The following is a 57395-nucleotide window of genomic DNA, read 5'->3' as shown; positions in this document are numbered from 1 at the left end:
TAAAAGGAAATAACGGATATATAATGGGTGCGAAAAAGATGGATGTACAAGAAGGCGATACAGTGTATAAAGTATTGCAACGTACAGGATTAGATGTTGATGCAAGCGGATCTAGAGATAGTATTTATGTAAAAGGTATTAATGATTTATATGAAAAAGATATTTCGGATACTAGTGGTTGGAAATATCGTGTGAACGGTGCTTTTCCAAACCATAGTGCTGGTGTAGTTACGGTAAAACCAGGAGATACAATTGAGTGGGTATACGTATTACAATAAGAAAGGCATTCGGTAAAGGGCTATGAAAATAAGTTTTTCTTCTTTACATCCTTTTGTGAATTTTTTCTATTATATCGGGGTGATGATACTATGTACGATGTGTCTTCATCCTCTTTTTTTAATTGGAGCAATAGTATTAATTATTATGTTAAATGTGATGCAAGGAAATAGCGAAAAGATAAGAAAGATGCTACCGAGCACAATTGTTTTCTTTTTTATGGTAATTTTATTTAATTCGTTATTAACGCATAGAGGTCGAACTACGTTATTTTGGTTAGGTGATAGCCGTATTAAGCTTGAGGCGATTATGTTTGGAATAGTAATGGGGTTATTACTAGTTGCAGTTATGTTTACGTTTGCGTCATACAATGATATTATTTCCAGTCATAAATTTTTATATTTGTTTTCAAGAATTTCACCGAAAGTTGCATTGTTAACGATGATTACAGTGAGATTTGTTCCTTTGTTTATAAGACGATTAAAGAAAATCACACTCGTCCAAAAAACGAAAGGTGTGCAGGTAGATTCAGGTTCGATAATTGAACGCGTCAAAAATGGTATGCAATTGCTGCAAGTATTATTAATTTGTTCATTAGAAGATGCACTGCAAACGGCAGATTCTATGCAAGCTCGTGGATTTGGTGTAACGAAGCGTACGACGTATATTCGCTATAGAATGGAGAGGCGTGATTGGTATACGCTCAGTTATTTAATCATTTTATTTATAGCTGCTATTGTATGTAGTAATTATGGCGGAGGGAAATTGATTATTTATCCGAAAGTCGAATCTATTTTATTCCAGCAATACGATGGAATGATGTTTGTATTATTTACACTGTTTATTAGTTTACCAATTATGATGGAAGGGAGAGAATGGATATGGTGGCGCATGCAGAAATAAACAATTTATCATTTGTATATGCTGATGAAAACGAATACGCGTTACAGCATATTTCTCTTTCTGTTCAAAAAGGTGAGTTTATTGCACTTGCTGGAGGATCGGGATCTGGGAAGACGACGTTATTAAAACATTTTAAAAAGGAGTTACTTCCAATTGGTACGCGTTCTGGAGAGATATTTTATGAGGGTGTTTTAATAGAGGAAGTAGCTGATTTGTTATCTGCCCAAGAAATTGGGATGGTATTTCAAAACCCAGAAAACCAGATCGTTATGGATACAGTGATTCAAGAATTAGCATTTTCTTTAGAAAATATCGGATTACCATCACATATTATTCAAAAAAGAATAGCAGAGCTTATTAGCTTTTTAGGATTTCAAGATTTATTGCATCAATCTGTTCATACGTTATCTGGTGGGCAGAAGCAGCTTGTCAATTTAGCTGCGGTATTAGTTATGCAGCCGAAATTGCTATTATTAGATGAACCGACAGCGCAGTTAGATCCAATCGCTGCAAAAGAGTTTTTAGGATTATTAAAACGGATTAATGAAGAACTTGGAATTACGATTATTTTAAGTGAACATCGTTTAGATGAAGTTATCCCGCTTGCAACACGCGTTGTTTGTATGGATAATGGCCGTATTATGTATGATGGTAGTCCTAAAATTGTTATTACGGATATGTGGGGAGTAGAAACATTCCGTCCATTTATTCCGCAAATTCCAAGGCTATTTTTAGAGTGGAATGTGAGAGATATTCCGTTTACAGTGCGAGAGGCGCAAATGAAAATGAATGATTTTGCAGCGATATCATATGTAAATGACCCAATAGCACAAAGTGAAAAGCAAGAGGTAATTTTAAGCGCAGAGCATATTTCGTTCCAATATGAAAAAAATAGTCCGCTTATTTTACGTGATTTATCAGTTTCGATTGAAAAAGGAAAATGGGTAGCGCTCGTTGGGAAGAACGGTACAGGTAAGTCTACACTGTTAACGATTTTAGCAGGATTACAAAAAGCGAGAAGAGGAAAAGTAAAGTGGAACGGAAAAGTGATACATAAAATCGATTCGAAAGAACGGTTTAAAAGTATTGGGTATGTATCGCAGCATCCGTATTACCATTTTACATTTGATACAGTATGGGACGAGGTTTATGAACGTGCGCGTGAATTATATGGAGAACAAGGAAAAGAAATAGCAGAAGATACGCTAAAACAGTTTTGGTTGTATTCGCTTAAAGAACGCCATCCGCACGATTGTAGCGGAGGAGAGCAACAATTACTTGCGTTATGTACGACGTTGTTATCAAAGCCGACTTTATTATTACTGGATGAACCGACAAAGGGATTAGATCCATGGAAGAAAGAAAGAGTAGGAGAGCTATTTAGGAAGCTACAAAAAGAAGGTACAACAATTGTAATGGCAACGCATGATATTGAGTTTGCAGCGAAATACGTGGATCAATGTATGATGTTATTTGATGGAACAGTCATTATGAATGATGCACCGAAAGAATTTTTTAGCGGCAACTTCTTTTATACAACATCTATTAATCGATTCATTCGAAAAGAATTGCCATATGCATTAACGTGGGAGGATGTGTACGAAGCTTGTCCAAACGATATGTTGCATTCATAATATGTATCTTTGCAGTAATAATCGGCACATTACTCTTTACGACACTTGTCATGGACGGTTATTACATGTTAAGTAGTTTGTTTATATTAGCGGTTATTATGTTACCTTTCTATATCCGTTTTGAAAGAAAGGCGTTTGTTTCACGTGAAATTGTTCTCGTTGCTGTATTAGCGGCAATTGCAGCAGTAAGCCGGGTACCATTTTCTATTTTACCAAGTGTACAACCAACTTCTTTTGTCATTATCGTTTCTGCAATTGTATTTGGAAGTGAAACTGGTTTTATGATTGGTGCTACAGCAGCAATCGTATCTAATATTTTTTTGGGACAAGGTCCATGGACACCGTGGCAAATGTTTTCGTGGGGCATGATTGGTTTTATAGCAGGTTTACTTCGTAATACATTTTTTATGAAAAAGCTATGGGGGAGACTTCTTTACGGAGTAATTGTTGGCTTTTTATTTGGCTGGATTATGAATTTCTGGGGCCTTCTCGGTTTTATACGAGAAGCAACATGGGAAACTGTCATTTCGTATTATATCGCAAGTTTTTACTTTGATTTGAGCCATGCGATTTCGAATGTTATTTTCTTATTACTATTTAGTACTTCATGGATTACGATTCTTACAAGATTTAAAAAGAAATACGGTATATTAGATGAGCATAACGTGACATAGAAAAGCATACTCATATAAGGTAGGGTCGCGACTTACATATTCGTTTGCCTCTTTCATGCTTCTTACATAATGTAAGGAGCATTTTTTTGTCAAAAAATCGATTCAATATGCATCCGCTATTATATAAAATTATTTGTATAATTGTAGGTGAGAACTTTTTTCAAAAGGGAGGTGTATAGTTAATGAAGTTAGTTATTCCGAAGCAACATGGTGCATGGGCTATGCTTGTTATTCCTTTTTTATTAAGTGTCATACTTGGGAAACCTACTATTTATCATATTCCATTGTTTTTAGCGTGGTTCTTTATCTATTTAGCCACGTATCCATTTCTTACGTACATAAAGCAAAGACGAAAAAAAGAGTTTTTACAAGCTGCCATTGTTTATTTTATTATTGCGTTCCTATTTGGGACGATTTCTTTATTATATGAGTGGCGAATTCTTTTATTCGTAATAGTAATGATTCCATTATTTATAGTGAATATGTATTACGCTCGTCAAAAAAATGAAAGAGCACTATTAAATGATATTTGTGCGATTATTGTGTTTTGTATCGGTGGGTTAATTAGTTATTACTTTTCAATGAAGCAAATCGATCATACAGCTATATTTATTGCACTTATTTCATTTTTATACTTTTTAGGTAGTACGTTCTATGTGAAAACGATGATTCGTGAAAAAAATAATCCGAAGTATCGTCTTATATCTTGGGGATATCATATCGTATTAACGATAATTGTATTTGCGATTAATCCGTGGTGTTCTCTTATTTTTATACCAAGTGTCATTCGAGCAATTGTGTTGTATGGCAAAAAAATTTCTATTATAAAAGTAGGAATTTTAGAAATTGCTAATTCTGTATATTTTTTAATCATAACGGCAATAATTATGAAGTATGCCATTTGAAAAAACTTCCCATCAATTGATGGGAAGTTTTTAATCTTTTTCTAAAATGTGAACGGTGTACTCGCAACGTTGAATAGCTTGTTCAACAGCATAAAGTGATTGTTCAATACGAGCGCGATTAAAATCTTTTTCAACTGTTTCGAGCGCTTCTTCTAAACAATTTTTAGCTTCTTGTAATGATTGAAAAGAATCTTGTACATATCCGCGAGCATTTTGATGCATTTCATAATCCTCCTTGCATGTTCGTATATGGGTAGTATGAACAGTAAGGAAGAAAATATAATTTGTTATATTTATTATATTTGTTTGACAATTAAAGTGGAATTACGTATAGTAAGAATTAAGTGAATATTTTCTTATCCAGAGAGGTGGAGGGACTGGCCCGATGAAACCCAGCAACCGCGATGCAGGTGCTAATTCCAGCAGAACATATTTGTTCTGGGAGATAAGACGAAGATATATACGTAACTTCTTCTTATCGGAGAGGTTTTTTTATTGCAAAAAAACCGATTACGAAAATTTATATTAAGAAGAAAGGGGTTGCGCATTACTGTGACACTCGAAAAATACGTAAAACTGCGTAGTACAGTTTATGAATATATGATAGAGCAAGATAAGCCGATATCATTGTTAGATATTCAAGAACATATCGTTTCGCATCATGAAGGAAAATTCACGAAAAAGATGTTGCATCAATTTTATTTATCAAGATTATTAGACGAACTAAAACTGGATGGGAAAATTACATTAGCTGATGAATATCTCTATGCTGAAAAAGGGGTATTGTATAAGGCGAGAAAAGGGAGCTAAGCTCTCTTTTTTCTTAAAATAACGGAGTATGTAGAGTAAAAGACTGCTAAAGCAGCCTGATACAGGGAATGGTGTTGAGTGTGTAGTGTCAAAAATTGAATGTGCCTGAAAGAGGCAATTCATATCGGCTGCAAATGAAAAGAGACACCTTCGCCGAATAGGTGTCAGTCGTTTTGTCACGTAGACTTGCTACTTAACAGTAATTAGAATAACATGCAGGATTTTTGAAGTCAAAAGGGAATTAAAGGAAGGGGTACAATTATGTACGCTTACTTATTAAAAGATATAACGAAATGGATCCCAAAGTACATTGTAGATAAGGGATATGAATATTATGAAGATGGGCATGTAGAAGATGTTGAAATACAAGATAAAAAAGTGTTTGCTTTCGTTACTGGAAATGCAGGGAATTATGAAGTAGTTATCGATCTCGAAGATTTTTCAGAAAGTAACTGTGAGTGTCCCTATGAAAATTATTGTAAACATATGGCGGCAGTTGTTTATGATATGCAAGGTGCTGGTGAGAGTGCAGTTAAAGAGAAACTGAAAGATTTAGAAAAAGAAGAGTTACTTATATTATTAAATCGATTGTTGCAAAGTTCGAAAAACGTACAAATTGTAGAGAAGTTATTAAAGAAGGGGAAACTTTAACGTATAGAGGGAGTTGTTTTGTAGTGAACGTACTAATTATATATGCCCATCCTAACCCTTCAAGTTTTAACGCGGCAATTTTCAATCATGTGCAAAAAGGACTACAGGAAACAAATCATTCAGTTACCGTACTTGATTTATACAAAGAACAATTTGATCCAGTCCTCGTATTTAATGAAGAGAAGAAAAGACGCGATTTAGTAAATGAAGAGGAAACAGCTCGGTATAGAACGTTAGTAGAAGAAGCAGATACACTTTTATTCATCTATCCAATATGGTGGTGGGGGATGCCAGCAATTTTAAAAGGTTTTATTGATCGTATTTTCGTAGCTGGATTTGCTTATAAATATGAAGGGGCTCTGCCGAAAGGATTATTGCAAGGGAAAAAAGCGTGGGTTATTAATACGTTAGACTCGCCTCTATGGTACGTCGCATTGTTATATCGATCAGTAGATTGGATTATAATGAAGAGAGGTGTTTTACGTTTTTGTGGCATTCGCGATATAAAACGGTCAGTGTTTCAATCTGTGAAAACGAGTAAAGTATCAAAGCGTGAGAAATGGTTATTACAAATAGAAGAAAAGGCTCGTGCATTATGAATGAAGTCGATCATATTATAAACTGTGTTCAGTATGATGGCGAACTTTTTCGGAAGTATGTTACATGTTTACTTCAATTGAAAAAATGTAGCGAAACATTTCAGCAAATTCAAATAGAGTTAAGAAATGATTATTTAATAAGAGGAATTTGTGAAAGAGAAGTTGATGAGGTAGTACGGGGAAGTAAAGAATATGAAATGCATTTTCTTCCTAAAGTATTACAGTGGAATTTTTTGAGGGGAAATCCACATCTAATTAAAAAAGTGTGCGAAGATTTTTTTGCATTTGAGTCATTACATCTTACGGAGTCAGAGTGGGAGAAGATTATAAATTGCGTGGGAAATAAGTGATTTATTATGTAAAAAAGCTAGTATAAAACTAGCTTTTCGTTTAAATAAATAAGAAACATAGACTAATAATAAAACCCGCATATAGTAAGTTCACAACACAAAATCCCATAATGTCACGAGCACCTAAACCAGCTATCGCTAATGCTGGTAATGCCCAGAAAGGTTGAATTAAATTCGTCCAAGCATCGCCCCATGCAATTGCCATTGCTGTTTTTGCAGCAGGTACACCAAGTTCAGCGCCAGCTGGAATCATAATTGGTGCTTGCACAGCCCATTGACCGCCGCCAGATGGAACGAAAATGTTAACAATGCCAGCACTTAAAAATGTAAAGAGCGGAAAAGTCGTTTCATTTGAAATGCTAATAAAGAAATTAGAAATAGCTCCTCCAAGTGAAAGTCCTTCACTATTTACTCCAATCATCATGCCCATAATTCCTGCGTAAAACGGAAATTGAAGTAAAATGCCAGAAGCACTTTTCGTAGAGTCTGAAAAAGCACGAATATACTGAATCGGAGTACGGTGGAAAATAAGACCTGCAATTAATAACATAAAAATCACGATATCGAGAGTAAGGTTAAAACCTTTCGTATAAAAGTAATTGAAAATATAAATGAGACCTAACAATCCAACGCAAAGTGTAATAATAATGCTATTTTCCATCTTTTCAGCGAACGTATTTTTTTCTACTTCTTGAGCAGCAGCTTCTTCATGGAACACGCTAGGATCTACTGTAATCGTATGTTTTTCATCTGGATGCATCGCTTTATTAATGAGAGGCATCGTAATGAGAAAAATAATAACTGGAACGAGAGCGTATGGTGAGAATAACGTTTCTGTTATTGGAATCGCCTCTTTAATACTTCCAGCAGTCGTTTTAATTAACGTTTCACCGCCTGTTGCTAACGTAAGAGGGATAGAGGCAGAAAGACCGGCATGCCAAATGAGAAATCCAGAGTAAGAAGAGGCGATTGCTAGTCTATAATCTAATCCGTCCAGCTGCCTTGCCACTTCTTTTGCGTATAAAACAGATACAACAATTCCAAAGCCCCAGTTTATGTATGCACCGAGTAAACTTACAATTGAAATGGCAATAATGCCTTGTCCAGTTGTTTTTGGTAGTCTGGCAGCTTTCGTTAATCCTTTTTTAATAAGAGGAGCATTTGCTAAAGCAGATCCAGTCACGAGTACAAGTGCCATTTGCATAGAAAAGGCGAGGAGTCCCCAAATTCCATTACCCCAGTGATTAATCATTTCTACAGGTGTTTGGTGAGTCGCAAACATACCAAAGAAGATAACGAAAACAGTTAGTAAACATGATAAAATAAACGGTTCTGGCAAGAAGCGTTGCACTAAGGCGACGCAACCATTTGTAAAGGAACGAAACAAAATAGATCAACCTCCTTATGTATATGTATTACAATTATTCGAGGTTGTTTAGGAGATAACCTTCAAAGTAAAGAAAATTCAGATATTTACAGAGTGGTAATTAGCTGGCTTCAAAGCTACTGTTGCAAAGGGAGAGGAGATTCAATACAATAGTGTTGCATTACATGAGAAATATGTTTTAGCACAAATCTAGCTAAAAATGTTTATACAAATACATTTAAAATTGATGGGGGAATTATGATCAAAAGTTTTTATCTTTTAAAGCCTAAAATGTTTACGGCAGATATATATTATAAAGTTTTTATTACAGGTGACTGTATATATTTTATAAAGATTGGCGGACAGTTTCATAGCCGACATGCTTATAAAAAACAATTACCTGGTATTTCAGAGCTATTGTTTTTGTTTTGGTTCAAAAAAATTGAGAAAAAACAATTAAACTTAGAAACTGAAATAGATGTAAAAATACATACTGGCGATGTACATGAACTCTTGCAATTAAAGAATAACTTTTCAATTGAAATAAATATAATTGAAGAGGTACTATTAAATAAACGAGGAACGTTTCATACAGGTTTTAATGATAATGGAACGATTTCCTTCATGTTAAAAAATGGTCAAAAAATAAAGTTCATCATCCCGGAAGAAACTTTATTTTCATCTATAGAAGAAATTTTCGACCAATATGAACAGACAATCTTTGTAAGGGAAGTGTTTTAATACATTCTCCAAAAGATGTGGATGTATAAGTTAAACGCTCAATTAAAATTGTAAACTGCTTATAAAATTTTCGATAGGTGTATTTTAGGTAATTGTTTTTTCAATCTTTTCTAATAACGAAAAGATAATTGGTATAGTAGTGTAAATAATGTACTGTAATGAAAAAGCTTCCACTACTGTGGAAGCTTTTCTAAATGATGTGCAATATCAATATACATATTTGAGTAAACCGAATGTATTTCATTACTTGGCGTTGCGTTAGAAGAGAAATGAACGATTACCATATTTGTTTTCGGATCGATGTAAAGTGTTTGTCCGTAACTACCTAACACTTCGAAAGCACCTTGTTCATTGTGCGGAATCCACCATTGATTATGATAAGAAATGGAAGCTCCAGGGGCAATTGCAAGTTCACCTTCTTGGACATTTTTTATATCTTTAGTAATAGAAGAAGGGAGAATTTGTTTTCCGTTATATTCCCCGTTGTTTAATAGTAATTGCCCGAATCTCGCCATATCTCTAGCAGTTGCATTTAATCCAGCACTAGCTTGTTCTACTTTTGTTTCATCTGTAACGTAATACGCGTTTTCTTCCATACCAATTTGAGACCAAATTCGTTCGCTTACATTTTCAGCTAGTGATTTACCAGTAATAGTTCTAATAATCCAAGCGAGCGTTTCTGTTGATCCGTTATTGTAAGAAAAGGCAGAACCAGGCGGTGCCGTTTCTTCGGCTTCTCGTAACATATCATAAATTTTCATCGGACCGTCGTAATTTTTGCCGCGGGGTAAAATATTGCTAGCTAAATATAATTGTGCATCTTGATTTTCTAGCCCAGGCTGCTCATATCCGTGGGTCGGGTATTCTGCTGACACTTGCATGTCCATTAATTGCTGAAGTGTGGCATTACCGAACGGTGTGTTTTTTAATTCTTTTATGTAAGTGTCAGCTGTTTTCTCTAAATCGATACGATTCTCTTCAGCGAGAGATTGTATAATTGCCCCGGTAAAGACTTTTGCTAATGATGCCATACCATGAGGTTCATTCTGTTTATACCCATTGAAATATCGTTCGTAAACAAGTTGTCCATTATGTACAACGACAAAAGCATCTGTTTTGTTATCATCTAAAAGTTTTTTTAGAGGAGTTGTATTTCCAAATCTACGCTCCACAGCAAAATCGTCTAAGTTTTGCAATGCGGAAGGGAAGTGAGCAATTTGGTCAGGATTGTTTTTTACGTCATTAACTAAAGTGAATTCTTTCATGTGTGTGTACGACCAACGTAAGTAAGGGTCATTTAACCAGTTTTCTTTTGTCACATTATGTTTTGATGGGGTCGTTTTATTTTGTTTGAAGTAAGTAAACCCAAGCCCTGTAATTACAAATATGAATGTTAGTATAAGTAAGAGTAGGGGAGATTTTTTTAGTTTCATATATGGCCCTCCTTTTTATTTCTACTATAAGTATACGCTCGTCTTGAAAGAAATACAAAATAAGGAAAGTAAACGGGGAAGTTTACTTTCCTTATTAACGTTAAGCGGAAATTTTTTCGTCTGTAGGTTGTTTCTTGAATTTTTGTTTTCGTCCGTGTAATCCATAATATAAAAGTAAAGTGAACGCAACGATAATAGCTGCGATAAAATACATATTATGATAACTGGATTTCGCTGCGACAATACCTAAAATGAAAGAACCAAAACCAATACCACTATCAAAGAATGAGAAATACGTAGCTGTCGCAGAACCACGTCTATGGTTTGGAGCGGCAGAAATCGCAATCGTTTGGAAACTCGGAATTAATGTCCCGTAACCTAAACCGATTAGCATACCTGCGCCAAGGAACCAAAATGAAGTTTGTGCTTGGCTTAATATGAACATTCCGATTGTGAAAATAATGATAGCAGGGTAAACGAGTACATTTTCACCGAAGCGATCAAAAATCTTTCCTGTAAATGGACGAGAAATGACAACAACAAGTGCGTATAAAATAAAGAAGTAACTTGCAATTTCACTTAAACCGAGTTCTTTCGCATAAATAGGAATAAAGGATAAAATACCACTATAAGAAAAGGCTAAAACAAATCCTGTAAGTGCAATCGGAATAGAAGATGGTTCGATTAAGTCTTTCCATTTCATTTTTTCACGTTTTTGTTTGCTAACAGGTGCTTCGTGCGGAATATCTACAAGTAGTCCTAATAAAAATGCAAGTAATGAAAATACGGAACAAACGATAAATAATACAGTAAACGAAAAATGAGAAATAATTGTTAAACCTAAAAAAGGACCAATTACCATCGGCAGACTCATAAATACGCCGAAATATGCAAGCGCTTCGCCTCGTCGATGAGCTGGCGCAACATCAGTTACAATCGTACCAGTAGCTGTCGTTGCCATCCCGAACCCAATACCGTGCAAGAAGCGAAGGGCAAGTAATAAGAATAAGCTTTGCGCACCGAAATACATAACAGTAGCGGCTAAAAATAATGAAAGTGAAATAAATAATATTTTCTTTCTTCCTAAATCATCGAGCCATTTTCCTGTGAATGGTCTACATAAAACAGAAGAAATAAGAAACACAGTTGCAACTAAACCAATTTCCTCAGGTTTTCCTTTTAGGCCGTCTATAACATAGACAGGCAGAGTAGTCATAAGCATGTAAAATGTTAAGAAGAGAAATAGACTACTAAAACAAGTTCCGAGGAAATCCTTCGTCCAAAGTTTCTCACTTTGCATCGTCATCCCTCCAATTTAATCTAAATTTTTAATAATTTGTTGTAACACTTGAAATGCTTGATGTAAATCATCCTCGTTAATACCTTCTAGCGTTTTTTCTTCGAAAGTATCAACTTCTTCTTGCCATATTGGAATCATCTTTATCGCTGTTTCGGATAAAGAAATGAGCTTCTCACGGCGATCTTTACCTTCTGTACGAATAATCCATCCCATCGTTTCCATACGTGTTAACGTACGAGTCATCGTTGGTGATTCAACATTTAAATACTGGCACAATTCTGTTTGCGTACAAGAACCAGTTTGATTAATGCGGAAAATAACAGCCCATTGCGCACTAAATAACCCTGTTGGAGATACACGTTCATTAAATTTCTTCGTAAACTTTCGAGAAGTCTGGCTGACGATGTGAAAAAAATGTTGTTTTTCGTCCATGTATTTTGATCCTTTCAAATTAGTTACCTAGCTAACTATATACTTTTTTATAATAATTGTCTAGTAATAGACATGTTGATTTATGTAAAAAATTCTTATAGGTTTTATGTTGCGAACGTACATTCTACGTGCTATTCTTTAATTAAGTAAAGAATTTTCTTTCTATTAAATAGAATGGGGGAACTTGTGATGATTAAGCCTGCAACAATGGAGTTTGTTTCACTATCGAACGGAGAAACGATTGCATATCAGGAAGTTGGAAGGCGAAATACAGATATTCTTGTACTCATTCACGGGAACATGACATCGTCACAACATTGGGATTTAGTCATTGAAAAATTGCAAAATCAATATCATATTTACGCTCTTGATTTAAGAGGATTTGGACAATCAACGTATAATCAATCGATAGATTCATTACAAGACTTTGCAGAAGATGTAAAATTATTTATCGACGAGTTAAAGCTAGAGAAATTCTCATTAATGGGCTGGTCAATGGGTGGTGGCGTTGCGATGCAATTTACAGCGAATCACCCAACTTTTGTAGAAAAGTTAATTTTAGTAGAATCAGTAGGAATGAAAGGTTACCCAATCTTTAAAAAAGATACGAATGGGCAGCCGATTGTATCAAGTTTAGTAAAGACGAAAGAAGAAATTGCACAAGATCCAGTACAAATCGCTCCAGTATTAGACGCGATAAAAAATATGAACAAACTATATTACCGTACAGTATGGAATCTATTAATATATACGCATAACCAACCTGAACCGGACCGTTATGAAAAGTATTTAGATGATATGTTAACGCAACGTAATTTCGTAGATGTGAATTATGCGCTCATTACATTTAATATTTCAGATGAACATAATGGGGTTGTAGAGGGAAGTAAGCAAATTCATCGTATTAAAGCGCCAACACTCGTCATACAAGGTGATAGAGATTATGTCGTTCCGCAAGTAGTCGGTGAGGAATTAGCGAAACATTTGCCAAATGCAGAGTTGAAGGTATTAGAAGATTGCGGACACTCGCCGTTTATTGATTGTTTAGATGTATTTATAAAACATGTAGAGAATTGGTTAGAACAGAAATAATCCCCGAAATGAAAGGTATTGCATATACTATAACATTGTAGGTAAAAGGGGAGATTATCAATGCATCAACCATTTTTCATCGCTTATTCGCCATATAATCATTACGCATATACAAAAATGATGATAAACCCGCTGTATATGCAAGTTTCGCCAGATGTAGTTCCTTTACAAATGCAATATCCGCAGCCACCAATCGCTAACACACAGCAATACTTATATGAAACTGCTTTTTATAAACATCCATACTTTAAGCAATTTCATAACAATGTGAAAGCACAAGTTTGGGAAGGATAAGGTAACAAGCTAAAAGATTCATTCTTTTAGCTTGTTTTTTATTGCGAATATTCGTACACGCATTTGCAGAAACAGTTTATAATGAAAAGTGGAAGCGTGAGAAGGAGAGGGAAAGGGATGTCAATGCGTTTTACTTTTTGGATTATGGTTGGGATTGTAGCAATCTCGGGTTTATCACAAGGAATGCTCTTACCGGCCATTGCAATGATTTTTGAACAAGAAGGGGTTAGTTCAAGTATTAATGGTATTCATGCGACGGCATTGTACATTGGGATATTAGTCATTTCGCCGTTTCTTGAAAAACCGATGCAAAGGTTTGGAATGAAGCCGATTATTGTTATAGGTGGGTTTCTCGTTATTATTTCATTATTCTTTTTTACACAAACATTTTCGTTTTGGGTATGGTTTATCCTTAGATTTCTAGTTGGAGTCGGAGATCATATGCTTCATGTCGGAACACAAACGTGGATCACGACAACATCAGACCCAAGTAAAATAGGGAGACAAGTATCGATATATGGTGTATTCTTCGGAATTGGTTTTGCCGTTGGTCCGTATTTAGCAAGCACTGTGCAGTACGGTCTTGCGACACCATTTATTATATCTACTATACTTTGTCTAATAGGTTGGCTTTTACTACTTCCAACAAAAAATGCATTCCCAGCGCAAGATGAAAGAGAAGTGAAGAGTGAATCATCATTTTCTCGTTATAAACAAGTTGTTGGATTAGGATGGATTGCATTGCTAGGTCCACTTGCATATGGCGTACTTGAAGCGATGTTAAACAGTAACTTACCAGTATACGCACTTCGTAAAGGGTGGTCTGTTTCAGATGTATCCTTCTTGTTACCAGCATTTGCAGTTGGGGGTATTATTACACAAATTCCGCTCGGTATATTAAGTGACAAATACGGAAGGGACCGCATATTAACGTGGACGTTTAGCATAAGTACGGGCATTTTTCTACTTGCCGCCGTATTTGATCAATATTACTGGATCGTCTTTGCCTGCATGCTTTTAGCGGGTATGGTTATTGGATCGTGCTTCTCTTTAGGGCTTGGATTTATGACTGATTTATTACCGAGACACTTACTACCAGCAGGTAATATATTATCCGGAATCGCTTTTAGTTTAGGAAGTATTATGGGACCTGTATTAGGCGGCGTATTTATAGAAAAAATACAGTATACAAGCTTTTTTATTGCGGTTATGATTATAATGGGAATTCTCGCAATGTTATATATGGTCTACATGAAAAATCAATTCGCATCAAGAAAAATAGAAAGTAGGTTAGGGCATGACAAAACAACCTGATAAAAAGAAATTTGAAGTACTTGAAAATGAAACAATTACAGACTGCTTAGCGCGTATGGAACAAGAAGGCTACGCTCCGTCTCGTCGTATGGAAGAGCCAATCTTTCATGAAGTAAAAAAAGACGGCAAAACAGTAGTTGAACCGTGCGGTAGGAAGATTGTTTTTGAAGGGAAATTGAAGTAATCCAATAACAAATTCTCTTTATAGTATAGAGCCATCCAATAGTTGGGTGGCTTGTTTTTTTATTAATCAATGCAGGAATTGAATAGAATGAATCTCTCGTTCATTTCTCCTAATGGGCTTCTTTATATGGGACAAAAGATTGCTACTTTTTTCGTATATTGGTAAAATAAGTTCTTGGGTCTTACTTATTGTTATCGGTATAATGTTTGTCGCTTGAATGAAAGAAATTAGTTACAAAAATTTCGCACTATGTAAAGGGGTACAGCAACGATCCCTTTTTTGGAGGCACTTTAAACATAAAGCGAGAGAAGAGGCTATATGAACGATTCTCCTATCTTGTTTAAATATTAAACGAGTTATTGCAATTGGAATAGGTATATCAAACTAGTCGACATCCTGATGGATCATCTTTTTCTAGTAACCTATCACTTCTGATGGAATCGATAGATTGCTAGAAAGCGGAAAACAATTATTAGTATATTCCGAAGCAGGTGTAACAGAGTGTCCTTCCATAATTAAGGGTAAAACCAAAATACGTTGTTGTAAAGAATGATTTGTTAGAACTGGTTATAAGGAATAAAACAGAAAAGAGGATCACATGTTAGATACTTTACAGAGAAGTAAAAAGTTTTTTTTAGTATGTCTTATTTTTTTAGTGCTTTTAACCGCTTGTGGTAATACAGATGTTAAGACATCTAAAGCTTCATTACCACCGGCTGAATCCAATATAGATACATCATTAAAAGCACCAAATTGGGTAGAGAAAAGTCCTATCCAACAGTCTCCTAATTTTACTGAAGATAAAAAAATACAATCGGTTGTGAATTTAATAGCAACGGGTGATAATTTATATCATGACGCAGTAATTAAAGATGGCAAACAAAAAGACGGTTCATATGATTATAATTATATTTATGAAAATATCAAAAAAGCTGTTAAATCAAGTGATCTTGCTATAGTGAACCAGGAGACTCCGATTGCCGGAAATAATTTAAAAGTACAGGGATATCCGACTTTCAATACACCTGAAGAAGTAGGCCAATCTTTAGTGGACACTGGATTCAATATAGTGACGCAAGCGACAAATCACGCTATGGATATGGGTATTAAAGGTGTTGCGAATACAAGAGAATACTGGAAGAAATATCCGGATGTTATCCCGGTAGGTATTAATGAGAGTAAAAACGAGCGTAATGAAATAAAAACGATTACAAAAAATGGTATTCGTTTTGCGTTACTAAATTATACATATGGTACGAATGGAATTAAAATTCCAGCTGATAAGTCTTGGGCTTTAAATTTAATTGATAAAAAAGCGATACAAAATGATGTGGAAAAGGCAAAGAGTAGCTCTGATATGGTGATTGTTATGGTGCATTGGGGAGTAGAATATACCTCAACACCTTCAAAGCAACAAAAAGAAGTTGCTCAATATTTAACAGATTTAGGTGTAGATGTAGTAATTGGAAATCATCCACATGTAATTCAACCAATTGAGTGGAAACAAAATAAAGATGGACATGAAACGCTAATCTATTATTCTCTTGGAAATCTTATTTCTGCGCAAGAAAAATTAGAAACATTAGTTGGAGGATTATCTTATGTACAATTTGTTAAGTATGAAGATAAAACTTTTGGTATACGACAAGCGGCAATCGTACCGACAGTAACCGACTATGCCGATGGTAAGAAACAATTTAAAATTCAATTTTTAAAAGATTATTCGGATGAAAATTCTAAAAAACATGGAATTAAAAAATTTGTCGGCCCCGTTTCTTTGAAGGATTTCAAGGAGATTCCTAGAGACGTGTTGGGAAATTGGTATAAAGACTAATAAACAAAAAGGGAATGAGATACAATTAAAAAATTTATAATTTTAGCATTGGTATTAGCAATGGGATGGAGTCTTGCTGCTTGTAGTGGAAAGCAAACATCTCAGGCAACTACTAATAATAACGATAAAAATAAAAATGAAATACATGCGAAGAAAAAAGATGTTTTACCTATCTCTGATGTTAATGATTGGAGAATTATCCTTGTAAATAGAGAGCATATGTTATCAAAGGAACTAGGAATTGAATTAACAAGTATCACTCAAAATGCGAAGCCAAATATGAAAATAGATAGTAGAATTGCAACTTCCTATCAGGATATGGTAGCAGCTGCAAAAAAAGAGGGAATCAATCTTTATTTAAGATCAGGTTATCGAGCTATAAAATTACAACAAACGTATTATGATGCTTCAGTTAAAAGCTATAAATCTCAAGGTTTGTCGGATAAAGAGGCTAGTGCTAAGGCATTGGAATATCTTCAGTATCCTGGTGCAAGTGAACATCATACTGGATTAGCGTTAGACATTATTTCAGTTGAATGGCAAAATACTGTAGAAGATTTAAATGCAAAATTTGAAACTACCGATGCATTCAAATGGTTAGATAAGAATGCTGCAGAATATGGGTTTACTCTCCGCTATCCAAAAGATAAAGAGAATATTACTGGCATTAAGTATGAGCCATGGCACTATCGTTATGTAGGAAAAGAAGTTGCCGTTTATCTAAAAGAAAAAGGGTTAACTTTAGAAGAATATAACGAAAAAATTAAGTCTGGTAAGTAAAAATATGCTTTAATTTTATTAAACATTATGCACTGCTACAAGAAAAGGTGAATCTGAGGATGTGTTAACCTTCCGCCTAGTATTGTAAAAACTGAGTATGATAATTTGAGCACGTATGAACCAGTTATCGTGTAAAAAGATGTATGTATTAAGAAATTAAAGTTAAGGATCTGATATTCATATCAGATCCTTTTTCTATTGTTCTTTTAAGCGCGACTGAGCCAAAATATTGGAATGAATATAGAAATAAAACAGCCTAAGGAATAGTATAACGAATCAGGGAGCCTACTCGTACGCTTCATTGGGATTATCCAGAAATAGTTGTTGATGAAATAAGAAAGAACTGGTCTTACTCTCAAGCAAGGATTTAATATGAATGAATTGGATAAAAGGTAGTAATAAAAAACACTGCGCCTGGCAGTGTTTTTTATTATTTCTGCACATAAATACATAGTCATATTGATTAAAGTTTCACTTTATTGAAGAAAAATGCGAAAGCCATTCATAAAATATGGAAATGTTAAAATCCCTTTGATAAAATAGCAATATGTAAAAATAATTATTTGTTAATTCTTAATGTAATGAATATTCATGTTTAAATATACGAATTTAACTACATAGTTATTGTGCTAAAGGGGGAGAAAGATGTTAGATGAATTGTACAATGCTTTTTTAAATGCGTCTGGTTTTACAGAAAGTGCGAGGAAACGAGATCGGTATGATGATTTACATGATTATTTAAAAGATAAAGAAAGAGAGTTAAAGCAATTCATTCAAGAGGCTGAATCAGCAAAGAGAGAGTATGAGAGTAAAAGTAATGGCTTAGAAGCTAATAAAATTCCGGCAGTTGAATTTGAACAAAAACGTCATGAAAAGGATGAAGACTTAAATACAGTATTATCCTATTTTAAAAGTGCATTAAGCGATATTGGATCTGCAAAAAGTACAGCTTATGCAAAGTATTTGGAATATAAAGCGAAAGCAGAATCGGAGAAAGCGTCAGCATACGCCGCAGCGACCAAGGCTTTTGAAGAAAAGAAAAAGGAATTTGAAAACTTTATCCATTAAGCATACAAAGAATGGAGGGAACCAACATGAGTGGTAAAGAGGTTGAAATTATAGGAGGTAACACTGCAAGTGCCATTTCTTACGCACAAAACATTGAAAATGGTATGCAGGATTCTTTAAACCAAGCGAAAGACTTAAAAGCATATGTCACAGGTGCGAAATGGAATGGAAAAACGAGAGATGCATTTTTAAGTTATCTTGATTTGATCATTCAATATAATTCAGAAATGGTAGAGGCATTTGAAGGACATACGAAAGCTTTGAAAGAGTTAGATAAAAGCATTCAAACGTACGGAGATAAATCGGAAGTAAGGGCGATAAAACAACTGTGATGGAGAAACGAGGGATAAAAGAATGGGGAAAGAAATGAGTTTTGCACCTGCTGAATTATATGTTCTCGCAGGTGCAGCTGGGGTTACCGATATATTTGGATTGCCAAACCGTGACGCAATTATTTTACTTGATGCAGAATGTGTCACGAAAGCAACTACGAGTTTAAAAGAAAAAGGCCTACTTACAAGTGAAAATGGAATTACCCCTGCAGCTTTTCAAATAATTGAACTATTAAAGGAATATGAAAATTGTCATGAATACACGAGAATGAATAATGTATTAATTGGCTTTTTAAAAGAGGATAAAGACCGAGTGGCTGTATTAACAGAAATAGAGCCAAATAAAAAATACGAAATTGACTACATACCAAAGCCAGACGTATATTTTTCCTTATTAACACGCATACCCTTCTTATTTAGAGAACCGAGGGAAATAGAAGATACATTTTTCTCAAAGAGAATGACAGAAGAAGAACAACAAACATTTGAGGAAAAAGATTTATCAAATAAAGACGTTATAGCGATAGAAACGTATACGAGGCCTCGAAGTAATAGAGGAGGGAAATGGGAATGTTTCTTATATTTCACTGAAGGAGAAGATTTCGTTCAAATAGATGTAGATCGTAATCGATATGACTGGGTGAGCCTCTATGCGGTTAATAAGAAATTGTATGACGTGTTAAAAATGCCATATAAAAAGTTAATTGACCCGAGACAATTCTCGTTAGGAGGTATTCAATAATGCAAGTATCAATGGGAGATAGTGGTTCTGGTGGTGGAGAAGAAGTATTAGTTAATTTTCAAGAACTACTTGATATAGTAATGAAGTTAGAAAATATATATAAAATCCATGTAGACGTCATTGGAACGAATATTGAGAGTTTATTAAGCTGTGATTTTTATCAAAAAGGTGAAGCGATGAGAGTAATTGAAAAATATCCTGATATATTACACAAAACACTAGAATTGGCTGAACACTATTCTAGGTCAGCGACAGTTGTAGGGAATGTATGTGTAGAAATGCTTGAAAAGGACGAACAATTACGTGAAATATTAAGTAAGTTGTAGAAATCACCATACGGCTGGGGGGATGAAAACGAGATGGATGTGAAATATAGACCTGAACCATGGCAAAACATGGGGGATGGTATGAATCGAATTACAAAAGATGCACTCATGAAATTACGGGAAGCAAATGAATCATTAAAAAGAATTGATGGAAGAATACGAGATTTAGACTCGGATGGTAGTATACATTTTAATCCTAAAGATCAATCGCAAAAAATCGGGGAATTACTTGATAGTTATACGACATTACAAAAATATTGCGGAGAAGCAGGGCAATTAGTCTCTGAACATATAGATAAACCTTTTTTAGTAGAAATGGATAAATTCGCTCAAAAAATGAGAGATACATCTATTCTCAGTTTTGAAACAAATAACCGAATTGGCTCTACAACAACGACAGTATTACCAGGTGCGCATGCAGGCTACGGAAGTGTACCACAAACAATACAGAAGAAGAAAGATAAAATAACAGTAGAAGATATTTTTAGAGATTCTCCTGCATTTGATAACGTACTTAGGGCAGAATACAAAGAACTAAAAAAACAAAATCCAGATGCAAAATTAAATTATGAAGAATACAAGAAAGTAGTCCCATCCACACGAGGATTTGAATACAAATCGATAGAAGATGAACAGAAAAAACTAGAAATGGTGCGAGACATAGGAATAGGCGTAGGAATCATCATCACAACAATCCTTTGTCCACCACTTGGGGCCGCTGCCGCAGTAGTATACGGAGGTGTACAAATAAAAAGCGGTATCGACGGAGAAGACTGGGGAACACATAGGAAATTGAGCCAAGAAGAGCGGGTAGGAAACATCATTTTTGGCGGATTAGATGCAATCCCAGTTGTTGGAGCAGTAGGAAAAGGAGTAAAAGCATTCAAAGGGACGAGTGAATTAGCTGATTTAGCCAAATTATTAAAATTCAAAGAAGGAATGCCTGGTTTTAATCCAAATTTGGGTAAAAATGTGGTACAATCGCTTAAGGAAAATAAGAATTTAAAAAATGCACTAGATGCTATGAAAAATACTCCTATTCCAGTAGCAGTTAGGACGGTGGATACTGGAATAGGAATGAAGCTTCCTTATATAGAATCTTCAACTGTTGGAGAAGTAGCTGGAAAGTTTTCAAAGGCAAGTACGGCAGCTAAGGATGACGCTTATCAACTTGCTAAGGGTACGGGTAACACTGTAAGCAATTATCTTGATGATATAGTCGAGGCTGGTAGTGTCAATGCCACAAAGATGAATAAGCTTAAAAATGCTATTCAAAATAATACTTTTAGTGTAGATGAGTTGTCTGAGGTTAGAAAAAAGATGTCTGATTTAGGCATTACTAAAGAATATAATGAAGCATTAATTAAACTTAATTTTGGTAAATATCTTAGAGGACTAATAGGTGACCCACCTACTGCTATGATAGATCCACATGCACATCATATTTTATTTAAAAAGGGTTTAGGTGAGGCTCAACAAAAACTTGTTCAAGAAGGTCAAGAATTATTAAGGAAATATGGTATTGATCCTATAATTGGTAAAGAAAATTTAGTTTGGGCGCCAAATAGAGTTGCCGGACAACATAGTATTGCAGCTTTAGAGAATGTTGTAAATCAATTGAAAGCAGTTGATGCGGCAGGTGCAGATTTAGATGATATTATTGAAATACTAGAAGACCTTGGAAAACAAGCTGCTTCTAGGAAATAGAACTTAAAGGAGAAATTAACATGGATAAGACTCAATTTGCAAAAGATATTAGAAGTGCCATAAAAAGTGGTCAATTGGATACTTTAAGAGATTTACTTGAGAAAGAACCAGAAATGTTAACATGGATGACACCTTTTGGTACATGGTTACATGTAGCGGCAGCTCATGGACATTTAGCGATAGTAGAATATCTTATTAATGCTGGAATAGAAATTAATGCACAAGGTGGAACTTTCTCTACAAATGCTCTTGAAAGAGCAACTACAAAAGGACATTTAGATATTGCTGAATATCTAATTAGTCGGAATGTAGAGATTGATATTAGTGAACCAGATAGAAATCCTCTGTTTGCTGCAATATACGGTGGGCATTTGGAGATTGTTAAATTGTTAGTTGAGAACAATATAGATATATCTATAAAATACTCTGGTGACACCATGAAAGATATGGATGCTTATGCATTTGCTATTGAAAGAGGGCAAACAGAAATTGCTGAATATTTAAAGCAGAAGATGGATGAAAAAAAATAGGCTGTTAAAAAGTACATACTTCATGATGGTTGTCCCGTTATGGAGTATTATGTGCAATGATAGAATAGAAAATGAAGTACGAGCTTAGGCGAAATGACATTTTACTGTACAACGAATACAAAGACATGGAATGGGCATAAAACTAACGAACTCGTAATTTTTAAGGTAGTAGTTGTCACGATATATAAAAGGTATCATACTGTTTCCATAAAACTTACAAATTTAATGCTACTTAAAAGCATATGAACTTAAAGCACTTGATTGTCTACGAAAGGCAACAAGTGCTTTTTTAATAGATAAGCATGCTATAAATTTATAAAAATTATTTTTATGAATTAAAGCTAACAAAAATTACTAGTATTATATAACTAGAACTACATTAGCAAAAGGTGTGGACTCCGTAACCCCATTCGTTAAAGGTGTAGAAATACTGCCAGATGGAAGTGACGCTAGAACTGGAACGAACTATAGCGGGAAATTCCAAGAAGCCCATGATGCCTCAAAGGCGAGTATTCAGAATAGGATCTCGAATTTGGAGAGTGGTGGGGTTAAGGGTACGGGTGAAACTCCTAAGATAACTGAAATAAAAGAGAAAGATCTTGGGAAGCACATTGTTAAAGGAAAAAATGGAAGGAAAGAACTTGCGCCAAACGTACGCTATATCACTGAGGATGGTTATAAATATACAACAGATGAACTTGGTAGAATAGTAGATGTTGAGGCGGAAGGATTAATACTTCAAAAAGGAAAACGAAACACAGGAATGCAAGTGGCTGCAGGAAGAGAAGATAGATTGCCTGATGATGGTGGGCACTTGATAGGGACGCAATTCCATGGATCCGGTGATATTGATAATTTAATCGCTCAAAATAAACAAATTAATCGTTCGGGTGGATAATGGTATAATATGGAGAAAGAATGGGTTAATGCATTAGGTGGGAAGCCTCCTAAAAAAGTATCAGTAAAAATTGAACCAGTATACTTAGGTTCATCACTAAGACCAAACTCATTTAAAATAAATACCAAATTGAAGGCCAACGTAAGGTAATACGTGAAATACTTAATAAAACAGGAGGTTGATGTAAAAGTGTTTGAATTAGAATTAAATAAAATCTATCAAAATATAGCGCAAAAAATAAATGATACAATTCCCGTAGAATGGGATATCTTTTATTTTAATGCAGAGATTTATAACCAAGAGGGTGGGGTATTATTCTTTTTCAATACCCCAGATAGATCGGATGAATATATATATTCCCATGATATACCAGATGTATTTAATGTGAGTGAAAAAGAATATGATAAGACATATGATGAATTATTTCATTTAAGTGTAGAGTTACAGGAAATATTTATAAAAAATAATCAGGAACCTTGGTATTCTTTTGATATGATTGTGACATCTGAGGGGAAAGTAAAAATTTATTATGGGTATACTAAATGGTATCAATCTACTTTTGGATCGAATGACCGAGTGGATTATTTTGAATATAAATATTTAGGGAAGAAACCTAGTAATGAAAATGAGCGAAGAAAATTCGAAGAGATGAAAGAATATGAAGAGCAAAATAAATCTTAAAATATTTTTTTGTTAAATTAAGGAATGTATTATTAGCGAGTAAATATGTAAAATATCCAAATTAACTAGCTTTAGTTGGACTATTGAAAGAAGAATAGTGACGGATTAATGTTACTTATAGAACATATGAAGTTAAAGCACTTTATTGTCTACTTGAGGCAACGAGTGCTTTTTTAATAGATAAACATGCTGTAAATTTTTAGAAATTATTTTTTATGAATTCAGGCTAACAAAAATTACAAGTATTATATAATTGAAATTAAACTAGCAAAAGGTGTGGACTCCGTACCCCATTCGTAAAAGGTGTAGAAATACTGCCAGATGGAAGTGTCGTTAGAACTGGAACGAACTATAGCGGGAAATTCCAAGAAGTCCATGATGCCTCAAAGGCGAGTATTCAGAGTAGGATCTCGAATTTGGAGAGTGGTGGGGTTAAGGGTAGTGAATAAAGTGAAACTGGGGGGTTTGTTCATCCCCACTGATTATCAGCCCTCACCAATGGGGGGCTTTTACGGGCAGCTTACTATGAACATCAGGTTGCGTGTCATACAGGTGGTAGCGCAATTTTGGGTAGTGGAGATAACGGTAGAACAGGTAAACTGGAGAAAATTATTTTGGAGATGATAAAATGAGCCGAGTAACTTGGCTATTTACGGATGGAGCGATAGATGAGCAAGTAATTATTGCTGTGGAGAATTCATTTGGTGTCAGATTTCCAGATGATTACCGTGAATACATTAAAAAAAATAACGGTGGTTATCCTGAGCCTAATATTTATGATATTAATGATGATGAGGGTGGGGCAGTCTTTGATTGTCTATTAAGTTTTACAAGCAAAGATGCAAATATAGAAGTTGTTTATGAATTAACTTCACTTCCGGAAGGGATTATTCCATTTGCAAGAGACCCATTTGGGGGACTGATTTGTTTTAATTACTGTGATACTAAAGATTCTCCGTCAGTAGTTTTCTATGATCAGGAATCAGTGAATGAGGATAAAATTAAATTAATATGCGACTCTTTTTCTGAATTGATTGAGAGATTATACTCTGATTGAGAAAAACAAAATGAACAGGAAAGAAGGTTAATTGTATGAGGAATTTAGATTTTGAATATACTTTTACCCCTATTGGTATTGAAGATATCGAAGATTTTGAAAATAAGTATGGTATATTGTTACCTGATGATTATAAACAATTTTTGCTGTCTAAAAATGGAGGGAAAACTGAGCAACGAAGATTTAAAACTAATGACACAACTAAGAAAGGCGTAATAACATCGTCTGTTTCAATGTTTTTTCCTCTATCAATAGAAAATGAAATAAATCTAGAAGAGAAATTAAGAAGTTATAATTTGGTGCAAGTGGTACCAAGTAATTTGCTTCCAATTGGAATTGACCCAGCGGGGAGTTTGATTTGTTTATCAATTGATGGGAAAGATAGAGGTAGTGTATATCATTGTGATATGGATTACTTTGAAGAAGATAACGAGTTAAGAGAGGAATACATCCGACTAATTTCTAAAAGTTTCTCTGAATTTGTTAATGAACTTTCTGAAAAATAGAATTGCATTATTAGCGAGTAAACATGTAAAATATCCAAATTAACTAGCTTTAGTTGGACTATTGAAAAAAAGAATAGTGATGGATTAATGTTACTTATAAAACATATGAAATTAAAGCACTTGATTGTTATTTTGGACAACAAGTGCTTTTTTCATAGATGTATTTAAACTTAATTAATAATTCGTTATATATTAATAAAAGGAAATTAATTGTTAATATTATATAATTGAAATTAGAAGAGCAAAAGGTGTGGATTAGTAGTGGTTCAAAGTATGATTTGAAAGATCATGTGTGGATTATACCAAAGAGTATTCTTTGAGAAATGATCTATTAACTCTTATTGAGGAGTGTGAATATGAAAGTTGATAATTCTGACTATGGAGGTTTTATTGTTTCTAAGAATGTTGTATCCGGAAAACTAATACGTTATACATTTAGAGAAAAATCAGAAGTTCCTCAATTAAATGGGTGGACTATTTACTCTTCAGAAGATAATGATGAATATGTAAATGATTCTAGTAATTTTCAAGTTTTAGGAGCAAACTCTGTATTAGAAATAGCCCCAGTTATGTTAGAAATTTTTGATGCGCCCTATGGAACAGACCTATGTTGGTTGTATAAAGAAGGTGTTCACGTAGGATTTTATGATTTAATAAGTGAAGATGAGAAAGATATTGGTCAAATTGTAAAAGGAAATTGATACTATTTTGTGAGTTATTTGGGCAATGCCAAAAATACATTTCCAATAAGAAAAGTCAACAGCGACGTTAGGAGAACGTAGTGGTCTGTTGACTTTTTTAGTGTCATTTCATGACAAGATTTATTTATCATCTTCGTTTAAGTTAATGGTTTCTTTGTTTTTACGAACTTCAAGGATAGCTTTTCTCATGTCTCGTTCGATTCGTTGCTTGTAAAGAAGTTCTGTAAATGCTCTAAAGCATTCATTATCACTTCCAACATACACTCGAATCAATCAGTTTAAATAAAAAAGCTCGCTTTTTTCATCACTGTTTTCTCAACAAAAACCGATATTTGCCCGCAAATCCTCAATAATATTAATACCATTGATATTATAGTTTGTCCGCTTGATATTCTAAGATTACAATGAGACTAGATAAAAGTTTATATATTAAGCCAGATGATATACAGTTTAAAAAGTGTACAAGGATATGAAAAGAGTAAATTGAAAAAGGTGAAGTGCCAAGAGAACTTTTTACTCCATAACAGCTTGATCAGATTGAAAAGGGAAGGACTAGAATAAAGGAGGTTACTTGGCACCATCATCAGGTTCCTGGAAAGATGTAATTAGTATTAGAAGATATTCATGGGGCAGTTAATCATATTGGTGGAAATAAATGATGGGGAGAGGGTATGAGATGAGAAAAGATTTAGAGTGGGAATATGCTGATGCAGAAGTATCAGAAACTAAGATTAAAGAAATTGGATTACAATTAGGCTTCCAGTTACATCAAGATTATATTGATTGTGTAAAAATAAATGGAGGTGCGAGTGTATTACCAGAAGAATTTAAAGTAGGCAATGTAGAGCGTTGCTTTGGCAGTTTATTTAGTTTTGATGAGGAAAGTAGTGAGTACATTGTTAAAAAGTATGAAATATACAAACCTACGCTTCCGCAAAAAGTATTCCCTATTGCAATTGATCCAGCTGGAAATTTAATTTGTTTAGATTATAAAAATAATACAGAAAACCCAATTGTAGTTTTTTGGGAACATGAGAATGCTGGCGAGAAAGAAATGTTAATGCATCAAGAAGGTTTAACAGAAGCACAAGTAGAAGAACTGGCAAGAGAAAATGTATTTTTTGTTGCTAATACGTTTACAGAGTTCTTAAGTAAGTTACATGATTAATAGAAAGTTAAAATTAAAATGAACATACTACATAATATCAGTGCTATGTATACTGTTGATACAAAAGAACCTCCTTCGAAAGAAAAAGAAATTAAAGCGCTTCAGCATTTCTCAGTAATAGATGTACCTACAGAATATATAGAAATGATTCAGCTAGCTTCAAATGTTGAAATTAATGTTAATGACCAAATGTATATTAGGATATGGGGAGCTTCGGATTGCATAGAAATGAATGAAGCTTATAAAGTGCAGAATTACCTTCTTCATTCACTCGCAATTGGTGATGATGAAGGTGGGGGTGCATTAATTTATCTACAAGGTAAAGATGGTTTTGGTATATACTATAACAGTTTTGGAAATTTGGACATGGAGGATGCAGTTAAAATTGCACCATCTTTAACCGAGTTATTAGTAAATAATGTTGGTGTGAATATCTTATTAGACATTTGAGAACATGTAGAGAATTTGGTGTTATAGTTTCATTGTAATTTGTTTTCTAATAACTATAGGGAATACAGCAAAGAAAAAATAACAATATCTATTATTAATATTCTTGGCTTAGTTTGTTAGTAAACAACCAGATACAAAAGAATACATATAAAGTATGAATAGGGATGTAGTAAAAATGACAATGATACAATTTAATTCTTATCATCAAAAAGTAGAGGTAAAGAGAAATTTAGAACTTATGAACTTAGAGCATAAAAAAATTAGAGAGTATGTGAATTTTGATGTATGTTCTTTTGAGCAATTAGATGAATTTCAAGTAGGATACAGGATTGACACCGATGGAAACTCCCTTGTAACCGATGAGGAAGATACTTGGGATGCAAATTGGATTGTTATTGCATATGAAACTATGTGTGGAGATCCAATTATTATTAACTTAAGTGAAGAAGGATACCCTATATCTTCCCTCATGCACGGAATGGATAGTTGGAGTGGTGGCGATTTTCTTGCAGATTCCATGGAATCATTTATTAATTTTATGAAAGATATAGGTGATTTTCTAACTGAGAAACAAGTGTTAGAAGGTAAGAGAATGATACTAACTAAAGAATTGGATATATTGTTAAATGAGTTTTTGGAAAGAAATAAATTTACTGATTTTGAAATATGGCACTCTTTATTAAGTCCATTATTTGATATTGCAGAAGAATATGAGCAAACAATGGAGAGAAAAGTAAAAAAGATGAAGGAAGAAGGAAAGAAAATAACGGAAATTGCCCACATGCTTAATATAAAGCCTAAAGAAGTGTATGAGTATATTAAAAAATTTTAATAGAAACTCTTCACTTTTAAGAGAATAATCAAGCACGATGAATGGAGCAATACAGGCAGAAAATGCTTGGATTTTTTATAAAGCCCAAACAAAAATCTGTTGAAGAAGAATCCATTTTGATCAATCTTTTTTCAAGATGGATGTTTTTTATTTATCGTAAAACTTAGGATTGAGAGTTGTTTTTGATTAGAATTTATTTCGAAGCAAGGGCAATGGGGTTTCGAGGCAGCTCTGCATGAGTAAAGATACTTACAAAAAATCAATGAATTTCAAAAGAATATCCATAAGTGAATTCGGTATGGAGAAAGGGAATGAAAGACGAGGGACGCGAAAGGTGGCTACAGGGATGAAGTATGGTGAAAATACTAAGTTAGTTGAGGAAGTTATCGAGTATATACAAAAGAGAAGCTTATTTGATAGGAATGATATAAAGTTACATGAATTTTTACATGACATTGAAATAATTCATGATTTTGATAAAGCACAGGAATTGGCTTGGTCTCAAGATTAGGATGTTACACAAATCGTTTGGGATGATATGAAATCGGATGAAAGTGCAAAATTATTAGAAGGAACTTATAACCTTAATATGGAATCAAAAAAAGATATGTTATATGAAGTTTTTTCTGATAACTATAATTATTATCAGGAGTTTATTTCTATGGATCATATAAATATTCTTGAGGAAGTAGAAAGAGACCTTGAGATGTGTGCACTAAATCGTTTAGTAAATGGAAAAGTGGATAATTTTTATGAAAAGGTATTTAAGGTGTATAAAATGGGAGGATGGCCTTATGGATGGAAAGGTGAGTACATGGAAGGGAAAATGATTGTCTACTTACCAAATGAAAAATGAAGGCTTACATACCGACATACTTTATGAATTTCATGAAATCTATTGCGAAACGATTATAGAGAGATGACAGGCGATACGTTTAAATATCTTGATAGTTTAGGAGGGATTATTAAATGATTAATCTATTTAATATTCCAGATTTGATAGAAAAGTCAGCAGCGAGTGATATTGAAATTCAAGCAGTAGAAAATCGTATGAATGTTACATTACCTAATGTATATAAGGAATTATTGAGATGTACAAATGGCTTTTCAATCGGTAGTGGGTTACTTATTTATGGTACGGAGCATATTGCAGAAAGGAACGAGGTTTGGGAAGTAGATGAGTATGCGAGGGGATATGTCTCAATTGGTGATGACGGTGGGGGTAATGTATTTTTAATGGCTCAACATGCAGAGGAAAAAGAGGTGGTAGTAATTGATTCTGGGGACATGAATCCAAGTCATGCTACTGTAATTACCGCTGATTTTAAAAAATGGGTGAATAGTGGTTGTGTAAGTGAAATAGAACAGAAAGCGATACATAAGTCGTCTGATATATGTAATATAGTGTTAGTGAAAACTCCTAGTGAAGGTTTGAAAGATTTAATAAGAATAAAGAACATATTAGGGCTTGAGATTTCCGCAATTGATTTGCTAAAGGGTTCAAAAAATCTTCCTTATATATTAGTAGAGAGATTTCCATACGGTAAGGCGAAAAAACTTATTGAAAAATTAGCAATTGATAGTACTATACTGAGTATAGAAACGACTGGAAAAAACAGTTAATATCAGAGGGTAACTTTCATACGAATAGAGAAATCGATATGAATCCAAGGGAGTAAATAGGGAGAGTTAAAAATGATTATAAATGATGCAGTTTTTGGTGAGATTGAGTATACATATGGATGGATTAAGGACATTAATGTTGAATTTTGTCGAAAAGAAGTTGAAATAGCATTGATAGTGAAAGGTGAAGAAGACGGTAAGTTTGATGAAGGACAATATACTGCTTATAATTCATTATTGCAAAATTGGGAACGACTACAGCACGTTTTTTTACAAGCGATTTTAGACTATTACAAGCAAGAGCGTCAACAATTAGGATATGATATTGAATTTAATGAAAATTATCCGCATATCGAAACAATTGATCAATTACTTAAGAGGATCACTTTAGTTGGAATTGTAGTCCCATATGGAGATATTCATGAAGAACGAGATATTGGGATAACTTTCGATTGTACGTGGGATACAGAGAATGGATTAGGAATACGTTTACTAAATGAAAAAGTAACTGAAGTGGGGTATCAAGACGTTGCTATTTGAATTTTAATCTAAGGAGTGAAAAAGTAATATGAAAGAATTTGAGGAAAGGTTTAGTGAATTGCAAGCTGATATGATATCTATATGCATGGAATATGTTGAAAATAGAGCTGATAAAGTATATGTGTACGCTTCATGTGAAGAAGATATGATTTCTAGTAGTTTCTTTTATTTCATTAACAATAAGTATGTAGAGTGTCACAAGGTTAATGATGCATTGGAAAATGGGAAAAAAAGATATGATGTATCTCCAGAACGAATGTTTCAGGTTCTACAAATTATAAGTGAAGATATTGAAGGAATTGAAATGTTATGCAAAGAATACGAAAAAGATATGCCAACTGAGATGAAATTAATATACGATACTAAGAGTGGTAAGTTTAAAGCTGAATATGAGTATGATTTAATCCATACAAATGATGATATAAAAACGGCGGATGATTTTGCTGATGAGTGGTTTGAGGAAGTGAAAAATAATAACCTTTAAAAGGGGGACAGTAATAGTTATATCTTAGTTAAATAGATAATGAGTGGGAGTAGAAAATGGAGAAATCAGTATTAGAAAAAATAGAATTAATTAAGGGTATTTTAAATAATGATCCATTTTGTTTGCTTATTGGTGAAATTATAGAGGTAGAAAAAAAGATTGATGAAAGATTAGAAGAAGGCCCTTTGAAAGATTATAATTTTATTATAAAAAAATATGAAATGTTGAACGGTGGAGTAATTACTATATATGGTCATCTAAAACGCGAAAGTATTCAATTTTATACGGAGGACATGCCAGGTGGTACTGATAAGTGGATTTGTATAGGGAAAATTGAAAGATATCCATTGTTTATTAATAAGATTAATGGAGAAGTTTCTTGTTTGTATGGAGATTTAATTAATCAAAATTTTATTATTGAGTCATATGGTGATTTTAATAATTTCTTACAACATTATTATGTAGGAAAAAGATATTGTGAATTAGGTAATAAGTTTGTTCAATTTGGAGGAATTAGTGAAACCGTAGAAAGTAAAGAGGATGATTGGTACCAGTTATTAGAAAGTAATAACTTATTATAATAGATTAATTAAACGTATTATGAACATAATGATGTGAAGATATGTGATAAATTATAATAACGATGTTGTAAAAAGGAGGAGAAGTTAATAGATTTTAATGGGGGAATTTCCGTTCTATATAAAATGCGTTTTCTAGAGAATGAAGGGGATAATATTGAAGTTTTTGAGAGTATTCTTAATGAATTAGCAAATAAAGGGACAAATGATATAATTCCTGATCTTTGTATAATTTTTGAGGATCATATTGCTGAGCCATCAGCGGGTGACTACCTTGTTGAAACGATTTTTTATATTGCTGAACATTCCGGAGTAGAGGAAGGACTATGCAAATTAGCTATTATTATTCCTAAAATGTTATCTCATGCAGAATTCTAGGTGGAAAGAATTCATCGGACACTTTTACATTCAAAAGATTTAGTCGTATCGTATATGAATATTTTAGAAAATATAAATAGTTCAACAAAGCAAATAATTAAAGGAATTCTTCTCGAGATAAGAGAGGACAATCCAGATTTATATTTAGAAAAAGTAAATTTAATCTTAGAGAAATTGTGATAAGGGGATACTATGGAAAAGAACACATATTTAGTAGCATTTGACTTTAATCGAGAGAATACTGGTAATTAAAATAAAATTTAGCCTTTTTTCTAGTATAAGGAGGGATAGTTTGTGGGAAAAGATGAAATTGCAAACTTATTAGACAGTATGTTAGATAAAGAAATAGAGGATTTAGATTCCCCTTCAGATAATGATTGGAGGGAACTGGAGAAAAAATTTGGATGTCAATTTCCTAAAGAATTTAAATGCTTTATTGAACTAATGTCTGAATATGTATTTCCAGGGGATATTTTAAATGTTTCTCGTGGTAAGACGAACGGAAATGATACTATTGAATTTATTTATGATTATGAAATGAAAGAAGGTTTTTGGAAAAAAGAACTAATCCCTTTTTATAGTATAGGTAATGGGGATTACTTTTGCCTTCATTCAAAAGAGGGGCAGAGAACGGGAGTTTACTTTTATTTTCATGAAGAACATGGTGTAACTAAGGAAGCGGATAATTTTGAAGAATGGTTAAATCAATTACCAACCTATTTGAATTAATAGCAAAAGATAGATTTGTAAAGAGGTTATTTAATAAATTTATATAAAATAACTCTAAAGTTTGCGTGTAGGAATATGAAAATTTAGCTGAATTTGAATCTGCAAATAGCCTGGATATACTTCGTTAAAATATCAATCTAGATAAATAAAATGGTTAAAACTAGCTAGGGGAGCTTCGGAAAATATTTAACGGAGATGCCTAAAGCTTTACCAAAAATGGTTGAGAGTGCAAAAGAGTGGGCAATGCTACTAAACATAAGAATTTTAAATAATGATTTATATAGAAGTGAGTATGCTAAAGTACTTGTAGGAATGAATCATGATATACAACTAACGATAATTAATTTACTTAATGAAATTATTGCTGATAACCCTAAAAGATTTGAGAGGACTGCCAATGAGGTTCTTAGTCAATTACAAGGAGTTCATAAAAATAAATGAGAATTGTAGAATTTATTGTATTATAGATAAAACTGAGAACACCCTAGCGAAGAGCTAGGGTGTTTGTGTTATATAGTTTCACCATATGCTTCTGAATTAGGAGTAGGAGTAATCAATGAATCTTTTGTAGCGTTTCCTATAATAGAATGTAGATGTTTAACATTTAAATATAGGAAGAAAAACAATTAAGCTTTTATTTTATTTAAAATGGATACTCTATTAGTAGTGAATAATAAATAATTTTGCTTTACTGTCTTAATTAAAATACGATCAGTTGTACCATATGCTGTTCCAATTCGGATTGCGCTTTTTTCTTCAACACCAGCATATGTATTATCTTCCGTCACCTCAGTGATTTCACATAATGGAATATGAATTTTAGAGAATTGCCATGAAATAATTAGTTCATCTTTTGTTTTTTCAACATGAATACCTAACATATTAACAGAACCTTTCTATAATAAAATTTCACTCGTACTATTTTATTATACAAATTTATAAATTGAATTTCTATTTTTTTACAGAGAGTATACAATTAACAACGAGAAAAATGTTCATCATTACTTTCATTCCTATTATAACGAATTCTACAATAGAAAACAGAACGTATATTTGGTATAATCGAAATATACTATATGAAACGATGTACATGAGTTTGGGATTTATGAAAAAAGGTAACATAATAATACATACGCTATAGGATTCAGTTCATGTTATACAAATCAATCGTTAGAAAGGAAAAGAAGTATGAATCAAATTTCATTCGAAGATTTATTTGAAGAAGAAAACAAACGAGAAAAGGTGGAGGTAGCTGAGACCCCCGTGCCTTTATCGCCCTTACAAAAGGATATTTTAGAGTTAATTAATTCTGAAGAAATAAGTGCACTTGAGTTATGCGAACAATTAATACGAGCTGGTAAAATATCAGATGAGAGATTCACAACGAATAAGCCTAAAGCATATGGGCAAGTATGCTTACTATTAGAAGGTTTTGTTAAAGAAGAAAAGCTTATTTTTGTCAAAAGTGATGAGAAAAGAGATAGAGTATATAAATTGAATGAAGAAGATTCTAACGAATAAAATGTGTAAAGTATAGTAATGAAATAAAGAAGTCCTCATATTTGTGTTGAAAGATTATTTTCACATAAGCGTGGGGATTTTTTTTGAGGGAGGATGTATGAAAGATTGGGAGTATAATGAATTATTTCATGCAATTCGGGAGGTGTATGAAGAGTTATTAGATGAAGAGAGAGGGTATCGATATGCTATAGCAAAACTAGCGGATGAATTTGATAATTTAGGAAAGATTGAAGATGTTATCGTTGATACTGCCATAGGAGAAATAGCAGTCAATCATCACATGGTTTTTGTTGGACGTATTAAAGGTATAACAAAGAGGCTAAGTATGTTTAATCTTCAAGAGGCAGAAGGTGAATTGACAGTAGAGGAAATAAAAGATTTATCGATAAGAATAAATAATGTAATAGAAGGGTTAAAAAATGTAAAGAGTGATTATAAATCTTCGGTTGAATAATTCATGTTTCTGCCAATGTAAGAGACATAGCTAAACAAGAGAATAGAAATCGCTGCATACATAAAACATAAGATAGATGAGAGATAATAAAGATTGGAAAAAAATAAGACTAAAATAATGGGATTGATAGGCATATGGTTATCAAATATAAAAAAATTATCTTATAGATAGTTAAATGGCTATTACTATATTACAAATAATCAACTTTTGTTTTATTTTTTATAGGAAAACAAAAGAGTAATCGTAAAGACTACTCTTGGATTTTTTTCTTTTCTTCATTTTCAATTTCGGAAACAGACTTTTCAGGATCTTTTATAAGTTTTCCTAATTCCGCAGAGCAGTCAAATTTATCTTCGAAATTTTCTGTAGTACTAATACGAGCTACAAAATCTAATTGTTGGTTATTATTTATATACCCTTTTAGTCTAGGAATGCCCATAGGACTAGTTTCACGTTCTGTAAATGTAATAGATTTCACATCTTTAATATTATAATGAATATACTTTTCTACACGAACTTCTTGTGCTTTCCAAAACTTTTCTTCTATTTCTTTATGTTTTAAGTATTCTATTGTAAAATACCCTCCTGCTATGAGCACCAAAGCAGATACAATTAAAATAATTACTTTCTTCATTAGAAATGCCCCTATTACATTCTTTTTAAAATTGGATAGGGAAGACAAGAATAGTGCAAAGACTATTCTTTTTTCTTTTCTTTCTCTTCCTTTTCAATTTCGGATACGGATTTTTCAGGGTCTTTTATAAGTTTTCCTAGTTCTCCAGAACGTGAAAATTTATCTTCGAAGTTTTCTGTAGTACTGATACTAGCATCAAACCATAGATCTTTATCATCATTTATATATCCTTCTATAGACGGAATTCCCATTGGACTTATTTTATGTTCTATAAATGTAATCGATTTAACATCTTTAACATTATAATGAATATACTTTTCTACTCTTGTTTCTTGTGTTTTCCAAAAAAATTCTTCTTTTTCTTTATGTTTTAAGTATTCCATTGTAAAATATCCTCCTGCTATAATACAAATAATGGATAAAATAATTACTAATTTTTTCTTCATAAAAAATCCCCTTGTATTTGAATATAGTTAAAATATACCATGAAATGAATTGAAAGATATGAGTGAATTTAAAAAGAATTCAATTGCGACAGATGAAGATTACTTCGAACTATCAGATAAAGTGTATGATGATAAATTTTTGCACAAAGGTGTAGAAATAAAAGGTGTTAATGGTAAAAAGTGGGTTGTTATAGAATCAATAGATGCAGATTGTCAAAAAGTGAAAAATGGATTACAAGCTATTGCAGTGGTACCGAAAAATGATTATAAAGAGAATATAGTATTTGCATTTCGTGGAACAGAGCCTAAGCAATTGGCAGATTTCGAAACAGATATCGATCAAATTACGTTTGGAATTAAAACACATTCTAAATTAATTACTCCAAGTAATAGTCAAACAGTAAAACCAGATTTTGCAACATCTTTTAATACCGGGTTGGAATGGGTAGATAAAGTAAATGAAACATATCAGCCAACTTATGTGCATGCTACAGGGCATAGTAAAGGAGGCGCAGAAGCTGATTATGTTGCTTCGGAACGGAATTTTTATGCAACTACATGGGCTGCACCAAATCCTTATCGTTTGCTAAGTCCTGAAGCGAAAAAACGAGTAGATAGAGGGGAAATGGAAAAAAAAGCTACGGATTATACACATGAGAATGACCCAATTGGTAACCATACTCAATTCGGTGCACCTCTAATTGGTAAGCAATTTACAGTGAGACAGAATGATACAAAAGAAGATTTTTTTACACGTTTAACTATGGAAGGACACGGTAGAGATACATTTAGAGGAGCATTTCATTCCAATGGAAGTCCCATATTAAAATTAGAACCTGAAGATATTATAAGACAAGCACAAAAAATTCAAATGCTCAGTAATCGATTATCAGATATAGCAAAAAATATAGAAGAGTTTCAAAGAAGAGAAGCTGAAGCGGTTCAAAAGTTGAAAAGTCAATTAAAATATGAAACAGGGCCAGGTGGGAAATATCATCTATTAGAAGCATATGAAATAGATGAAGCCATCTCACGAATTGCCAAAACGAAAGAAGGTGGAAATGACTATTTTCACGATGTACACATGGCAGAAGAATTAATTCATCTTTTAAGAAAAGAACAAAAAAGTTTAAGTAGATTTGGGGACGAAATTAGTGATGCAGCAAATTCACTTAGGGATAAAGATAATCAATTAGCGGGGAATTTTCAGTTTAGATAAGGAGATAATTATATGATGGATTTTATGGGGGAAATTAAAAAGATAGAAAAGCAAATCGAAAGTGTTACAGGAGATTTAGCAGATCAGGTTGTTGAGGAGTTACAAGCTGCTAAAAAACAGATTGAAAGAGAAATGCAGCGTATGATGTTAAAAACAGAAGTAGGGTTTAAATCAATAGACATTATAAAAGAAGATACATATGCTCTTCAAAAAAACATAGGGGCATTTCATGAATTACAAACAAGTCTAAGAGATATAGCAGCAGAATTAGAGAAAAGTTTTGAAAGTAAAACTGGCAGTAAAATAAATGAAACATTAAAAAAATATGAAAAACAAATTAACAACAACATTTTTAATGAACATGTTCACTTAGCAAACAGTTGTGGCAAAAAATAAGAGAAGAGGAAAAACTAAAGATAGTTTCTATTGCTTTAATTTACTGAAAGAGATGCACTGTGTAAATGCGAGGTTTGGATTGAACAGAAAAGTGTGTCTGGTGAGAAGTAAATGAATTTTGAACATTTAAAGACCTATGATAGCATACGTTACAAACGAATATTAGAAAATCCCTCTCATTGTATATAGAAATTACACAATAAAAATAGAATTATATTACGATAAAAACTTACTATTACATACAAGGCTTAACCATTAGCTAATATTGTAAAGGAGGATTGAAAATGTTAAATGATGTGTTAACGAAGGAGTATATAATACAGAATGGCCTTGAGTTTGAAGAATGTTTAGAATATGGGGGACCTTATGGGTTAGGAATAGTAGAGTGTGCGGATGATGGTAAAGAAAAATTGTTTACTGGCTTAGCTTATGATGTTTATGAGAATGGAAATATAGAATGTTATTTCTATGTAGAAAATGGTGTTAAACAAGGAGAGTATGTGGAGTTTTATATGGATGGAAATATAAAAAGAATCAGTAATATGAATAGAAGCGCGGTTGAAGGGTACTGTGTTGAATTTTTTCAAAATGGAATGAAGAAGCATGAGTCTGAATGTATTGCGGGACGTGAAATGACTTTTAAAAAGTATGATGAACAAGGGAATATTGTAGAACAAAAAATAGAACTAACTGAATTCGATATATTATATGCGGAAAAATTCAGTAGCGGTTTAAATAAGTAATAAGCACTATATTAAAAATGTTGAATATTAATAAAATAACGAATTGTAATTCGAGTGAGAGATAGTCGTAGAAAGAGATATAGGAAATGTGAAGAGGTATCGAAATATAGAAGTATGTTTATGGCGCGAACAAACAAATATAAATGAGAAAAAGAGTTGGGCGTTCATTTTCCTTTAGATTATATAGAATGTGTAATGAAGAATAACGGAGCACATGTTAGTCCAGAAGTATTTGAAGTTGAGGGGAAGAGAAAAGTTTTTTGCACATTACTAACTTATGATATGGATGATGATGAAAATATTATTGAGATATTCAATGATTACAATGACACATTACCGAGTGCATTGATTCCATTCGCATTTGACCCAGCAGGAAATTTAATCTGCTTTGATTATAAAAATCATAAAGAAGATCCAATTGTCGTCTTTTGGGAACATGAGGGGGCATGGGAAAAGGAAACATTGATGGAAAGTGAAGGGATTACGGCTGAGGAAGCAGAGGAAAGAGCAAGAGAAAATGTATTCTGTATTGCTAATGATTTTACGGAGTTTTTAAATAAGTTACATGATTAATAGTGGGAAAGGATTCAAACTTATCTGGCAGTGATAAATGAAAATAGTTACATAACCTTGTTCCTAATAAAGTGGAGATTAAAATGAAACCGAATAATTTTACAATCGCAATGTATCCTACAGTAGCATTTAACGAAGAAGAGATATTAAATCGTCTTTTAGATGTATTTGAGTCAAATGAAAAATTTGCTCCTACTCATTGGAGGAACTGTGAAACAGTGAAGGTAGAATATAACCGTCAGGAAATTATAGAAAAAGTAATTTCGGAGCGTAGAGTATCTGAAGTTCATCTGTATCGTGATAAAACAGTGCACTAGTAACTCTAAAATCAACCATTATGTATGTTTTGGGGTTACTTGACGTTAACTCTACATCAGTAGAGTTAATAAATTATTTAAATAAAAAACTGTTAATATACAACTAGAATTAATGACGGGTTATATTCACTTAAGAATATAACCCTATTTATTAGAACCAGTAGTATATAAGGAAATTATCCCACGGGTTATTTGCAAATATTAGACGAGGAATATTTGACGCTGTAAAAGAAAAAATATTTACTCTTATATCATTATTGATGTTGTCCTCAATTTTCCTCATGTAGCACTTGAAAATCAGTAACAAGTGAAACAATTTTTCCTGCTTCATCGATTCCCCAATAGGAAGGATAAAATCCATCTCCATAACCTGAACGGAATATAATGATATTACTTCCTGTTTCCTCACAAACCACGCAATTTCCCCAATCTTCATCATGTTCTGTTAGTATGTCATCTATAAGATCATCATACAAACTAGTAAATTCTTCTCCTAGTTCTTGTTGTAACCTATCTTCTATTTCTTCTAACTTACCAATTGCTTCAACATCTGCAAAGCACCCTAAGCTTGTATCAACTGGGTAACCAAAAATATAACCGTCTTCCAGTTCACTTACATTTTGTCCTGGTTTTGTTGCCATCTTCCATCCTACCGCTTTTGACTCCGACAATTTCAATTCAGCACCAGCAATGACTCCATCTTCCTTATGCCACCAAGCAACAATTGGATATGTACCTGGCTGAATTGTTTGTTCGAAGTGATTTTCATTAAAAATAAGAGGATCACAAGCGACAATTTTACCTGAAGTAACTTTCAACTGTTCTAGTGCTTCGGAACGCAGGGCCTCACTATCCGGTTTAGATAATTCACGTAATAACTTTGACATAATGTTTCTCTCCCTTTCTTTTTAAAATATTTGTTGATGCTGCCTCCCATATATTTTTATATGAGTTACATTTGTGTTCTGTGGTATTTCTAGCGCCTTTGTATGTTCCTATAACTTTGATATTATCGCCATGAACTTCTAAAAACTCTGCGGCATATCGTACCCGCGTTTTTCTAATAGTTCCGCAACATATTCTTCATGCGTTTTACGTTTTCGGATATATTGCCCCGTACAAGTGTAGATGGAACAAACATTTATTCATTGAAAAATATAACAAATGAATTTGACTTTAAAATTAGAACCAGTTTTGAGGATGTAAATAATAATCCACCCGTTGATTATATTATTTTAAGGGTAAAAATGCATTAATTAAAAATTCAATAAAAGAAGATCGAACTAGATAGTCTTTCTAGATTAATCTTCTTATTTTATATTCTCAAGGGATATCCCACTTCACTGCGACTCATTGCAATATGTCTACTTCTGTGACACATTACACAATTGGACAGAGATAATGAAGTAATATGAAAAATAAAATAAAGATTTAAATTTAATCCTATATATTTTTTATAAATTCTAAAAGTAAATCCCTTATTTTTGGTATGATTGACAGAGACTATTTAATTTCTTATGAATATTCTTGAAAAGGAAGTCATGCTGTATGAAATCAATAAATGTAAATGGGAATATATATTATATTGAATCTGTTCCTTTTGAAGATAAGAGTGAGCAGAATGAAGAAGGATACTACGAATATTTTTACAAAGGAGTCAATTTATCGTTTCACTCGGACAAAGAAATAATTAAAGCCCGAATTTATGACGACGAAGAAATAATATATTTCTTAAAAAATCCATTTCTTGCTTTTGGTAAAGATTTTGAAGCTATAAAAGTATATATAATTAAATTTAAAATTCCAGGTAAAAAAAAGCCTATATAGAATTATAGCTATAATTCTATATAGGCGTTACCATGACCAATTATAATAAAACAGGAAAACTCACAAAGTACTTATGCCTGTGGGCTATGAAAGGAATGTATTCGAAATTGAGTAAATCAAGTGAAATAAGTAGATTTGAAAATAGATTCTCAGAAAATGTGATTGAAATAGCAGCTGTCACAGGGGCATTAGGAATCGGTGCATCAAAAGGCGGTGACAACATTTTGTGGACTGCGTCAATTGATTTGATTGCGTGGAAAGACTTACATACCAATGAAACGATTACAAAAGAAGATATACGACTCGCATGGTTGGTTGATGATGCAGAATGGAGAAAATCAAAAGACATTTTGACAGCAAATACAGTTGTAACATTACAGGTGCGCAAGTCAGAAAATTCATTGATGCTTGTTAAGGTTTTGGAAACACCATATAAAGATGATGAGTTGGAAATCATCTTACAAGATGCAATGAAACCGCTTTTTTATCATGATGAGATGTTGGGTGTGTTCGAACTCGATAAAAGAGTGAAAACTTTTGAAAAGAGAATATCTTGGGCTGGTGAAGAATGTCATTTATATTTTGATTGGAGTGAAGACAAACATATGATGAAGTCTGCACTGGAAACAGCACATGCACTTTTCAAAGAGCAAGATGAATGGAAAATGAAAATGAAAATGTACGCTGCAAAAGAACTGGTAGAGTTAGCAAATGAATGGCTACAAGATGATGATGAAGCAGAAATCGACGAAATTACAAAAGAAATGTTCATTAATTCCATCACATTAAGCAGCTTAAGCGTTTATTCAGAAGGTGATTTTGAAATATTCTTTTCGGATGGAGATATATTTTGGGGACATTCTATCATTGTAAGCGGAAATATTCATGAGGGGCTCTCTTCGGCTGAGATTGCAGGATAAAGTGAAACTTCCATGTAGGATTAGATACGTTATTACAAAAATCACTAAAAAATGGTATTGAAGCAGCATTTGACTTTAATCGAGAGAATACGTGTAAATAAGGCAGGATCGATTGAAGAGATTTATAGTGGAAAAGTAATAAGAATCGCTATATAACTTTACTATTAGTATTAAGGTGGGATATGAAATTCAATTATTTTTCAAATATTAATAATACAGTAGGAAATGAAATCCTATTAATTTATAGTAGAATTTATTCAAATAATGAAACGGTATGAGGAGAGTGAAGGGGGAGAATTTAGGTATATACAGATAGGATTTATCTCTCCGGAAGATAAGGCTATTATTTTTGACAATGAAACAGGAGAAGTATTAATAGAAAACTTTGAAACAGAAGAAAAGGAGTTTCTTTCTAATTTCCTAGTTGAGTTGATAAGTAATTTAAAAATGGAGCAGAGATAATAATATGGTATACAGGAGGATAAAATGATCTCACGACAAGATTTTTTAGTGAATTGAAATGAAGAAATATACGGTTTAATTCATTATAATGAAAAAATCATTCACTCGTTTTCCTTCTCGAAAGAAACGAAAGACTTCTTAATTAAAGCAGGTTTTCCCGAGTCTGCTCCTCCATTTCTTACATTTGAATCTGCGGATAACGGCGGCGGGATAAGGTTGAGCAAGATACAAAATGAATTAGGTACGATGTATGATAAGTTTATATATTTTGGATTTACTGGTAGTGGGAATCCAATCTGTATTGATGAATCTAAATCACAACTCGTATATATAGATTATGACAATGAAAATAAAGTCGTTCTTATAAATAGTACGATAGAGAAGTTTGCAGAATCTTTACTTGTCTATGTGGAATTTATAAAAGAAGTAAAGGCTGCCAATGGAAGAAAGGCTTATATTGAAAAAAATATACCTGAAGATTTGGTGGAGTGGATTTCTAGTGCACTTCAAGAAATTGATGCAGTTGCTTTAACGGAAGGATGTTTTTGGACAGAAGAACTAGGGAGTTTTAGTGAATAAGTGTAGATAATACTAGATGGTATTTTTAGTGTGGGAAAAATAAAAATACATCTAGTAGCCCAATTAAATCTTAAAAGACATAAACACATCAAGAAGGTGAAAAAATGATATTACCAGAGGATTTTCGGGAGAAATGGGATGTTAATAAAGATGGCCCACTCATTACATTTCCTGAAAAAGAATTAATAAACAAAAACTTTTCAGCTGAAGTGAAACGATTTTTGTCTATAGGAGGCTTGCCAGAAACACCGCCACCATATTTAGAATTTACTTCATCTCAGTCTTTCGTAAGGTCTATTATAAATGTATTTCATATGCCAGAAGAGTTTCGAAAATATTGGTATTTAGGAACAACAAGTTCTGGAGATCCAATTTGTATAATTGAAAAACAAGAAAAAATAGTATTTCTAAATAATAGTGATGCGTATAAAGAAGCGTTTATGAATTCTTCTATACAACAATTTGCAGCATGTTTATTAGTATATTCAAAAATGATTGATAAGGCAGTAGAGATAAATGGTGAGGATGCCTTTATCGATAATAATATACCAGAGTGTACAATAAGTTGGTTGAAGGAAGAATTGAAAAAAATTGATGATAAGTGTATGGAAAAGGGTTCTTTTTGGTGTATGGAAATTGAGAGCTTATATGAATAATTAGAAGTGAAAGAAAAGAATAAATGGAGTACAAAGAAGAAAGTGACCGTATTTGGACTGATATTCTTTGTATTTATTGGATTATCTATTATCGAAGGGTATCAGAATAGTAAACTAGTTGAAGAAGGTACATCATTACATGCAGAAATTGTAGGTAGGCATGTAGAGGAGGAATTCATATTTACACACCCAACATTAGTAGTTGAGGTAGACGGTAAAAAGCATAATGTATGGGTAAGTGAAGAGACATATAACGGAGCAGAGTGGTTAGGTAGACTAAAAGTCATCAAAACAAAAGATGGTAAAGTGGAGAAAGACCCTAGATATGAGGGTGAAGACTTAATCACGAGTTATTAAGGGACAAGATAAGGTTCCTATAGTGGTAGAAAGAAATGGTTCACTATTTGTTTTAAATAATGTAAGTGGAAAGAACGAATTCGAGGATTTCGAACGTGGTTGTTTATAGAGGTTTCGAACAGTTTAAATGAGTTGATTTCTAGTTTGAGATTACAAAAATAGTAAAGTGAAGAATGTTTATATGAATTATAGACCGGCTAGAGGGGCGTGGAAAAGTGGAATATAGTGGAATGGCTTCAGTTTGGTTTGGAATTTCTAAATCACTCCAAAATCTTGAGGAGTATGTCGATATAGATTACACGATAGATGGTGATTCAGTTCATTCAAAGTTTGGGACGAGCTTTGAATTCGGTTATTATGATGAAGATAATATTGAAATTTGTTTTTATGAGAATAATAAAAGGGAAATTGAACATATTTTAAATGATTTTTCTTATAGTGAACGAATTATTCCTAAAATAAAAAAGCTAGTAAATGGAGATAGTTTAGCGAACGATATTAACTTTGCTATTGTTCTTTATGATTTTAAATATAATGAAGTGAAAAGAGAGGATATGTTTGATGGTTTAGAGGTTACATTTATTGGTTCTATGCCGTACAGGTAGTTTGCAGGGAGCTGCAAATTCATTTCATAAACACATGGATAAACCTTGTAAAGGAGGGATACAAATGCATGCTTTGCCAAATTGCTTAGAAGAAGTTTTGGAAGAAGACATATATAAGCGGGCGGATAAAGATCAGGTGTATGAAGTAATAAATAGGTTAGGTGTAGAAGTGTCTAATACATTTAGAGAGTTTTATTATCGATTTGCAGGACCTTTTTGGGACGAGCACGTTCCTTATGAATTACTTGATATTATAGATGAAGAGAATAATATTGAATATTACACAATTATTGCTCGAAAGGAACATGGATTTCCTAATAAGTATTTAGTTTTAACGGAAATGACAGCAAATGCTGCATTGGTCCTTGATAGTGTAACTGATAAAGTTTACTCAGTAAATTTTGAAGGTGGAGATGAATTACTTTTAAATGGAGAATTAAAGGAGAGTTGGCCAACGTTTTATATGTTTTTGAAAGAATATTTCAAATGTTAAGTGTTGATGGGAGTTAACAATAAGCAGGGACACCTTAGTAATAAGTGCGAGAGGAGTGACGGATAAATGACAATGAACGATTCAGTTTTTGGAGAGATTGAATATAATTATGCTTGGGGTAAGCGTATGCCTATAACTTTTATAGGCAATGTCACTGAGATTGATTTGATGATAGATGGTGAAGAAGATGAGATGTTTGATGAAGGGCAGTATGTAGCGTATCAATCATTAATAAAAAATTGGGAAGAGGTACAAATAAGTTTACTACAGTCTATATTAGACTATTACAAACAAAGGAGATGTGAATTGGGATATGATATTGGAGTGCAAGAAAATTATCCATTAGTTGAAACAACTGATCAAATACTAGAGATGATCGGTTTAGAGGGTATTGTTGTTCCGTATGCAGATATTACGGAAGGGCGAGAGGTTGGAATTACATTTAATTGTACGTGGGATATAGAAAATGGTGTAGGAGTTCGATTATTAAATGAAAAGGTAATGGAAGTAGGTTATCAGGATATTATTTTTTAATATAAGTTAAAAGTAAATGAGGGGATATATAACCTGAATGAAAAAGGTATCAATCTTTATCAGATTGACACCCTAATACGAATCTTTTTTAACACCTTACATACTTACGCTTAAAACCAAGTCTTCCTCTATCGAGTTCTTTCTGAATACTCTCTGTAGCATTTAACAAACTGCTTTTTTTCTTATCACGTTTGATTTCAACTATACCAACTTCTTTTGCAGTCTCAACTGCCTTTTCGTGTAGTGGTACATATGAAATTGCCACGGTGTTTAGGAAATTATTCATAGCGGATTTTGTTCGTTCTGGAGAATGATGAATTGTATCTTTCACCATTTCAAGCATATCGGAAATTTTACTTTCGGAAAATTCATTGTCTTTGCGATTTCCTAATAGCCAACAGTAGCAACTCCAGCCGGCAGACATTTTAAGCTCGTCCCCACTTGCAATCCATTTATCAGCAACATCTTGCGCAATATTTGACTCCGATAAAGTTACTGCCACTACATAATCAGATAGCATATAAAAATATGCCCCGTCTATCCAGCGATCAAAATCAGACTCACTCATAGCTTTTGGATCGGCAATAATACCTGCAAAGTACATAGCATCGTAGTTACCTGTGGCATAAAGTTCTTCAGCTAACTCTTGATTTAATTTTATTTTTTTAGCGATTGGTTTCATAGCACCTGTAGCTACTCCGAAAACCGGTTCGTGCGCACCGTTAGATATGTATATTTTTTTCGTTCGTTCCTTACCTAGAGCTTCAAGTTCTTGCATAACTGTTTTAAGATCCATAGTTGTGCAACTTCCTTTCTTCATGTGAAAGCCTTTTTAAGTCTTTCATATTTCTTATTTTAATACTAATTGTATTTAAGAGGTATGTCTACTTTCTAAAGGTATCGAAACTTGGTTTGAATTTTAGATGAAATAAAGAGCTAATTAAAAGGGTGGTATAATATAGAAAAAGTGAATGATGAACATCAAATAGGGGGTATTCAATTGGAAATAAAATTGAATCGATTATATAGAGAGATAGCGGAAACGGTTCATGCCATGATTCCAGAAGAATGGGAGAAATTTTATTTTTATGCACAAATATCAGAAGCTGGAGGGGGAACTTACTTTTTCTATAACAACTTCAGAAATAAACAAAATTATAAGTATAGTGTAGAAATTCCTTTTAAATACGAAGTTAATGAAGAGGAGTTTGAAAGGAAAGAAGATTCTTTATATAAATTGAGTAAGGAATTAAGAGATGTTTTTAAAGATAATCAGCAAGAGCTTTGGTACTCTTTTACAATGTCTCTGGAACATAGTGGGGAATTTAACATGCATTTCGATTATACCAATTGGCTCGAAACAGAATATAGTTTTAGTGATCAAATGATTATTTGGAAACGTAAATACTTAGGTGAAGTACCAATTAATGAAAATGATAAAGCGCTAATTAATAAGTATGATAATGAATTTCCGAATAATCCTATTTGACTGAAAGGAAAGAAGAAATGGTTTTTATAAAAATCATGAATTTTAAAGCGTAAGTTGAATGAGAATATATATTCATAATGGAGGACGCTATTAATGGAAGTACACGGAATGGTTTCAATATGGTTCGGTAATATGCAAACGCAAGATCAGTTGGATACATATATAGATGTTACGTATGATGAAGAAGGAGACTCTATACCAGCAAGATTTTTTGTTGATTTTAATATTGATATGATTGATGTAGATGAAGATTTTATTGAAAAGGAAGTGTTAGAAGAAGCGAGTGATGACATTTCTATGTTATTAACGGGATGTTCATATGATGATAAAATACTTTCTCGAATTAAGGAAGTAGTTAAATTAAATAAATCCTATAATTCTATCGTTTTAATTTATAATTTTCAATATGACAATTCAGTAAGTAATTGTGAAGGTTTTAATTTTGTAACTGCTACAAGTTATCTATAGTTAGAAGTAAAGTACAGTAGAATAAAAATGATTTGTATAGTTTTTCCAATAAATATTTGGTATGATGGTGAATGGGAAAAATATACAAGTTGTTAGTTTTTCAAAAAAGGGGGATTGAATTGAAAAGAACACCTGAATTTGTATTAGGTTTAATTGGTGGCATTTTGGGAATTATTATTTCCATAATATTAATAGTTGTAGCGTTTAATATTATGGAAGGTGTTGATTACGAACTTTTAGCTTATTACTCTATTATTTTAACGGTTCAAATAGGATTGTTCATTTTATCGTGTTTAGTAAACAAGGTTAATAATAAAGTTTATGGAGTTTGTATGATTGTGATTCCTATAGTTATGTTGTTTATGTCATTATTCTTTTTACTTATTCCGACAATTTTACAAATTATATCTGGTTCATTTGCATTTAGGACATTAAAGTTAGAATCGAATGTAAGCTAAATATAATTATTAACGTCTGAATATTCGGTTTTTTAAACATTTTCGTTTGCAGTTCAAATTAACATAAAGTACAAAGTTGTACGCTTTAGGAGGAGAAATAGATGATTATTTGGTCTGGTTGGGGTTTTTTAGTCGCAATTATTGTAATTATTAATACTCTTTTGGGTAAGGCTATCTTTGGATCTATAACGGGGGACGCTACATATTTTCAAGACCATAGTTGGCCAATGGCGGTAATGTTTATTATATCAGGGGTTATGTCTTGGTATTTAGGTAAATATATTAATAAGCCAGATGGGAAAGTTTATATAGATGCCGAAACTGGTGAAAAAGTTATGTTTAACAAAAAGCACTCATTATTTTTTATAAAAATGGAATATTGGGGACCGATTCTAGGAGTTATTGCGATTGTAACTTTAATTACAAGATAAAAAAAGAGGATGGGTATAGCAAGAGTAATCTATTCAAGTAGAAGGAGAAATCAGTCATGAATGCAAAGAAACTACTAGGGGTAGCAGTTCCGGTCATGTTGTTATTTGGTTGTGGAGTTTCTGAGAAAACGAACACTTCTAAACAGGAGAAAACGGAAGAGTCTAAAGTAAAAGAATCGAAGTCTAATAGTAAGAAAGAAAAAGTTTCAAAGGAAGACTATCCTAATAAAGTGTATAAATTAGGAGTAGAGTTTGATAAGTTGTTTGCGGAGCATAACAATATTACAAGAGAGGTTTTTGACGGTAAGAAAAAGAAATCAGATATAGTAGATAGTGTGAAAGAATTAAATAAAGTGTTAGATAAATTTGAGTCAATAGATCCCCCTACAGAGTATGTAAATCAACAAAAGGATTTTGAAAAAGCAATTGGTTATTTTAGAGAGTCTTTTTCTTTAATAAATGAAGTATTCACCCGAAAAGAAAAAAGAGAAAAAGGCGATAAGACTGATAAAGAGTTAATGGAGAAATCCGAAAAGTTAGTGAAAGAAGGAGATATTTACTGGCTTAAGGCATTCAAAGATCTTGAAGGGGATATTAAAATCGGTGACGGTACAGTATCTGTGAAAGATTTGAAAGAGTTAGATAAGAAAGCTGGAATTAATACGGATAACGTTATGAAGAATGTGAAAGATGGTACGGAATTAATCGGTAATTGGGGATTCAAAGGAACAGACGGTTTCATTATGTCACTTATTCTAAAAGGTGATAAGACATTTGAAACGTATGGTAAAGGTGAGTATCCAAATAAAAAGAATTATATTGAAGGCACTTGGGAATATGATAAGGAAGCTTTTACAATCTATTTACATCTCAATAAACGTTTAGTAGACGGTGTAGAAGATACAATTCAAAAAAAGAAAATAGCATATAAAGTTCAAGATTATGATGGGGAAAACTTGCAATTATTTAATGAGACGTCATTTCATACAATTAAGTATGTGAAGCAAAGTTAAAGTTATGTAGGACTAGGTTTAAATGGCCTAGTCCTTCATTAAAGTGCGAGTATGTAAAGAATATGTTATCTTTCGTTCTGTTTACTTAATATCATGTTATTCTTTAATAGAGTAATAAATGGAGTTTTGCATTAAATATATGAGGTTGGTTACAAATGATAAAGAAATTTACTAGATTCGTATTAATAGTGGTTATCCCAATCAGTCTTATTACAGGTTGTGGGACTGCTGAAAAAACTGAAGCACAAAAGCCGAAAGTGGTACAAACGGAGAAAAAGGACTATATGGATTACTCATATGGTAGCAAAGGTATATTAGTAAGTGGCAAAGCGAAAGAACGGCAACAATACGAGATTGGATATATGGATGATAATAAATTAATTGGGATTGATGAAAATATTGAAGACTGCATTATTTTAGATAATAAAGATGAAGCAGGTCTCATTTGGAAACAAATAGAGCGAGGATCTATTATTGAAGTGCAATACGGTAAGGATCGCAATGATATCGTAGGCGTGCAATTCGTAGGAGATCGTGAGTCATATGAAATTAGTGATAAGTTTGATCGGAATACGATAAATGAGATTGTTGAAAACGTTAAAGGGAATTTGTAATAGATGTATGTCGATAGTACAGGATCTCTTATTATGAAATTGTATGCCAGTTATTTGTCTAAGTTTAAATTGATTATTTTGACGGTATTTGTAATTAGTTGTAAAATAATGTTTGTTGACGAAATTTGTAAAAAGTATGTTAGATGAAATTCATCTGTAGGGATGACATATAAATATTTTCTTAATGAGTATAAAATATGATGATTTAAATATATAAATAAAAAATAAAATGTATTGGAAGTACATAGTAGATTCATATTTTAAAAAATTAATGTAACAATAAAGGGAGGTTGAGATACATACACGGTGGGAGTGTGTATGTATTTATTATAATAATGAATAAGACAATCAAACAACAAGTAATCGCACTATCAACAAGTCTAGTGATTTTAGGGAGCGTACCTTTATCAGCATCAGCAGAAGAGATAAACAACTCTCAAACTGATCAACTTAATATTGCCCAAGGAGAACACGGAACGAGCGGATTAAATTATTCTAATTTCAAGTTGGAAGTTCCTAATCATGTACAAATTAACGAAGCAGAAGTATCTGAAAATGAAAAAATGCTTTTAGAAGAATATAAGCATAAACATGATGAAACAGAAGAATTAAACAAAATGCAAGATGCTAAGAAGGGACAAGTAGCAGAAAAGGAAGCTATTTCAAACATTGAAAAGGCATTTGAATCTGTAGATGGTCGAAATGATGGATCTGATCGTCAAATGAAACCTGTTGCAAAGCCAAGAGGTATTCAATATAGTGCACAGAGTACGAAGAAATATGGAACACTTGCAGGAGTTCCATTTGTGGAGTGGATTGTTCCAGCAGGAAATCCTGATATTCGTCCTGCAAATCCGATGAAAGCACGTTACATTACAATTCATGAGACCGCAAATACAGCCGCTGGTGCTAATGCTGAAAATCATGCGAAATATTTATACAAGCAAGCAACTGAAGGCACTTTCCGAACAGCTTCATGGCATTTTACTGTAGATGATAGACAAATTTATCAACACTTACCAACAAACGAAAATGGTTGGCATGCAGGAGATGGAGATGGTTCAGGAAACAGGGAGTCTATCGGTATCGAGATTGCGGTTAACCAAGACGGTGATTACAATAAAGCGTTAGAAAATGCAAAACGACTTGCAGGTTATTTAATGAACAAAGAAGGAATTGGTGCAGATCATATTTACAAGCATCAACAATGGAGCGGGAAAAAATGTCCTGACATTTTAATTTCACGTGGTAATTGGGCTGGTTTCGTACAAGGAATTCAGTGGTATGCAAATATAAATGCGCAGATTGATACGCCTTTACAAGATAAAAATGACTCATTTAATCCAAATGAAAATAATCCAGCTGAACCTAGCATGGAACTAGTGGTAAATGGTAGTGGCATCAATGTACGTAGTGATGCGGGTATTGAACATCGTGTTGTACGTAAAGCTTCAAACGGAGATCGTTACAAAGTATTAGCCGTTAAAAATGGTTGGTATAAAGTAGGTAATGGAGAATGGATTTTCTATGACCCAAGTTGGATTAAAATTAACTACAATGTACCAAAGGAAGAAGTACAAAAGCCTAAGGAAGAAGTACAAAAGCCTAAGGAAGAAGTACAAAAACCAAAAGATGATATTACAGGTGGCTGGTTTGAAGGGCATATTCGTAAATTAAACAGTCTAGGTATTATGCAAGGCGAAGGTAATGGTGTATTTGCGCCATATCGAAATGTAACGAGAGCGGAGTTTGCGAAATTAATCTCGAATGCTCTTAAACTACCAGAGGGAAATAAGTCATTTGTAGATATTAATGAGGCACATCCATCACTTCATGACGGTATTAAACGTTGTGCAAGTGCAGGAATTATTAATGGTCGTGGTGAAGGGATTTTTGATCCTAACTCACCAATTACTCGTGAAGAAGTATCTATTATGATTGACAAAGCATTGCGATATAAAGGAATTACAGGTGAGTTAGTAGCATTACCATTTACAGATAAGCATTTAATAACATACAAAGAATCGGTTCAACGATTATACAGTCTAAAGGTAGTTAATGGTATTGGAAATAATGAGTTTGATCCTCGAGGTACAGCAACTCGTGGTCAGGCAGCTGCCTTTATTGTGAAGATGTTAGATTCAATGCAAAAATAAAATGAAACTTTAATCAGTGAGGGCCACTCGCACTGGAATCGAGCAGTTTATTCACCGAATTTTGAAATGAGAGTTTTACTGTCCGCAAATAGCAGAATAAATTGTATGTAGAAGCTGACATTGGTAGAAGTAAAAAATAAGAAGAATTTGAAAGGAGCTATCCAAAATAATAATTTGGAATAGCTCCTATTTAGTAGGAAGAACAAATTGTATTTCATAGATTGTAATGTAGAATGCCCTTCCAAGCCCCTCATAAGCCCCTACCAAGTAATAAATCACTAAGAAAAAACAAAAACAAAAACAAAAACAAAAACAAGAACAAGAACAAAACAAGCGCGAAAAAATGAAACCGGCGTTGTAGTAGTAAAAAAATTGTAATTTGAATGCCAAAACCATTCCCGCATGCCTATCTTTATAATGAAGGATTAAAATTTTCCTATTTACTAGCAAAGAGTGGAGGGAAACATATGGCAGTATACCGTAATGTGCAGGTGAACTTTTGGCAAGATGAATTCATATTAGATTTAACGCCAGAGGAGCGTTATTTTTACATATATTTGTTAACTGGTACGAAAACGAAGCAATGTGGTATTTATATATTACCGAAGCGTGTGGCAGAGCTTGAAACAGGTTATAGTATGGAGACTGTTGAGAAGTTGCTAAACAGGTTTGTTGAGTATGGAAAGATTTTATATGATACGGAAACGAAAGAGGTATTCATAATAAATTGGTTACACTATAACCCTATTTCAAATACGAATGTGGAGAAGTGCGTATTACGTGAGTTAAAGACTATAAAAAGTAATGAGTTCATACATATATTTTTACGTAAATGCCTTGAAGAAGAATACAAGATTCCATTATTATTGCAGCATTTTGGTATGCCAAAAGAAGAGGATAATAGTAGTTCACAAGTAGTTATTGAAGAGAAAGAAGAAGCGGAAGAGATAGAGGTGGAAACCATAGAAGAGGACGTTCCAAATAGTGAAGTTTATAAGTTTTATGAACAAAATATTAGTAGTTTATCCCCATATATTGTGAAGGAATTGAAGAATTGGATACAAAGACTTTCTGGAGAGAAAGTGTTAGAGGCACTTAAAATTGCGTTTGAAAATAATAAGAAAACGTTAGCTTATGTGAAGGGGATTTTGAGGAATTGGTGTAAGAAAGGACGAGTAGATTTTAGTGAAGGAATGCATAGGAGAGAAGTATTTGGTTCGTATGATCCATAGTTTGGATAAGGATTTTTTCTAGTCTAAAAGGTTCTTTTACTATAGAAGCGAATAGTGTGAGAAAGGGGTGGTTATATGGAAGTCGTTATAAAGAAGAAACGAAAAAGGGGAAAAAGAATTTTTATTTGGGCTAGTAGTATCGTTCTTTTGTTAGTTATTTCCGCTGCGATTTTTTTGAACATATATACGCTGAAATCTATGCCAAAGATAGATGGAACGATAAAGCTAGAGGATTTACAACAAGCTGTTACGGTGAAGCGTGATAGTAAAGGTGTACCGCATATTAAATCGGAAAATGCACATGATTTATATTTTTCACAAGGATATGTGCAAGCGCAAGATCGTTTGTTTCAAATGGATTTAAGTAGAAGACAAGCGTCTGGTATGTTAAGTGAAGTTGTTGGGGAAGCAGCTGTTGATCGAGATAAATTGTTTCGAACACTCGGTTTACGGCGAGCTGCCGAAGCTTCAGTTAGTCAATATGATGGAGAAGCGAAATATGCCCTGCAGTCATTTGCTGATGGGGTGAACGCTTTTATACGTGAGGCGAAAGAGGAAAAGAAATTACCAGTTGAGTTTACTATATTAGGTTATGAACCTGCTGAGTGGTCAATTGTTGATACTTTAACGATCGGGAAGTATATGGCGTTTGACTTAGGAGGACATTGGCACGGACAGGCATTTCGATATTGGGCGCTGAAAAATCTTCCGAAAGAGCAAGCGAATGAGCTATTTCCTGCATATCCGAAAGATGCTCCTAGATTGCTAGCTGAACTGAAAAATACAAATGTGGACGTAGCACAAAGTTTTTCAAAAACGATAATTCCGCCGGAGTTTAACGGTAGTAATAACTGGGTTGTGAGCGGTGAGAAGAGTGCGTCAGGTAAGCCAATTTTAGCAGATGATCCTCATTTATCTCTTGCGACCCCTTCTATTTGGTATCAAACGAGCCTTGAAATGAAAGGTTTAAATGTGAGTGGCGTTATTTTCGCTGGAGTACCAGGTGTTATATTAGGACACAATGACAAAATAGCGTGGGGTGTTACGAATACAGGGCCTGATGTGCAAGATTTATATATTGAGAAGAGAAATCCTAATAATGAAAATGAATTTCTGTATAACGATAAATGGGAAAAAGCTACCGTTGTAGACGAGTCTATTAAAGTAAAAGGCGGGAAGACAATTCCTTATAACGTTACGATTACGAGGCATGGACCAGTAATTTCAGAGTTTGCGGATAAGGGGAAGGAGAAAACGAAAACAGTATTCTCTTTAAAGTGGACAGCTTTAGAACCGTCAGCTGAGTTAAAAGCTGTATTAAATATGAACAAAGCAAAAGACTGGAATGAGTTTGAAACCGCTCTTCAAGATTTTCATACACCAACCCAAAACTTTGTGTTTGCATCAAACGACGGCACAATTGCTTATAAAGCGAATGGAAATATACCAGTGCGTAAAAAAGGTGATGGTAGCTTACCTGTTCCAGGATGGACAGATGAATATGAATGGGAAGGGTATATCCCGTTTGATCAACTTCCAAAAGTAATTAATCCAAAACAAGGGTTTATTTCAACTGCGAATAATAAAATTGTTGATGATGATTATCCGTATCATATTAGCAATACGTGGGCGCAGCCATATAGGCAAATGCGTATTCAAGAATTTTTGCAAGAGAAGGAAAAGTATACGGTGAAAGATTTAGAAGAGTTACAGATGGATCAAAAGAATTTATATGGGAAAGAGTTTACTCCTATATTTTTAAAAGAGTTAAATAAAGCATCTTTAAATGAGGTAGAGAAAGAAGGCGTAGACCAATTAACAAAGTGGAATTTTTACGATAGTAAAGATGAAGCGGCACCATTAATATTCCATTTGTTAATGAAAGAGATTTCAAATACGTTATTTTCAAAAGAAATACCGAAAGATGTACTGGAGTTATTTGAAGGGAAGTCACAAGTTGTTGATGAATTGATTCGAAAAGAAGTAGCGGGAGAAAATAGCGTTTGGTTTACGAAGTACGGAGGTTTCACAAAAGTTGTGCATACATCGTACGAGAATGTAATGAAGAAATTGCAGAAGGAATATGGACCCGATGTTGGAGAGTGGAAGTGGGGCGATTACCATCAACTCGCTTTTACACATCCCATTTCGAAATCATCGAGTATGTTAGCATTACTCGCTTTTAATCGTGAGAAGCCAGTTCCAATTGGTGGGAGCCAAGTTACCGTGCAAGCAGCGAGTTACGGCGAAAACGGCATTGTAAATCACGGGGCGTCTTGGAGATTCATTATTGATACGAAAGATATGTCAAACGGTTATCATATCGTAGGGCCAGGACAGTCGGGCCATTTTAGAAGCGATTGGTATCATGATCAAATAGATGATTGGGTAAATGGCACGTATCATACGACTACATTGAATACGGAGGGGATAGAGGGGAAGGTATTAACTTTGCAGCCGAAGTGATAGTAAGTTCTTATTTGCAGATGGCCCAGCTTTATGAGGTAATACTCCTTCGGCTAATGAAAGTTTTGCTTTATACAAGAGACTCTTACGATTGTAAGAGTCTCTTTATTATGATAATGGATAAAATATCCTTTTTGTAAAGAAGCGACAAGTTTTGACAAAATATTATACAGAGACTTGTTATAATACCTTTTGGAATATTATGTTTATTAAACGGAGGATGAAGTAGTGTACAACAAGGAAAATTTCTTAATAGTTGCAGTGAAATCGAATAGGGGGATTTAATATGAGCGTTAAAGTAATAAGGGCAACAGGGATGATGGGCGGAGCAGCAAGAGTTGCTGTAAAGGTAGATAACGAAGTAGTAATGAAACTTGAGAATAACGAAGAATATACGCTTCCTTTTGAATTAGATGAAGCGAATATTAAAGTAAAACAATTCTTTTTTGGAAGTAAAGAAAAGAAAGTAAAGGATGGCGATGTAGTAGAAATTAAGATAAATAGTATTGCTATGCTATTACTGATGGTGTCAATGATGGCTGTTTTATTTGGTTCGTCAATTGGTATAAATATTGTTGTTTTTGGTGTGATAGGAGCTTTAGTTACATTAGTATACGGATTGAATAACTGGTTTCGTTTAGAGGTTAAATAATTATTGTATATATATTTATTTCAGTTGATTTACTATACATGGGATGAAAATATTTTTAAGTGGGAAATGGGGAGAATCAGTATGAAGAAAATGGTTGTAATATCTAGTTTGGCGCTAATAGTAGGTTTAACAACTGGTTGTAGCAGTGAAAAAACAAGTGGACCTAAAACAGTATCTGTAAAAAAAGAAAAAGAGTTAGTAGCGAAAGATATTTTTAAAAAAGCAGCTGACGGATTAAAACAAGAGGAATATCTTACATTGACATCTCTTATGTCAATGAAGGGGAGCGGCCAATCAGAAGAAATTAAAATGAAAATACAAATGGAGCCGAAACTGAAGAATTCTAGAGCTGAAATGAAAATAAGTGGTACAGATATTGTAACGTATGAAGTAGATGGAAAGGTCGCTGCTCAAGTGAAAAACCCTGATACAGGAGAGTTAGTTACGATACCTAATGATCAATTTAATGTAAATGATGTAATGGTCAGTAAAAATTTACTTAATGAGTTAGATTTACCAGAAGCTTTGGCAAAGAAAATGAAGGCAAAGAAAATGAAGGCAAAGAAAGATGGAGACACATATAAACTTACACTTGAATTAAAGGGAAAAGAAGCGGTAGATACGTTACAAAAAATTAATGGAGATATGAAAAAATTAACGGAAGGATTTAATATGGATGCGTTTAACATTGAATATATAATAACAAAAGATTATAAATTTGAAGAGATGCGAACAACTATAAAAGTGAGTGAAAGTAACTCAGATAAAAAAGCTAGTA

General features: G+C 33.3%; 68 protein-coding genes, 10 pseudogenes and 1 riboswitch (2 of these 79 running past the window's edge). Of the genes and pseudogenes, 68 read left to right on the top strand and 10 right to left on the bottom strand.

Annotated elements, in window-relative coordinates; translation table 11 throughout:
• From NST27_RS16140 to NST27_RS16120, 5 genes are all read left to right on the top strand, one after another.
• A protein-coding gene (locus NST27_RS16140; RefSeq protein ID WP_000048898.1) for a DUF4430 domain-containing protein crosses the window boundary here: on the top strand, positions 1-278 show its 3' portion. It extends 562 nt beyond the left edge of the window; only the last 278 of its 840 coding nucleotides appear in the window; its start codon lies beyond the left edge, outside the window; it ends in the stop codon at positions 276-278.
• 22 nt (positions 279-300) lie between these two features.
• A complete protein-coding gene (locus NST27_RS16135; protein WP_002178524.1) occupies positions 301-1179 on the top strand; it encodes an energy-coupling factor transporter transmembrane component T in 879 nt (292 codons plus the stop codon).
• Positions 1152-2813 carry an ABC transporter ATP-binding protein gene (locus NST27_RS16130; protein ID WP_025708760.1) on the top strand — a complete coding sequence of 554 codons (1662 nt, stop codon included), beginning with the start codon at positions 1152-1154 and terminating at the stop codon, positions 2811-2813. Before NST27_RS16135 ends, NST27_RS16130 begins: the two co-directional genes overlap by 28 nt.
• The gene (locus NST27_RS16125) at positions 2786-3487 is read left to right on the top strand and encodes an ECF transporter S component (RefSeq protein ID WP_000044901.1); all 702 of its coding nucleotides are present in this window, start codon (positions 2786-2788) and stop codon (positions 3485-3487) included. Before NST27_RS16130 ends, NST27_RS16125 begins: the two co-directional genes overlap by 28 nt.
• A 182-nt stretch (positions 3488-3669) precedes the next feature.
• On the top strand, positions 3670-4392 hold the full coding sequence (locus NST27_RS16120) for a YwiC-like family protein (protein WP_000779976.1): 723 nt from the start codon (positions 3670-3672) through the stop codon (positions 4390-4392).
• Between the two features lie 30 nt (positions 4393-4422).
• Here the strand turns inward: NST27_RS16120 and NST27_RS16115 are convergent, their stop codons facing one another.
• Positions 4423-4614: a hypothetical protein gene (locus tag NST27_RS16115; RefSeq protein ID WP_000554032.1), complete on the bottom strand. Its 192-nt coding sequence runs from the start codon at positions 4612-4614 to the stop codon at positions 4423-4425.
• 131 nt (positions 4615-4745) lie between these two features.
• A riboswitch (SAM riboswitch) is annotated at positions 4746-4844 on the top strand.
• 100 nt (positions 4845-4944) lie between these two features.
• Here NST27_RS16115 and NST27_RS16110 point away from each other — a divergent pair.
• From NST27_RS16110 to NST27_RS16095, 4 genes are all read left to right on the top strand, one after another.
• Positions 4945-5202: a hypothetical protein gene (locus NST27_RS16110; RefSeq protein ID WP_000171476.1), complete on the top strand. Its 258-nt coding sequence runs from the start codon at positions 4945-4947 to the stop codon at positions 5200-5202.
• A 261-nt stretch (positions 5203-5463) separates the two neighbouring features.
• Complete coding sequence (locus tag NST27_RS16105) at positions 5464-5853, top strand: SWIM zinc finger family protein (protein ID WP_000271527.1); 390 nt, start codon at positions 5464-5466, stop codon at positions 5851-5853.
• A 23-nt stretch (positions 5854-5876) separates the two neighbouring features.
• On the top strand, positions 5877-6452 hold the full coding sequence (locus tag NST27_RS16100) for an NAD(P)H-dependent oxidoreductase (protein ID WP_001101573.1): 576 nt from the start codon (positions 5877-5879) through the stop codon (positions 6450-6452).
• Complete coding sequence (locus NST27_RS16095) at positions 6449-6802, top strand: hypothetical protein (RefSeq protein WP_047386544.1); 354 nt, start codon at positions 6449-6451, stop codon at positions 6800-6802. The genes NST27_RS16100 and NST27_RS16095 overlap by 4 nt, the downstream gene beginning before the upstream one ends.
• A gap of 40 nt (positions 6803-6842) precedes the next feature.
• On the opposite strand, the gene NST27_RS16090 is transcribed toward NST27_RS16095, so the two are convergent.
• Entirely contained in the window at positions 6843-8189 is a 1347-nt protein-coding gene (locus tag NST27_RS16090) for a short-chain fatty acid transporter (RefSeq protein WP_000490031.1), read from the bottom strand.
• Positions 8190-8426: 237 nt separating this feature from the next.
• On the opposite strand from NST27_RS16090, the gene NST27_RS16085 reads away from it, so the two are divergent.
• A complete protein-coding gene (locus NST27_RS16085; protein WP_000597308.1) occupies positions 8427-8909 on the top strand; it encodes a hypothetical protein in 483 nt (160 codons plus the stop codon).
• 173 nt (positions 8910-9082) lie between these two features.
• Here the strand turns inward: NST27_RS16085 and NST27_RS16080 are convergent, their stop codons facing one another.
• From NST27_RS16080 to NST27_RS16070, 3 genes are all read right to left on the bottom strand, one after another.
• Entirely contained in the window at positions 9083-10342 is a 1260-nt protein-coding gene (locus NST27_RS16080) for a serine hydrolase domain-containing protein (RefSeq protein ID WP_000768741.1), read from the bottom strand.
• 100 nt (positions 10343-10442) lie between these two features.
• Positions 10443-11642 carry an MFS transporter gene (locus NST27_RS16075; protein ID WP_001190317.1) on the bottom strand — a complete coding sequence of 400 codons (1200 nt, stop codon included), beginning with the start codon at positions 11640-11642 and terminating at the stop codon, positions 10443-10445.
• Between the two features lie 15 nt (positions 11643-11657).
• On the bottom strand, positions 11658-12074 hold the full coding sequence (locus tag NST27_RS16070; RefSeq protein ID WP_000343675.1) for a MarR family winged helix-turn-helix transcriptional regulator: 417 nt from the start codon (positions 12072-12074) through the stop codon (positions 11658-11660).
• A gap of 189 nt (positions 12075-12263) precedes the next feature.
• Between NST27_RS16070 and phaZ the strand changes: the two genes are divergently transcribed.
• From phaZ to NST27_RS15920, 31 genes and pseudogenes are all read left to right on the top strand, one after another.
• Complete coding sequence (gene phaZ, locus NST27_RS16065; protein WP_000594888.1) at positions 12264-13166, top strand: intracellular short-chain-length polyhydroxyalkanoate depolymerase; 903 nt, start codon at positions 12264-12266, stop codon at positions 13164-13166.
• 60 nt (positions 13167-13226) lie between these two features.
• Positions 13227-13460: a hypothetical protein gene (locus tag NST27_RS16060; RefSeq protein WP_047386536.1), complete on the top strand. Its 234-nt coding sequence runs from the start codon at positions 13227-13229 to the stop codon at positions 13458-13460.
• Positions 13461-13577: 117 nt separating this feature from the next.
• The gene (locus tag NST27_RS16055) at positions 13578-14774 is read left to right on the top strand and encodes an MFS transporter (protein ID WP_000062798.1); all 1197 of its coding nucleotides are present in this window, start codon (positions 13578-13580) and stop codon (positions 14772-14774) included.
• Positions 14758-14958: an NETI motif-containing protein gene (locus NST27_RS16050; RefSeq protein ID WP_000166258.1), complete on the top strand. Its 201-nt coding sequence runs from the start codon at positions 14758-14760 to the stop codon at positions 14956-14958. Before NST27_RS16055 ends, NST27_RS16050 begins: the two co-directional genes overlap by 17 nt.
• Before the next feature lie 598 nt (positions 14959-15556).
• Positions 15557-16792, top strand: a complete 1236-nt coding sequence (locus NST27_RS16045; RefSeq protein WP_000887605.1) for a CapA family protein — start codon at positions 15557-15559, stop codon at positions 16790-16792.
• Between the two features lie 48 nt (positions 16793-16840).
• Positions 16841-17572, top strand: a complete 732-nt coding sequence (locus NST27_RS16040; protein WP_000241986.1) for a M15 family metallopeptidase — start codon at positions 16841-16843, stop codon at positions 17570-17572.
• Positions 17573-18217: 645 nt separating this feature from the next.
• A complete protein-coding gene (locus tag NST27_RS16035) occupies positions 18218-18640 on the top strand; it encodes a hypothetical protein (RefSeq protein ID WP_000883462.1) in 423 nt (140 codons plus the stop codon).
• A gap of 26 nt (positions 18641-18666) precedes the next feature.
• Positions 18667-18972, top strand: a complete 306-nt coding sequence (locus tag NST27_RS16030; RefSeq protein ID WP_000014532.1) for a WXG100 family type VII secretion target — start codon at positions 18667-18669, stop codon at positions 18970-18972.
• 22 nt (positions 18973-18994) lie between these two features.
• Positions 18995-19714: a DUF5081 family protein gene (locus tag NST27_RS16025; protein WP_000514117.1), complete on the top strand. Its 720-nt coding sequence runs from the start codon at positions 18995-18997 to the stop codon at positions 19712-19714.
• Positions 19714-20040 carry a hypothetical protein gene (locus NST27_RS16020; RefSeq protein WP_001198201.1) on the top strand — a complete coding sequence of 109 codons (327 nt, stop codon included), beginning with the start codon at positions 19714-19716 and terminating at the stop codon, positions 20038-20040. Before NST27_RS16025 ends, NST27_RS16020 begins: the two co-directional genes overlap by 1 nt.
• A 33-nt stretch (positions 20041-20073) precedes the next feature.
• Positions 20074-21747 carry an AHH domain-containing protein gene (locus NST27_RS16015; protein WP_000382743.1) on the top strand — a complete coding sequence of 558 codons (1674 nt, stop codon included), beginning with the start codon at positions 20074-20076 and terminating at the stop codon, positions 21745-21747.
• 20 nt (positions 21748-21767) lie between these two features.
• Positions 21768-22277 carry an ankyrin repeat domain-containing protein gene (locus NST27_RS16010; protein WP_000361849.1) on the top strand — a complete coding sequence of 170 codons (510 nt, stop codon included), beginning with the start codon at positions 21768-21770 and terminating at the stop codon, positions 22275-22277.
• A gap of 391 nt (positions 22278-22668) precedes the next feature.
• Positions 22669-23357: pseudogene (locus tag NST27_RS16005) on the top strand (DNA/RNA non-specific endonuclease).
• A 7-nt stretch (positions 23358-23364) separates the two neighbouring features.
• Positions 23365-23856 (top strand): immunity protein YezG family protein, encoded by a 492-nt coding sequence (locus NST27_RS16000; protein WP_000462362.1) that lies wholly within the window; start codon positions 23365-23367, stop codon positions 23854-23856.
• 276 nt (positions 23857-24132) lie between these two features.
• Positions 24133-24299, top strand: a pseudogene (locus NST27_RS15995) (hypothetical protein); the annotation flags it as partial.
• A 78-nt stretch (positions 24300-24377) separates the two neighbouring features.
• Positions 24378-24488, top strand: a pseudogene (locus NST27_RS15990) (HNH endonuclease); the annotation flags it as partial.
• A complete protein-coding gene (locus NST27_RS15985) occupies positions 24485-24913 on the top strand; it encodes an SMI1/KNR4 family protein (protein ID WP_000092335.1) in 429 nt (142 codons plus the stop codon). The pseudogene NST27_RS15990 and the gene NST27_RS15985, both read left to right, overlap by 4 nt.
• Positions 24914-24948: 35 nt before the next feature.
• Entirely contained in the window at positions 24949-25419 is a 471-nt protein-coding gene (locus tag NST27_RS15980) for an SMI1/KNR4 family protein (RefSeq protein ID WP_001245029.1), read from the top strand.
• Between the two features lie 356 nt (positions 25420-25775).
• Positions 25776-26120, top strand: a complete 345-nt coding sequence (locus NST27_RS15975) for a DUF2185 domain-containing protein (protein WP_000861780.1) — start codon at positions 25776-25778, stop codon at positions 26118-26120.
• A 676-nt stretch (positions 26121-26796) separates the two neighbouring features.
• Positions 26797-27288, top strand: a complete 492-nt coding sequence (locus NST27_RS15970) for an SMI1/KNR4 family protein (RefSeq protein WP_033689323.1) — start codon at positions 26797-26799, stop codon at positions 27286-27288.
• Between the two features lie 18 nt (positions 27289-27306).
• Positions 27307-27738 carry an SMI1/KNR4 family protein gene (locus tag NST27_RS15965; protein WP_001023210.1) on the top strand — a complete coding sequence of 144 codons (432 nt, stop codon included), beginning with the start codon at positions 27307-27309 and terminating at the stop codon, positions 27736-27738.
• A gap of 175 nt (positions 27739-27913) precedes the next feature.
• Positions 27914-28570: an SMI1/KNR4 family protein gene (locus tag NST27_RS15960; RefSeq protein ID WP_000177842.1), complete on the top strand. Its 657-nt coding sequence runs from the start codon at positions 27914-27916 to the stop codon at positions 28568-28570.
• 298 nt (positions 28571-28868) lie between these two features.
• Positions 28869-29081 carry a hypothetical protein gene (locus NST27_RS29625; RefSeq protein WP_001986430.1) on the top strand — a complete coding sequence of 71 codons (213 nt, stop codon included), beginning with the start codon at positions 28869-28871 and terminating at the stop codon, positions 29079-29081.
• 159 nt (positions 29082-29240) lie between these two features.
• Positions 29241-29426, top strand: a pseudogene (locus NST27_RS29620) (hypothetical protein); the annotation flags it as partial.
• A gap of 113 nt (positions 29427-29539) precedes the next feature.
• Positions 29540-30193, top strand: a complete 654-nt coding sequence (locus NST27_RS15950) for an SMI1/KNR4 family protein (protein ID WP_000609054.1) — start codon at positions 29540-29542, stop codon at positions 30191-30193.
• 72 nt (positions 30194-30265) lie between these two features.
• Complete coding sequence (locus tag NST27_RS15945) at positions 30266-30733, top strand: DUF2004 domain-containing protein (RefSeq protein ID WP_000586114.1); 468 nt, start codon at positions 30266-30268, stop codon at positions 30731-30733.
• Positions 30734-30761: 28 nt separating this feature from the next.
• Entirely contained in the window at positions 30762-31217 is a 456-nt protein-coding gene (locus NST27_RS15940) for an immunity protein YezG family protein (protein WP_000657444.1), read from the top strand.
• 56 nt (positions 31218-31273) lie between these two features.
• On the top strand, positions 31274-31798 hold the full coding sequence (locus NST27_RS15935) for a hypothetical protein (protein WP_000415784.1): 525 nt from the start codon (positions 31274-31276) through the stop codon (positions 31796-31798).
• Positions 31799-31885: 87 nt separating this feature from the next.
• Positions 31886-32353: pseudogene (locus NST27_RS15930) on the top strand (Imm30 family immunity protein).
• A gap of 114 nt (positions 32354-32467) precedes the next feature.
• Positions 32468-32902, top strand: a complete 435-nt coding sequence (locus NST27_RS15925; protein WP_000513837.1) for an SMI1/KNR4 family protein — start codon at positions 32468-32470, stop codon at positions 32900-32902.
• Between the two features lie 177 nt (positions 32903-33079).
• Positions 33080-33343, top strand: a pseudogene (locus tag NST27_RS15920) (Imm30 family immunity protein); the annotation flags it as partial.
• 185 nt (positions 33344-33528) lie between these two features.
• Here the strand turns inward: NST27_RS15920 and NST27_RS15915 are convergent.
• Positions 33529-33783 (bottom strand): SunI/YnzG family protein, encoded by a 255-nt coding sequence (locus tag NST27_RS15915; RefSeq protein WP_000900619.1) that lies wholly within the window; start codon positions 33781-33783, stop codon positions 33529-33531.
• A 307-nt stretch (positions 33784-34090) separates the two neighbouring features.
• Here NST27_RS15915 and NST27_RS15910 point away from each other — a divergent pair, with 307 nt between their 5' ends.
• Positions 34091-34423, top strand: coding sequence for a DUF3895 domain-containing protein (locus NST27_RS15910; RefSeq protein ID WP_001071929.1), 333 nt, complete (start codon positions 34091-34093; stop codon positions 34421-34423).
• Positions 34424-34520: 97 nt separating this feature from the next.
• Positions 34521-34877: an Imm3 family immunity protein gene (locus NST27_RS15905; RefSeq protein WP_000656087.1), complete on the top strand. Its 357-nt coding sequence runs from the start codon at positions 34521-34523 to the stop codon at positions 34875-34877.
• Between the two features lie 250 nt (positions 34878-35127).
• Here the strand turns inward: NST27_RS15905 and NST27_RS15900 are convergent, their stop codons facing one another.
• Together NST27_RS15900 and NST27_RS15895 are read right to left on the bottom strand one after the other, a co-directional pair.
• Complete coding sequence (locus NST27_RS15900; RefSeq protein WP_000755747.1) at positions 35128-35511, bottom strand: DUF1433 domain-containing protein; 384 nt, start codon at positions 35509-35511, stop codon at positions 35128-35130.
• A gap of 62 nt (positions 35512-35573) precedes the next feature.
• Positions 35574-35957, bottom strand: coding sequence for a DUF1433 domain-containing protein (locus NST27_RS15895; RefSeq protein ID WP_000728330.1), 384 nt, complete (start codon positions 35955-35957; stop codon positions 35574-35576).
• 58 nt (positions 35958-36015) lie between these two features.
• Here NST27_RS15895 and NST27_RS15890 point away from each other — a divergent pair, with 58 nt between their 5' ends.
• The 5 genes and pseudogenes from NST27_RS15890 to NST27_RS15870 all read left to right on the top strand — a co-directional run.
• Positions 36016-37176, top strand: a complete 1161-nt coding sequence (locus NST27_RS15890) for a hypothetical protein (RefSeq protein ID WP_001288652.1) — start codon at positions 36016-36018, stop codon at positions 37174-37176.
• Between the two features lie 12 nt (positions 37177-37188).
• Positions 37189-37572 carry a hypothetical protein gene (locus tag NST27_RS15885; RefSeq protein WP_000968639.1) on the top strand — a complete coding sequence of 128 codons (384 nt, stop codon included), beginning with the start codon at positions 37189-37191 and terminating at the stop codon, positions 37570-37572.
• 284 nt (positions 37573-37856) lie between these two features.
• A complete protein-coding gene (locus NST27_RS15880; protein ID WP_000930906.1) occupies positions 37857-38315 on the top strand; it encodes a toxin-antitoxin system YwqK family antitoxin in 459 nt (152 codons plus the stop codon).
• 147 nt (positions 38316-38462) lie between these two features.
• Positions 38463-38888, top strand: a pseudogene (locus NST27_RS15875) (SMI1/KNR4 family protein); the annotation flags it as partial.
• A gap of 83 nt (positions 38889-38971) precedes the next feature.
• Positions 38972-39202 (top strand): annotated as a pseudogene (locus NST27_RS15870) (hypothetical protein); the annotation flags it as partial.
• Positions 39203-39474: 272 nt separating this feature from the next.
• On the opposite strand, the gene NST27_RS15865 reads toward NST27_RS15870, so the two are convergent.
• Positions 39475-40092, bottom strand: a complete 618-nt coding sequence (locus NST27_RS15865; protein ID WP_000040613.1) for a DUF4241 domain-containing protein — start codon at positions 40090-40092, stop codon at positions 39475-39477.
• A gap of 661 nt (positions 40093-40753) precedes the next feature.
• On the opposite strand from NST27_RS15865, the gene NST27_RS15860 reads away from it, so the two are divergent.
• The 9 genes and pseudogenes from NST27_RS15860 (at position 40754) to NST27_RS15820 (ending at position 45638) form a co-directional block, all read left to right on the top strand.
• Positions 40754-41032, top strand: a complete 279-nt coding sequence (locus NST27_RS15860; RefSeq protein ID WP_025708725.1) for a hypothetical protein — start codon at positions 40754-40756, stop codon at positions 41030-41032.
• Between the two features lie 86 nt (positions 41033-41118).
• Entirely contained in the window at positions 41119-41952 is an 834-nt protein-coding gene (locus tag NST27_RS15855; protein WP_000677953.1) for a DUF2262 domain-containing protein, read from the top strand.
• Positions 41953-42480: 528 nt separating this feature from the next.
• On the top strand, positions 42481-42993 hold the full coding sequence (locus NST27_RS15850; protein WP_306302921.1) for an SUKH-4 family immunity protein: 513 nt from the start codon (positions 42481-42483) through the stop codon (positions 42991-42993).
• Positions 42994-43097: 104 nt separating this feature from the next.
• Entirely contained in the window at positions 43098-43649 is a 552-nt protein-coding gene (locus NST27_RS15845) for an SUKH-4 family immunity protein (RefSeq protein ID WP_000602766.1), read from the top strand.
• 3 nt (positions 43650-43652) lie between these two features.
• Positions 43653-44006 (top strand): annotated as a pseudogene (locus NST27_RS15840) (hypothetical protein); the annotation flags it as partial.
• 7 nt (positions 44007-44013) lie between these two features.
• Positions 44014-44168, top strand: a pseudogene (locus NST27_RS15835) (SecY-interacting protein Syd); the annotation flags it as partial.
• Between the two features lie 53 nt (positions 44169-44221).
• Entirely contained in the window at positions 44222-44611 is a 390-nt protein-coding gene (locus NST27_RS15830) for an immunity 22 family protein (protein WP_000456758.1), read from the top strand.
• Between the two features lie 64 nt (positions 44612-44675).
• Positions 44676-45104: an SMI1/KNR4 family protein gene (locus NST27_RS15825; RefSeq protein WP_047386526.1), complete on the top strand. Its 429-nt coding sequence runs from the start codon at positions 44676-44678 to the stop codon at positions 45102-45104.
• 66 nt (positions 45105-45170) lie between these two features.
• The gene (locus NST27_RS15820; protein WP_000178426.1) at positions 45171-45638 is read left to right on the top strand and encodes a DUF6985 domain-containing protein; all 468 of its coding nucleotides are present in this window, start codon (positions 45171-45173) and stop codon (positions 45636-45638) included.
• An 88-nt stretch (positions 45639-45726) separates the two neighbouring features.
• On the opposite strand, the gene NST27_RS15815 is transcribed toward NST27_RS15820, so the two are convergent.
• Positions 45727-46434, bottom strand: coding sequence for a DNA alkylation repair protein (locus NST27_RS15815; RefSeq protein ID WP_000364669.1), 708 nt, complete (start codon positions 46432-46434; stop codon positions 45727-45729).
• Between the two features lie 204 nt (positions 46435-46638).
• On the opposite strand from NST27_RS15815, the gene NST27_RS15810 reads away from it, so the two are divergent.
• The 11 genes from NST27_RS15810 to NST27_RS15760 form a co-directional block, all read left to right on the top strand.
• The gene (locus NST27_RS15810) at positions 46639-47127 is read left to right on the top strand and encodes an antitoxin YezG family protein (protein ID WP_000403544.1); all 489 of its coding nucleotides are present in this window, start codon (positions 46639-46641) and stop codon (positions 47125-47127) included.
• Positions 47128-47220: 93 nt separating this feature from the next.
• Positions 47221-47595, top strand: coding sequence for an immunity 22 family protein (locus NST27_RS15805; RefSeq protein WP_000451794.1), 375 nt, complete (start codon positions 47221-47223; stop codon positions 47593-47595).
• A gap of 119 nt (positions 47596-47714) precedes the next feature.
• The gene (locus tag NST27_RS15800) at positions 47715-48053 is read left to right on the top strand and encodes a DUF4064 domain-containing protein (protein ID WP_000831724.1); all 339 of its coding nucleotides are present in this window, start codon (positions 47715-47717) and stop codon (positions 48051-48053) included.
• Positions 48054-48154: 101 nt separating this feature from the next.
• Positions 48155-48484: a hypothetical protein gene (locus tag NST27_RS15795; RefSeq protein WP_000587853.1), complete on the top strand. Its 330-nt coding sequence runs from the start codon at positions 48155-48157 to the stop codon at positions 48482-48484.
• 56 nt (positions 48485-48540) lie between these two features.
• The gene (locus tag NST27_RS15790; protein WP_000992208.1) at positions 48541-49497 is read left to right on the top strand and encodes a DUF3994 domain-containing protein; all 957 of its coding nucleotides are present in this window, start codon (positions 48541-48543) and stop codon (positions 49495-49497) included.
• Between the two features lie 155 nt (positions 49498-49652).
• Positions 49653-50111, top strand: a complete 459-nt coding sequence (locus NST27_RS15785) for a hypothetical protein (protein WP_000591626.1) — start codon at positions 49653-49655, stop codon at positions 50109-50111.
• 335 nt (positions 50112-50446) lie between these two features.
• Positions 50447-52267, top strand: coding sequence for an S-layer homology domain-containing protein (locus NST27_RS15780; protein ID WP_001986537.1), 1821 nt, complete (start codon positions 50447-50449; stop codon positions 52265-52267).
• 383 nt (positions 52268-52650) lie between these two features.
• Complete coding sequence (locus NST27_RS15775) at positions 52651-53499, top strand: DnaD domain-containing protein (protein ID WP_002041481.1); 849 nt, start codon at positions 52651-52653, stop codon at positions 53497-53499.
• Positions 53500-53574: 75 nt separating this feature from the next.
• Complete coding sequence (locus NST27_RS15770; RefSeq protein ID WP_000454324.1) at positions 53575-55965, top strand: penicillin acylase family protein; 2391 nt, start codon at positions 53575-53577, stop codon at positions 55963-55965.
• 286 nt (positions 55966-56251) lie between these two features.
• The gene (locus tag NST27_RS15765; protein ID WP_000114231.1) at positions 56252-56617 is read left to right on the top strand and encodes a hypothetical protein; all 366 of its coding nucleotides are present in this window, start codon (positions 56252-56254) and stop codon (positions 56615-56617) included.
• Positions 56618-56698: 81 nt separating this feature from the next.
• Positions 56699-57395, top strand: the 5' portion of a protein-coding gene (locus NST27_RS15760; protein ID WP_047386522.1) for a hypothetical protein. It continues 92 nt past the right edge of the window; 697 of the gene's 789 nt are visible here — the first part of the coding sequence; it begins with the start codon at positions 56699-56701; its stop codon lies beyond the right edge, outside the window.

It is taken from the genome of Bacillus sp. FSL W8-0770 (assembly GCF_038008705.1).
GTDB classification, from domain to species: domain Bacteria; phylum Bacillota; class Bacilli; order Bacillales; family Bacillaceae_G; genus Bacillus_A; species Bacillus_A cereus.
This window is presented reverse-complemented; position numbering and strand designations above follow the sequence as displayed.

Coding starts and splice junctions, on each gene's coding strand:
- phaZ (WP_000594888.1), top strand. CDS start 12,264: ATGATTAAGCCTGCAACAATGGAGTTTGTTTCACTATCGAACGGAGAA.
- NST27_RS16020 (WP_001198201.1), top strand. CDS start 19,714: ATGCAAGTATCAATGGGAGATAGTGGTTCTGGTGGTGGAGAAGAAGTA.
- NST27_RS15900 (WP_000755747.1), bottom strand. CDS start 35,511: ATGAAGAAAGTAATTATTTTAATTGTATCTGCTTTGGTGCTCATAGCA.
- NST27_RS15970 (WP_033689323.1), top strand. CDS start 26,797: ATGAGAAAAGATTTAGAGTGGGAATATGCTGATGCAGAAGTATCAGAA.
- NST27_RS16045 (WP_000887605.1), top strand. CDS start 15,557: ATGTTAGATACTTTACAGAGAAGTAAAAAGTTTTTTTTAGTATGTCTT.
- NST27_RS15885 (WP_000968639.1), top strand. CDS start 37,189: ATGATGGATTTTATGGGGGAAATTAAAAAGATAGAAAAGCAAATCGAA.
- NST27_RS15790 (WP_000992208.1), top strand. CDS start 48,541: ATGAATGCAAAGAAACTACTAGGGGTAGCAGTTCCGGTCATGTTGTTA.
- NST27_RS15915 (WP_000900619.1), bottom strand. CDS start 33,783: ATGTTAGGTATTCATGTTGAAAAAACAAAAGATGAACTAATTATTTCA.
- NST27_RS16055 (WP_000062798.1), top strand. CDS start 13,578: ATGTCAATGCGTTTTACTTTTTGGATTATGGTTGGGATTGTAGCAATC.
- NST27_RS15940 (WP_000657444.1), top strand. CDS start 30,762: ATGAAAGAATTTGAGGAAAGGTTTAGTGAATTGCAAGCTGATATGATA.
- NST27_RS15890 (WP_001288652.1), top strand. CDS start 36,016: ATGAGTGAATTTAAAAAGAATTCAATTGCGACAGATGAAGATTACTTC.
- NST27_RS15945 (WP_000586114.1), top strand. CDS start 30,266: ATGATTATAAATGATGCAGTTTTTGGTGAGATTGAGTATACATATGGA.
- NST27_RS16075 (WP_001190317.1), bottom strand. CDS start 11,642: ATGCAAAGTGAGAAACTTTGGACGAAGGATTTCCTCGGAACTTGTTTT.
- NST27_RS15865 (WP_000040613.1), bottom strand. CDS start 40,092: ATGTCAAAGTTATTACGTGAATTATCTAAACCGGATAGTGAGGCCCTG.
- NST27_RS15775 (WP_002041481.1), top strand. CDS start 52,651: ATGCCAAAACCATTCCCGCATGCCTATCTTTATAATGAAGGATTAAAA.
- NST27_RS16095 (WP_047386544.1), top strand. CDS start 6,449: ATGAATGAAGTCGATCATATTATAAACTGTGTTCAGTATGATGGCGAA.
- NST27_RS15815 (WP_000364669.1), bottom strand. CDS start 46,434: ATGGATCTTAAAACAGTTATGCAAGAACTTGAAGCTCTAGGTAAGGAA.
- NST27_RS16010 (WP_000361849.1), top strand. CDS start 21,768: ATGGATAAGACTCAATTTGCAAAAGATATTAGAAGTGCCATAAAAAGT.
- NST27_RS16130 (WP_025708760.1), top strand. CDS start 1,152: ATGGATATGGTGGCGCATGCAGAAATAAACAATTTATCATTTGTATAT.
- NST27_RS15785 (WP_000591626.1), top strand. CDS start 49,653: ATGATAAAGAAATTTACTAGATTCGTATTAATAGTGGTTATCCCAATC.
- NST27_RS15825 (WP_047386526.1), top strand. CDS start 44,676: ATGCATGCTTTGCCAAATTGCTTAGAAGAAGTTTTGGAAGAAGACATA.
- NST27_RS15905 (WP_000656087.1), top strand. CDS start 34,521: ATGAAAGATTGGGAGTATAATGAATTATTTCATGCAATTCGGGAGGTG.
- NST27_RS15855 (WP_000677953.1), top strand. CDS start 41,119: ATGAAAGGAATGTATTCGAAATTGAGTAAATCAAGTGAAATAAGTAGA.
- NST27_RS15975 (WP_000861780.1), top strand. CDS start 25,776: ATGAAAGTTGATAATTCTGACTATGGAGGTTTTATTGTTTCTAAGAAT.
- NST27_RS16030 (WP_000014532.1), top strand. CDS start 18,667: ATGAGTGGTAAAGAGGTTGAAATTATAGGAGGTAACACTGCAAGTGCC.
- NST27_RS16060 (WP_047386536.1), top strand. CDS start 13,227: ATGCATCAACCATTTTTCATCGCTTATTCGCCATATAATCATTACGCA.
- NST27_RS15880 (WP_000930906.1), top strand. CDS start 37,857: ATGTTAAATGATGTGTTAACGAAGGAGTATATAATACAGAATGGCCTT.
- NST27_RS15895 (WP_000728330.1), bottom strand. CDS start 35,957: ATGAAGAAAAAATTAGTAATTATTTTATCCATTATTTGTATTATAGCA.
- NST27_RS16105 (WP_000271527.1), top strand. CDS start 5,464: ATGTACGCTTACTTATTAAAAGATATAACGAAATGGATCCCAAAGTAC.
- NST27_RS15780 (WP_001986537.1), top strand. CDS start 50,447: ATGAATAAGACAATCAAACAACAAGTAATCGCACTATCAACAAGTCTA.
- NST27_RS16085 (WP_000597308.1), top strand. CDS start 8,427: ATGATCAAAAGTTTTTATCTTTTAAAGCCTAAAATGTTTACGGCAGAT.
- NST27_RS15950 (WP_000609054.1), top strand. CDS start 29,540: ATGATTAATCTATTTAATATTCCAGATTTGATAGAAAAGTCAGCAGCG.
- NST27_RS16120 (WP_000779976.1), top strand. CDS start 3,670: ATGAAGTTAGTTATTCCGAAGCAACATGGTGCATGGGCTATGCTTGTT.
- NST27_RS16080 (WP_000768741.1), bottom strand. CDS start 10,342: ATGAAACTAAAAAAATCTCCCCTACTCTTACTTATACTAACATTCATA.
- NST27_RS15770 (WP_000454324.1), top strand. CDS start 53,575: ATGGAAGTCGTTATAAAGAAGAAACGAAAAAGGGGAAAAAGAATTTTT.
- NST27_RS15935 (WP_000415784.1), top strand. CDS start 31,274: ATGGAGAAATCAGTATTAGAAAAAATAGAATTAATTAAGGGTATTTTA.
- NST27_RS15860 (WP_025708725.1), top strand. CDS start 40,754: ATGAAATCAATAAATGTAAATGGGAATATATATTATATTGAATCTGTT.
- NST27_RS15960 (WP_000177842.1), top strand. CDS start 27,914: ATGACAATGATACAATTTAATTCTTATCATCAAAAAGTAGAGGTAAAG.
- NST27_RS15965 (WP_001023210.1), top strand. CDS start 27,307: ATGAACATACTACATAATATCAGTGCTATGTATACTGTTGATACAAAA.
- NST27_RS15985 (WP_000092335.1), top strand. CDS start 24,485: ATGAGCCGAGTAACTTGGCTATTTACGGATGGAGCGATAGATGAGCAA.
- NST27_RS15805 (WP_000451794.1), top strand. CDS start 47,221: ATGGAAGTACACGGAATGGTTTCAATATGGTTCGGTAATATGCAAACG.
- NST27_RS15795 (WP_000587853.1), top strand. CDS start 48,155: ATGATTATTTGGTCTGGTTGGGGTTTTTTAGTCGCAATTATTGTAATT.
- NST27_RS16050 (WP_000166258.1), top strand. CDS start 14,758: ATGACAAAACAACCTGATAAAAAGAAATTTGAAGTACTTGAAAATGAA.
- NST27_RS15765 (WP_000114231.1), top strand. CDS start 56,252: ATGAGCGTTAAAGTAATAAGGGCAACAGGGATGATGGGCGGAGCAGCA.
- NST27_RS15845 (WP_000602766.1), top strand. CDS start 43,098: ATGATATTACCAGAGGATTTTCGGGAGAAATGGGATGTTAATAAAGAT.
- NST27_RS15980 (WP_001245029.1), top strand. CDS start 24,949: ATGAGGAATTTAGATTTTGAATATACTTTTACCCCTATTGGTATTGAA.
- NST27_RS15820 (WP_000178426.1), top strand. CDS start 45,171: ATGACAATGAACGATTCAGTTTTTGGAGAGATTGAATATAATTATGCT.
- NST27_RS29625 (WP_001986430.1), top strand. CDS start 28,869: ATGGAGAAAGGGAATGAAAGACGAGGGACGCGAAAGGTGGCTACAGGG.
- NST27_RS16015 (WP_000382743.1), top strand. CDS start 20,074: ATGGATGTGAAATATAGACCTGAACCATGGCAAAACATGGGGGATGGT.
- NST27_RS16115 (WP_000554032.1), bottom strand. CDS start 4,614: ATGCATCAAAATGCTCGCGGATATGTACAAGATTCTTTTCAATCATTA.
- NST27_RS16070 (WP_000343675.1), bottom strand. CDS start 12,074: ATGGACGAAAAACAACATTTTTTTCACATCGTCAGCCAGACTTCTCGA.
- NST27_RS16135 (WP_002178524.1), top strand. CDS start 301: ATGAAAATAAGTTTTTCTTCTTTACATCCTTTTGTGAATTTTTTCTAT.
- NST27_RS16025 (WP_000514117.1), top strand. CDS start 18,995: ATGGGGAAAGAAATGAGTTTTGCACCTGCTGAATTATATGTTCTCGCA.
- NST27_RS15910 (WP_001071929.1), top strand. CDS start 34,091: ATGAATCAAATTTCATTCGAAGATTTATTTGAAGAAGAAAACAAACGA.
- NST27_RS16035 (WP_000883462.1), top strand. CDS start 18,218: ATGTTAGATGAATTGTACAATGCTTTTTTAAATGCGTCTGGTTTTACA.